Raw genomic sequence first — 57,671 nt, forward strand, 5'->3', positions numbered from 1 at the left:
GGAGTTCCCGTTGCCGATGTTGCCGCCACCGACGTTGCCGCTGCCATTGTTGCCGCTGCCAAAGTTACTGCTGCCGGCATTTACAACACCAGCGGCAAGGCCGGCAACGTGGGCATCGCCAACACCGGCATGCAGAACGTGGGTTTCCTCAACTACGGCTTCCAGAACACTGGGTTCGGCAATTCGGGCGGCAACTCCACCGGCGATGGCAGCAGTGTGGGCATCAACAACACCGGGCTGAAGAGTTCGGGTATCGCGAATCAGGGCGACTTCAGTTCGGGAGGGTTGAAGTCCGCCAGCGGACGCCCGGGCTTCTTCATCTGACCGGCAAAGACATCGGCGGCACATAGCTGCCGATCAGCGTGCGGTGCCACCATGCGCGATCACGGCGCAATTCGCCCGGCGTGGTGAAGCGGTACTCATACAGCTGTGCCCGGACATATCGCGGTGGCGAGTCAGGAAACGGGTTGTGCCGCAACAAGCGCAGTGTCGCGGCGTCATTGCGCAGCAACCGGTGCAGGAACGGTGTCATCCACGCCAAGGCATAACCCGGCGAGATGGCGGCGAACCACATCAGCCAGTCCAGCCGCAGATGATACGGCACGAATTGCCGTGGCAGCCGACGCAATCCGGTGGGCTTTCCCTTGAATTCGTACTCCCGCCAGGAGGTCTCGTCGTCCAGTGACGCCGCGTCGGTTCCTTCGATCACCACCTCCCGACGGGTTCGGCAGATGCTGCCGAATGCGCCGTAGGTGTTGCCCAGATGAAAAGTGTTGAATGAAACGTTCATTCGCTGCCCAGCCGAGAGCATGTTGCGCACCGGCCAGTAGCTGAGGAAAATCATGAGGCCCGCGAACACAATTACTAACGCCGCAAACCACAGCGGCGGTTCGGACATTGTGGGGTGCGTGGTGGGGTGCGTGGGCCAGGCAATGGCGCTGAACGCCAACAAGATCGTCACCCAATTCAGCCAGGCGAAGTTGCCGGAGGTCACCAGCCACAGCTGCGTGACGATGATCATCGCGGCCGCAATACCGGCTATCGGCTGCGGCGCGAACAACCCGAACGGCACCACCAGCTGCACGAAATGGTTGCCCGCCACTTCAATTCGATGCAGCGGCTTGGGCAGGTGGTGAAAAAACCAGCTCAGCGGTCCGGGCATCGGCTGGGTTTCGTGGTGGTAGTCCAAGCAGGTCAGGTTGCGCCAACAGGAGTCGCCGCGGATCTTGATCAGCCCAGCCCCGAACTCGACGCGGAACAACAGCCAGCGCATCAGCAACAACGTCAGCACCGGTGGGGCCATTCGCTCGTTGCCCATGAAGATCATCAGAAACCCGGTCTCCAATAGCAATGACTCCCAGCCGAATCCGTACCACGTCTGGCCCACGTTGACGATCGACAGGTACAACACCCACACGATCAGCCAAATCAGCATCGTTGCCCACAGTGGAGCTATGGCCGCCGCACCACACACCAGCGCCAGCGACAACGCGGCACCGACCCAGCACACCGCGGCGAACAACCGGTCTGAGTAGCGGACGTGGAAAATGCTTGGTGCGCGCCAAAACGAACGCCTAGCCAGATATCCCGGCACCGGCAGCATCCCGTGTTCGCCGATCAGGGGCCGGAACTGTCGCACCGCGGCAATGAACGCGATCAGATAGATGAGCGCTACCCCACGCTCGAGCACCAACCTGCCCAGCCAGTATTCGGGTGCTGCAAACCATTCCATGGCCACGACTCCTCGGGTATCCAGTCAACCAGTCCGCGATACCCGCGGCCAACTACCTCTTTTCAGGATCAGGCCGCGTCACCACTGAGGCGGCCACTGAGGCAAGCGAAATCAGCGCCAGGAATTGGACACTCGCGGAATGCCCGGCATATCCGTCGACCGACCGCCAGGGGTGCCGGGCCAGCACGGCCCCGGCCAGGACCAGACCGCCCGCGCTCAGGCCGACGGTGAGTCCGTCGCGCATCTGTTCCCGATCGCGCAGCGCATACCGCAGACCCAGAACGGCACCAACCACCAAAACGCCTACCGCACCTGCGATCAACGCGCCCGCGGCCCCGAGCATCGCCACAACGGCCCAGGTCGCTGGCTGCCATGGGGCCGCGGCGGGATCGTCGTCCGAAGGCGTGCGCCGGCGCCAGAATGCCAGCACCGCCAGCAGGGGCAACAGGCTCAAACCCACCGCCAGGCCGGCCCGATACACCGCGTTGGAGGCGAATGTCAGTGTGATGGTGCCGGGATCGCCCGCGGGTATAAGCCAGCCTTGCTGCCAGCCGTTCACCGCTACCGGCGTCAGCCGCGTGCCGCTGCTGGTGCGTGCCTGCCAACCCGGGTTGACGCTTTCGGGTATCACCAGCACCCGGGAGCTCGCAGACGCAGGCGCCCGAATCTCGCGTCGGGCCGGGCCCCACGTACCGATATCGGCGGAAGTTGCTGCGGCAGGCGGTGTTTCAGGTACAGCCGACAGCTGGGCGCCGTCCACGACGAACGCTGCACCCGGGCTGATCACCAACTCCTGCTGTCCGGGCGGCAGCGCAATCGGGCCGGGCTCGCAAACTTGTGCCGGCACCGGGGCGCCGTCTAACAGGGTGCCGACGGTGGTTCGGATCGACGTGTGCACGAATCGGCCGGCGACGCCGATGACCGGACCGTGTTCGCAGTCGACGACAACCTCCCGGGTCCGGTTGCGGGCCGGGTCGGCGGCCGCGATCGGGTGGCCGTCGGCGCCGAGCGCCACGATTTCGGCCAGCCCGGGCGGCTTGAGCTGATCGAAGCCCAGCGCGTTGCGGTCGATGATGTCCTGCCAGTCGAGCAGGCTCACGGTGACGGTGTCGGTCACCCGCGGATGCAATGCCAGCGTCTGCTCTTCGGATTCCGGGTCCACGGTCTGGACCTGCGGGCCGTCGCCGAGGTCGACGGCCACCGTCGTCGGATGCGCGGGCAGCGTGAATCGGCTGGGGCGCAGGCGAACTCCGGTGATCTCGGTGGCCCGCGGCAGCGTGAGGGTGAGGGTGGGCGGGGTCTTGTACTGCACCGCCCGCTGCGGCGCGATCCACGCGGTAGCCGGGTCGCCGTCGGTGGCCGCGTAGGCCGAGCCGAGTATCTCGACCAGGTCGGCATCGCCACGTGCTCGAGCGGTGTCGGGTTCGGCGATCAGATCAGCCAGCTTCGGGCCCTGCCGTGGTCGCACCCACACCGTCGGGGTCACCGACGTCGCGACCGGCACGGTCAAAGTGCGGCTCAGGTTGACCGGCTCTTCTGGGGTGAGCGCCATCGAAGCCGCGCAACGCACGCTGTTCGGTCCCGCCGCGCAGCCTGGTCGCCCGAGCAACTCGGCGCCCAGGTCCCAGCGCGCGATCGTCGCACCCGGTGGCGGGCCGGGCACCACGACGGTGTGCCGCAACTGCACCGGGTGGGTGAATCCGGACGCGTCGTACTGGGTGATGGACAGGTCGGTGATGCCGAACTGCACCCCCGGCGAACCGTCGTCGGTGGCTGTCGCCGTGATCCGTACCCATGGTGTTTCGCCGTAGGGCAGGGCGGCGTTGAGCGGCTTGCCGGATTCGTCGAACCGCAGGGTGGTGCTGCCATTGGCGGTTTCGATCAGGATGCGCCGGACCTGGGCGCCGACGGCCGTGGCGCTCGGCGTCAGCGTGATCACCGCGTTGGTCACCGGGTGGTCGAAATCCACCCGCAGCCACTGCCCGACGGCAGATTGCAGCGCGTTGGACACCCAGGCGGTCGCCGGGTCGCCGTCGATCGCGGCCGCAGGCGAGGTTGCTACCGCGACGTCCGGCAGGGCGGTGGCGTCCGACGACGAACTCGACGTTGTGACGCGGCCGCCGGTCCAACCGCCGTAGACGACATCTGCGCCGGGGACCGGGTAGTCGGGCACCCGGTTGTAGGTGTGCCGGGCGTCGCCTGGTGCCCGGATCGCCGACGAGTGCAAATCGACCCGTCCGTAGTCGGTCTCCCGCGCGAGCGGGGTGTCGGTGACAGTGACCAGCGGCGTCGGCACTCCGGCGGCGCTCGCGTCGGCCGTCATCAGCACGGGCCCCAGCGCGGGTTGGCCCAGCAGCCGTCGCCGTTCGTCCAGCCGCAGCAGCACTTCGGGACCGCCGTCGACGCGGGGCAGTCGGTCGAGATCCGCGAAATACGGTGCATTCCCGGTGGTTTCGGAGCTCACTCGGTATATCTCGATAGCGGGGTAGCGAGGCCGCAGTCCGCTGTCGCTGACGAAGCCCGCCAGGGTGCCGGGACCTACCGGCTCACCGAACTCGGCCACCTTGTCCAGCCCGGGCGACCCGGTGACCGCGCGGTGCACCAGGATCGGCCGCGCCGACCGGGACGTCTCGGGGTCCAAGTCGTTGCGTACCACAACGTACGAAATACCTTGTCGGGCAAGGGTATCGGCGAGTCCGACGGAGGGACGACCGGCGGCGAACAGCCGCTGCACCGAGTCCAGTGCCCGAATGGTCTGCGGCGGCGTCAACGGGATGGAGTCGCGCACGCCCCACGCACCGGGGCCCAGCACCTGCAACGGCTCGTCGTGGCTGGTGCCCCACACCTGGGTGGCGAACGGGGCGCCTGGCGCCACCAGTACCCGTCCGTCCTGGTGCGTGCCGAGCCAGTCCGCGGCTTGGTGCCAGTAGTGGGGTATCGCACTGAAGGTGCCGGGCGGGGTGAGTCGCGCGCTCCACGCCAACGACGTGCTCACCAGCAGTGCGGTCAGCGCGACGGTGCCGACAGCTATCCGCCGGTCCCGTTCCGGATGGGCGAACGCTTTCACCCACACCTGCCGCGGCGCGCTACCCGGCAGGGGCAACCGGCCCAGCAGTGCAGCAAAGCCGAGCGCCAGCGGGATCCGTACCACCGGGCCCAGCTTGTGCACGTTGCGCAACGGGGTGCCGCCGGCGTCCAGGAATGCCTGCACCTGGTGGGCAACCGGTGAACCCAGCCCGCCGCTGTAGCCGAGGGCAAGCAGGACGACGCCGGTCAGCAGCATGGTCACCAGCCGGCCCCGCGCCGGCATTCCGGCACTTGCGAGCCCGGCCAATCCGGCGGCGGCGACCAGGCAGGTGCCCAGAATCGCCACCGGGTCGGTGACCAGCGAGGCACCCGCCGTCGCGTTGGGCGCCACGAACGGAGTCCAGCTGTCGGTGCCGCGCAGCACCTCCACCAGGGATGTCCACTGTGTGGTCACTCCGGAGGATTCGATGAAGTCCAGAAACGGCGGGCTGACGTCGCGCAACTGGCTCAGCGCCACCACCCACCAGCACACCGCCAGGATCAGGGCCAACAGCAACCATGCGATATAGCGCAGCCAGCGCCGATTTGGCCGGTGACAGGCCAGCCAGATCGCTGCCGGCAGGCAAGCCGCCAGCGTCGCGATCGCGTTGACCGCGCCCATCAGCGCGACCGCCAGCCCCGCCTGGCCGGCCAGCACGCGCAAGGATCGGTGGAAGGCGCCGCGCAGTGCCAGGATCGTCGGCAGTAGCACCCAGGGCGCCAGCATCATCGGCAGCGCCTCCGACGAGATCGACCCGAGCGTGGTCAACACCCTCGGCGAGAGCGCAAATGCGACCGCGCCCAGCACCCGCGACGTCGGGCTGCCGATACCCAGCGCCTCGGCGACGCGCAGCAAGCCCCAGAATCCGATCGTCAGCAGCAGGGCCCACCACAGCCGTTGCGTGACCCAGCCGGGCATCCCGAGTAGGTGACCGGCCAGGAAGAACGTCCCGTGCGGAAACAGGTAGCCGTAGGCCTGGTTCTGCGCCTGGCCAAACGGCAGCTCGCTGTTCCACAAGTTGGTTGCGCGAGCCAAAAAGCGCAGTGGGTTGGCGGTGAGGTCGAGTTTGGTGTCGGGCGAAACCTGCCCGGGTGATTGGGCGAAGGTCAGGACGAGCGCGATCGCTCCGGCCAGCAGCAGCCAGCGGCGCGATAGGGCCTCATCGGGAGGTGAGGCGACCGCCGGCCGGCTAGCTGCGGTTGCCGTACTCGACCCGGTTGAGCACCGACGACGACGGATCGCCCCCGGGCAGTGGCGGTTTCGTGTCCTGCTGGACCATCAGGGTGATCCCGAAGATCGCGGCCGCACCGAGCAGCCCGCCCACCACCGCGTACGCGCTGATGGGCACCAGAATTCCCGCGACGGAGCTGGCCTTGGACCCGCCTTGGGAAATTTTGGCCCCGAGTAGGGTCGCTGCCGCCAGGAACAGACCCAGGATCGCGACGACAATCCAGGCGATCGGGGTCATCGATTGGCTCCTCGGGTGATGGGGATCTAGCGCAAACCTAGCAGAACTCAGGCTTGTGGCTGACTTACGGCCTGCGTCAACGTGGCCCGGAACCCGACTCCGAAAGCACGCGTGACAGCATGTCCGGATGGCTTTTTCGCGCACCCTGGCTGTCGTCGCCGTCGCATCGATGCTGGTGGTGAGCTGCGGCCACGGCGGCAACAAGCCCGCAACCTCGTCTTCCGTGACTAGTTCCGTGACCAGTTCCAAGCCGCCGTCCACCACCTCGACGCCCGCCGCGGCACCGGGGCCCAGGATCTGCGCCGCCCCGCCCGACGTTCCCGCTGCGATGCCGAATCTGCGTGACAAGCTCGCTCAGCTGCTGATGGTCGGAGTGCGCGATGCCGCCGACGCCAAAGCCGTGGTCACCGAATTCCACGTCGGCGGCATCATCATCGGCAGCGACACCGATCTGTCGATGCTGCCCGACGGGTTACGCGAGATCGCCAACGCCGCCACGCCGTTGCCGCTGGCGGTGGGTGTCGACGAAGAGGGTGGCCGGGTGTCCCGGTTGCGGACTCTGCTTGACGGCGGCCGGGGGCCCACGGCCAAGGAGATGGCGCTGACGATGACCACGCAGCAGGTCCACGACCTGGAGCTGGCCCGCGGCCGCAAGATGAAGGAACTGGGCATCACGGTGGACTTCGCCCCGGTGGTCGATGTCACCGACGCCCCCGACGACACGGTGATCGGGGACCGCTCGTTCGGCTCCGACCCCGCGAAGGTCACCGAGTACGGCGGCGCCTACGCCCAAGGCCTGCGCGACGCGGGCCTATTGCCGGTGCTCAAGCACTTTCCCGGGCACGGCCACGGTTCCGGTGATTCCCACACCGGCGGCGTCACCACCCCACCGCTCGGCGAGCTGATCGCCAACGACCTATTGCCCTACCGGACCCTGCTGGCCGCGAACCCGGTCGCGGTGATGATCGGACACATGCAGGTGCCCGGCCTGACTGGCAGTGACCCGGCCAGCCTCAGCAAGGCCGCCGTGGACCTGCTGCGCACCGGCACGGGCTACGGCGGTCCGCCCTTCAATGGCCCGATATTCAGCGACGACCTGTCCAGCATGGCCGCCATCTCCGACCGGTTCGGTGTGACAGAGGCGGTGCTGAAAAGCCTGCAGGCCGGCGTCGACATCGCGCTGTGGGTCACCACCAAAGAGGTTCCCGCCGTGTTGGATCGGTTGGAGCAGGCGGTGAACGCCGGTGACCTCTCGGCGCAGCAGGTGGACGCGTCGCTGGTGCGGGTGGCGACAATGAAGGGCGTCAACGCGACATGTGGCCGCTGATGCAAATGGGGGCCAGTTAGGGGATAGCAATGGCCGGTGGTACCAAGCGGTTACCGCGTGCTGTTCGCGAGCAGCAGATGCTGGATGCCGCCGTCCAAATGTTCTCCGTCAACGGCTACCACGAGACATCGATGGACGCGATCGCCGCCGAGGCGCAGATCTCCAAGCCGATGTTGTATCTGTACTACGGCTCCAAGGAAGACTTGTTCGGCGCTTGTCTGAACCGGGAGATGGGCCGGTTCATCAATGTCGTGCGTGCCGACATCGACTTCACCCAGAGTCCAAAAGACTTGCTGCGCAACACCATTAGCTCTTTCCTGCGCTACATCGACGAGAACCGCGCCTCCTGGATCGTGATGTACACCCAGGCCACCAGTTCGTTGGCCTTCGCCCATACGGTCCGCGAAGGGCGAGAGCAGATCATCGATATGGTGGCCGGGTTGGTGCGGGAAGGCACCCGCAGTCCCCGCTCCGACGCCGAAATCGAAATCATGGCTGTGGCTTTGGTGGGTGCGGGCGAAGCGGTGGCCAGCCGGCTCAGCACCGGCGACGTGGACGTCGACGCAGCGGCCGCGATGATGATCGACCTGTTCTGGGCGGGTCTGCGCGGAGTGCCGGCCGATCGCGATAGCGGCCCGAACGCCGCTACGCGCTAGATTCGCTTCGTGCAGTCCCGCCGCGACGTCGATTTTTTCTGTGCGGTCGTTGTCGTGGGGTTGCTGGCCGGGCTCGCCGGATTAACGACGACCGTGGTGCTGCGCTCCGTCGAACACCTCACGTATCACTACACTTTCGGCTCGCTGCTGGATGGGATCACCGGCAGCAGTCCGGTCCGTCGTGCGCTCGGACCGATGATCGGTGCGGCGTTGGCCGGGCTGGGCTGGTGGCTGCTACGACGCCGGGCCGAGGTGCCGCCGCTGGCCTCCACCGTCGCCCGCCATGATCGGATTCCACGCTCGGCGTGGAGCATCGACGCTTTGCTCCAGGTCATCCTGGTCGGTTCGGGTGCGTCGCTGGGACGAGAAGGCGCACCCCGTCAATTCGCGGCTGTGCTAGGCGATTTCGGTACCGAGCGGCTCAAGCGGTTATCGCCCGCCGACCGTGAGATCCTGCTGGCCTGCGCGGCCGGGGCGGGGCTGGCTGCGGTGTACGCAGTCCCACTGGCCGGGGCGCTGTTCACCCTGCGAATCCTGTTGAACACCTGGCGGTTGCGCGCCGTAGGCGCGGCGCTGATCACCTCGAGCCTGGCTGTCGCAGTGGGTTCGCTGGTCACCCACGACCACCCCGAATTGGATTGGCCCAGCGCGGAATCGGCGTACCTGTTGAGTGCGCACGGCCTGGCGTTGGCGCCGTTGGCATTCGCGGTCGGCTGGGCATTCAACAAGATCATCGCGGCGGCACGACCGGCCGAACTCATCCGCTCCTGGGTGCTGGTACCCGCGCTGGCCGCCGCCGGCCTGCTGACCGGCATCTGTTCGCATTGGTGGCCCGAGCTGCCCGGCAACGGCAAAAGCGTGCTCACCGTCAGCCTCGCCTCCGGGATGACGCTCTCGTCGGCGGCCGTGATTCTGGCGCTCAAGCCGGTGTTGACGGCGCTGTTTCTGCGGGCCGGCGGCGCCGGCGGTCTGCTGACGCCGTCGTTGGCCACCGGCGCGGCTGCCGGCGCGGTGGTGGTGCTGGCACTCAATCAGACGGCTGGAACGCACCTGCACGGGCCGGTGATTTCATTGGGCGCCGCCGCTGGCGTGCTGGCGGTGACGCAGGGCTCACCGATCTGGGCCGCAATCTTCGTCTGGGAGCTGGCGCGGCCACCGATTTGGATGCTGGCGGTGTTCGCCGTCACCGCGGTCGGTGCGCACTGGTTGAAAACGTTCGCCGTGGGGCGAAGGCGCCTGCATCTGGACCACCGCGCCGGCTGAGGACGAGCCAGGACGGCCGCGTCCAAATGGGGTAGTCCGCTACCTAAGCCGATCACAGCGCCTGGTGCGAGTCTCGATACGCAGGTAATTCGCGTCTTTGAGTTGGGTGGTTACATGTCGCACGTAAGCGTTGCGCCAGACAGCATGCTGGCGGCGGCAGCAGATTTGGCAAACGTCGCTTCCGCACTTGACGAAGCCCACAGATCCGCGAGTCCAGCGACCCTTGCTCTGAGTCCCGCTGCCGCGGACGAGGTGTCGGAGGGAATCGCGCAGCTTTTCTCGCGGCACGCTCAGGACTATCAGCTGGTGGCACGCGAGGCGGCGACGTTTCAGCAGCAGTTCATCCAGAACCTGACCGCAGGCACGTCGTCCTACGCCAGCGCCGAGGTGTCGAGCGCCTCGTGGTTGCAGGCGTTGGACGCATCGGCGAATTACTACACGACCGCCGGGCTCGCCTTGACGAGCATGATCGTCACTTTCCCGATCGCCATTGCGGGCTTGGCCGTCTTCCCGGTCTTTTGGCCGATCCTGCTGCTGGCGCCATTCCTGTTCTTGGTGAACCTGACGACGCTCATCAACGAGGTGATTGCCGGCGCGCCCATCTCCTACCCGTTGGGGCTGTGAGCGGCGCGTCTAGAGCGCGCGGATCGTCGCGGTCAGGTGCGGATAGCCCTTGGAGATGTTGCGCAGGGAAAGGTTCCAGCCCTCGGTGTCCTCATCGAGGTAGAGCCCCACCGTCGCCGGCAGCAGCACCGGCTTACCGAACCGCACCGAATACCGCACCGCGTCTGGGACTTTGGCCTCAATGTTGGCCAATACCGCTGCAGCAGTGAACATTCCGTGTGCGATAGAGGTCGGGAATCCGAAGAGCTTTGCGGCCACACCGCTGGTGTGGATGGGATTGAGATCCCCGCTCACCACGGCATACCGACGGATCTGCGAATTCGAGATCCGCAGCACGGTCGACGGTGGGGCCAGTTTGGGTTGTTTCTCCGGCGGCGGTTTGGGTTCGTCGGACAAGCTGGTGCGCTGTTGGTGCAGGAAAGTAGTCACCTGCTGCCAGGCCAGCTCGTTGCCGACGTTGACGTCGGTCAGCAGGTCGACCAGCAGTCCCTTGCGGTGCTCGCGCATGTTCTCGGCGTGCACTTGTACGTTCACCGTGTCGGTGACCGCGATCGGCCGGTATTGGGTGATCTTGTTCTCGGTGTGCACCGATCCCATTGCGGAGAACGGGAAGTCGAAGCCGGACACCAGGGACATGATCGACGGGAAGGTCAAGGCGAACGGATAGGTCAGCGGCACGTTGTTGCCGTAGCGCAACCCGGTCACCGCGGCGTAGGCCGCCACATTGTCCTGGTCGATGGGCAGTTCCTCGACCGTCACGGTGCGGTCGGAAAGCTTGTCGGGACGGGGCACCACTGGCACCGCACCGGCGACCGCACGCAGCATGTTGCGCAGCCCGCTCGGTTGGTTCATGCTTCCTCCTTTTCGTCCGGTTCCTCGTCGGGCCTATCGGCCCGCGTCGAGCATCGCCAGAGTCACCGGACTAAGCACCGATCATGCCCTGGCCGCAAACGCGAACCACGTTGCCCGTCACCGCATTTGACGCCGGACTGGCGAAATAGGCGATCGTTTCGGCGACGTCGACCGGCTGGCCGCCCTGCAACAGTGAATTCAGCCGGCGACCCACTTCACGGGTGGCCAGCGGAATCGCCGCCGTCATCTTGGTTTCGATGAATCCCGGTGCCACGGCGTTGATCGTGATGCCCTTTTCTGCCAGAGTCGGCGCCAGCGCCTGGGTGATGCCGATCATGCCGGCCTTGGTGGTGCCGTAGTTGGTCTGTCCGCGGTTGCCCGCGATGCCGGCGATCGAGGACAACCCGATCACCCGGGCACCCTCGCCGAGCGTGCCGTTACCCACCAGTCCTTCGGTAAGTCGCAGGGGCGCATACAAATTGACCGCCAGCACCGCATCCCAGCGGGCATCGTCCATGTTGGCCAGCAACTTGTCCCGGGTGATACCGGCGTTGTTCACCAGGATGTCCGCCCGGCCGCCGTGGTGGTCGCGCAGATGCTCGGTGATCTTCTCCACCGCATCCTCGGCGGTGACGTCGAGCCAAAGCGGTGTGCCGCCGACGGCGCTGGCGGTCTCGGCCAACGCGTCCTCGGCGGATTCGACGTCGATCGCGACGACGCGCGCACCGTCGCGGGCGAACACTTCGGCGATCGTGCGGCCGATACCGCGCGCCGCGCCGGTCACCAGGGCGACCTTGCCGTCCAGCGGCTTGTCCCAGTTGGCCGGAGGAGTGGCGTCCTCGGCGCCGACGTAGAAAACCTGGCCGTCGACGTAGGCCGACTTGGCCGACAGGATGAACCGCATCGTGGACTCCAGGCCGGTGGCCGCGGGCTTGGCGTCCGGTGCGAGGTACACCAGATTCACCGTCGTACCGTTGCGCACTTCCTTGCCCAGCGAGCGGGTGAACCCTTCGAGCGCGCGTTGCGCGATCCGTTCCTCGATGCTGCCTGCGGCTTCGGGTGTCGTCCCGACGACCGCGATGCGCGCGGAGTGCTCGAGGTTGCGCAACAGCGGCTTGAAGAACGTGTGCAGGGCCTTGAGTCCATCCGGCGTCGTGATACCCGTCGCATCGAACACCAGCCCGGCGAACGAGTCGGCCCAACGGCCGCCCAGGTTGTTACCGACCAGCTCGTAGTCGTTGTCCAGGGCCGCGCGCAGCGGCTCGACCACCCTGCCTTCTCCGCCGATCAGCAGCGACCCGGCCAGCGGGGGATCGCCGACGCTGTAGCGCCGCAGCGGTTCGGGTTGCGGGACACCGAGCTGCTTGGCCAGGAACGAGCCGGGTCCGGAGTTGACAACCTGCGAGAACAGATCAGGTGAGCGCTTGGTGGCCACTGAGTTGCCTTCCGTGTCAGGGACGAACTTACTTGCGAGTAAGAACAGTGGGTAGTATTGCCTGCAGAGGCGGATACCCCAAAACTAACCCCCGACTAGCGGAGATAAACGTGAGCCCTGCAAGTTCTGAGCCAAGCCGGCGCGTAGCCGTTCTGGGCGGCAACCGCATCCCATTCGGTCGATCCGACCGGGCCTATGCCGAAGCCTCCAACCAGGACATGTTCACCGCCGCACTGGGCGGTCTGGTGGACCGGTTCGGCCTGGCCGGGGAGCGATTGGGCGCCGTGGTCGGCGGGGCCGTGCTCAAGCACAGCCGCGACTTCAACCTGATCCGCGAGTGCGTGCTGGGCTCCGAACTGTCGTCCTACACCCCGGCTTTCGACCTGCAGCAGGCCTGCGGCACCGGCCTGCAAGCGGCCATCGCCGCGGCCGACGGCATCGCGGCCGGCCGATACGAGGTCGCGGTGGCCGGCGGCGTGGACACCACCTCGGACGCGCCGATCGCGCTGGGCGACGACCTGCGCAAGACGTTGCTGAAGGTGCGTCGGGCCAAATCCAACGTGCAGCGGGCCAAGCTGCTGGGTGCCTTGCCGGCCAACCTCGGGTTGGACCTGCCGGCCAACAGCGAACCGCGCACCGGGCTGTCGATGGGTGAGCACGCGGCTCTGACCGCCAAGGAAATGGGCATCAAGCGTGTTGACCAGGATGAGCTTGCCGTGGCGAGTCATCGCAACATGGCCGACGCCTACGATCGCGGCTTCTTCGACGACCTGATCACGCCGTTTTTGGGTCTGTACCGCGACGACAACCTGCGCCCCGACGCCAGCGTCGAGAAATTGGCCTCGCTGCGCCCGGTCTTCGGGGTCAAGGCCGGCGACGCGACGATGACGGCGGGCAATTCCACGCCGCTGACCGACGGCGCCTCGGTTGCGCTACTGGCCACCGAGCAGTGGGCGGCCGATCATTCCCTGTCACCGCTGGCCTACTTCGTCGACGCGGAAACGGCGGCCGTGGACTACGTCAACGGCAAGGACGGTCTGCTGATGGCACCGACGTACGCGGTGCCCCGCCTGTTGGCGCGTAACGGCCTGAGCCTGCAGGATTTCGACTTCTACGAGATTCACGAAGCCTTCGCTTCGGTGGTGCTCGCTCACCTGCAGGCCTGGGAGTCCGAGGACTACTGCAAGGGACGGCTGGGTCTGGACGGCGCATTGGGCTCCATCGACCGGTCCAAGGTCAACGTCAACGGGTCGTCGCTGGCCGCCGGACACCCCTTCGCCGCCACCGGCGGGCGGATTCTCGCGCAGGCCGCCAAGCAACTCGCGGAGAAGAAAAAAGAAGCCAAAGGCAACGGCACTGTGCGCGCGCTGATTTCGATTTGCGCAGCTGGCGGGCAGGGCGTAGCCGCGATCCTGGAGGCGTAGAGCTGTGCCGCAAATCACGCCAGAAGTTTTTTAGGTGAATGGTTTGTTGCCCGAACCATCTGGGTAACCCGACGTCTGGATAGCCCCGTGTTGGTGTCTGACCCCCCGACCCCGACGGCAACGCGGGGCAATCCCTGGATCGACCGCCGGTCAGCGGAGACGGGCGAACGAAAAGGGCCGCCGCTGGAGTGAGGGGATCCAGCGGCGGTCTTTTTGACTTGCAGCGCCGCGAGGCCCATCGCCGAGAGATAAACCACGCACACGCGCTGCGGCGAGTCGTGTGCGTCAGTTATATGTCGCGCAACACCGGCCGCGCAGACCCCCGGGCCAAACAAAAAATCCCCCGCCCTCGAATGAAGGCGGGGGATTTAATGCGCTAATGCCTAGAAGGCCGCTTCGTCGAGCTCCATGATGTCGTTGTCCAGCGTCTCGATCACCTCACGAGTGCTGGTCAGCAGCGGCAGGAAGTTCTTCGCGAAGAACGACGCAACCGCGATCTTGCCCTCGTAGAAGGACCGCTCGGACCCGGTGGCACCGGCGTCCAACGCTGCAACCGCCACCGCAGCCTGACGCTGCAGCAACCATCCGATGACCAGGTCACCGACGCTCATCAGGAACCGCACCGAACCCAGGCCCACCTTGTAGAGGCTGGTGACATCCTCCTGCGCGGCCATCAGGTAGCCGGTCAGGGTGGCCGCCATCGACTGGACGTCGGTCAGAGCCTTGGCCAGCAGGGCACGCTCGGTCTTCAGGCGTCCGTTGCCGGACTCGCTGTCGACGAACTCCTGGATCTCACCCGATACGTGGGCCAGCGCCACACCCTTGTCGCGGACGATCTTGCGGAAGAAGAAGTCCTGCGCCTGGATGGCGGTGGTGCCTTCGTACAGGGAGTCGATCTTGGCGTCACGGATGTACTGCTCGATCGGGTAGTCCTGAAGGAAGCCGGACCCGCCGAAGGTCTGCAGGCTTTCGGTGAGCTTGGCGTAGGCCTGCTCGGAGCCGACACCCTTGACCACGGGCAGCATCAGGTCGTTGATCTTGACCGCCAGTTCCGGGCTCACACCGTGCAGTGCCTCGGCCACCGCGGCGTCCTGGAAGGTTGCGGTGTACAGGTACAGCGCACGCAGACCCTCGGCGTAGGCCTTCTGGGTCATCAGCGACCGACGCACGTCGGGGTGGTGCGTGATGGTCACGCGCGGTGCGGTCTTGTCGGTCATCTGCGTCAGGTCGGCACCCTGCACGCGGGACTTGGCGTACTCCAGCGCGTTCAGGTAACCGGTCGACAGCGTGGCGATGGCTTTGGTGCCGACCATCATGCGAGCCTGCTCGATGACGTCGAACATCTGCGCAATGCCCTCGTGCACCTCGCCGACGAGCCAGCCCTTGGCCGGGACGTCGTGCTGGCCGAAGGTCAACTCGCAGGTCGTCGATACCTTCAGACCCATCTTGTGCTCGACGTTGGTGACGAAAACGCCGTTGCGCTCGCCCAGCTCGCCGGTCTCGGAGTCGAAGTGGAACTTCGGGACGAAGAACAGCGACAGGCCCTTGGTGCCGGGGCCGGCGCCCTCGGGGCGGGCCAGTACCAGGTGGAAGATGTTCTCGAACATGTCGTCGGAGTCAGCGGAAGTGATGAATCGCTTCACACCGTCGATGTGCCAAGAACCGTCCTCCTGCTGGACGGCCTTGGTGCGGCCGGCACCCACGTCCGAACCGGCGTCCGGCTCGGTGAGCACCATGGTGGAACCCCAGCCACGCTCGGCGGCCAGTACGGCCCACTTCTTCTGCTCCTCGGTGCCCAGGTGGTAGAGGATCTGGGCGAAACCGGCACCGCCGGCATACATCCACACTGCCGGGTTGGCACCCAGGATGTGCTCGTGCAGCGCCCACATCAGCGCCTTCGGCATCGGCATGCCGCCAAGTTCCTCGTCGAGACCGGCCTTGTCCCAGCCGGCTTCGATAACAGCCTTGACCGACTTCTTGAACTCCTCGGGCAACGTCACGGAGAACGTCTTCGGGTCGAAGACCGGGGGATTGCGGTCGCCTTCGACGAAGGACGCGGCGACGGGCCCCTCGGACAGCCGGCTGATCTCGGCCAACATCTCGCGGGCAGTGTCGGCGTCCAGATCGCTGAACTCGCCTTGGCCTAATGCTTTGTCAACGCCGAATACCTCGAACAGGTTGAACTCCTGGTCGCGGACGTTGCTCTTGTAGTGGCTCACTTAGGGTTTCCTCCTCATTGAGAATGCCACTTGTGGTTGGGTACTAGGGCTAAGTTACCCACCAGTAACTCCGTTAAAATATACCGATCAGTAACTTCAACGCAAGTGACTGTGAGCTATATTTCACCGGCTAACTAACCAACCGGTTGGGATGGTGGTGACCCCGTCCCTGGCATCCCCTTTCACCTGCGACGATGATGGGCAGGATGACAAATGTGGGGAGCGTCACCGCACTTCCGATAGTGGATATCAGCGCCGATTCGGCCAGCCTTCGCAGCGCCCTGCGCGAGGCGGCTCACCGGGTGGGTTTCTTCTATCTGACCGGTCATGGAGTGCCCGACGACTTGGTTGCGGCACTGCTCGACGTGGCCCGGCGGCTGTTCGCCCTGCCGCAGGCCGACAAGGACGCGATTGCGATGGTGCGCAGCCCGCACTTTCGCGGTTACACCCGGCTCGGCGGCGAGTTGACCCGCGGGGAAGTGGACTGGCGCGAGCAGATCGATATCGGGCCCGAACGTCCACCGATCGGCGGTCCCGGCAAGCCTGAATATCTCTGGCTGCAAGGTCCCAATCAGTGGCCGGCCGCACTGCCCGAGCTGCCCGCGATCGTCGCCGAATGGGATGTCGCGTTGTCGCAGGTAGCCCGCACCCTGCTGCAGCACTGGGCGGAGTCGCTGGGCAGCCCCGCCGATGTGTTCGAGGCGGCCTTCGCCGAGGAGCCCGCGACCCTGATAAAAGTGGTGCGCTACCCGCGGCGCGCCGCCAGTGCGCAGGGCGTCGGTGCGCACAAGGACTCCGGGGTGTTGACGTTGTTGCTGGCTGAGCCGGGCAGTCGGGGTCTGCAGGTGCGACGACGGGATCGGTGGGTCGACGTGCCTGCGGTCGACGGTGCGTTCATCGTCAATATCGGTGAACTGCTCGAGCTTGCGACGGGCGGCTACCTGAGGGCCACCGAACATCGGGTGAACTTGGGCGGCGCGACCCGTGAGCGAATCTCGGTGCCGTATTTCTTCAACCCCCGGCTGGACGCACAGATACCGGTGTTGTCCCTGCCGCCCGAGCTGGCCGGCAGAGCGGCACCGTTGCACGACCCGGCCGATCCGATTTACGCCGTGTACGGCCGCAATGCGTGGAAAAGCCGGTTGCGTGCCCACCCGGATGTGGCAGCGCGGCACGGATATGCCGGCGCCGGCCAGCCGGGTAGGCTGCCTTAACGAGAATCCCGTTCTCGGCTCGAGGAGCGAATGAAGTCCGGTGAACCCGAACAACAACCTGACGCCGACATCACTACGTGAGGCCTTCGGCCACTTCCCCTGTGGTGTGATCGCCATTGCCGCCCTGGTCGAGGGCGTCCGCGAAGGCCTTGCAGCCAGCACTTTTGTTCCGGTCTCGCTCGATCCGCCGCTGGTCTCGTTCTGCGTACAGAACACCTCGACGACATGGCCCAAGCTCAAGGGGGTGCCGACGCTGGGTATCAGCGTGCTGGGCGAGTCGCACGACGAGGCGGCCCGCACCCTGGCGGCGAAAACGGGTGACCGGTTTGCCGGTTTGGAGACGGAAGCGCGGGACTCGGGCGCCGTCTTCATCAAAGGCACCGGCCTGTGGTTGGAAAGCGCGATCGAGCAGTTGATTCCAGCCGGCGACCACACCATTGTGGTGCTGCGGGTCAGCGAGATCACCGTGGACGCCGAGGTTGCCCCGATTGTGTTCCACCGCAGCGTGTTTCGGCGGCTCGGCGTATAGCGGCCCCGCCGGCCTAGGTCGGTGAGCGGTCGTCGATTCGTTTGCGTAAACCGTCGATACGCTGCTCCATTTCGGCAGCGTCGGCCTCCCGGCCTTCCTTGCGTGCCAGGTCTACGCGCGCGGAAATCTCGTCGATGGCGGTCTTGATCTCGTCAATGCCGGTGGGATCTACCATTTCGGCTGGATACCCGGCAGCCTTCGACGACTAACGCCGGAACAGTTTGTTACCCAGCCACACGACCGGGTCGTACTTGCGGCCAGCGACCCGCTCTTTCATCGGAATGAGTGCGTTGTCGGTGATCTTGATGTGCTCGGGGCAGACCTCGGTACAGCACTTGGTGATGTTGCAGTAACCGAGACCGTGCTCCTCCTGAGCGAGATCCCGCCGGTCCATGGTGTCCAGCGGGTGCATCTCGAGCTCGGCGATTCGCATCAGATAGCGCGGCCCGGCGAACGCCTGCTTGTTCTCCTCGTGGTCACGAATGACGTGGCAGACGTTCTGGCACAGGAAGCATTCGATGCACTTGCGGAACTCCTGGGAGCGCTGCACATCGACCTGCGCCATCCGGTACTCGCCGGGCTGCAGGTCCTTCGGCGGCGTGAACGATGGGATCTCCCGCGCCTTCTCGTAGTTGAACGACACGTCGGTCACCAGGTCGCGGATCACCGGGAAAGTCCGGATCGGAGTGACGGTGACGACCTCGTTCTCCTCGAACGTCGACATCCGGGTCATGCACATCAGCCGGGGCCGGCCGTTGATCTCCGCCGAGCAGGACCCACACTTGCCGGCCTTGCAGTTCCACCGCACCGCGAGGTCGGGGGTCTGCGTCTGCTGCAACCGGTGGATGACGTCGAGGACCACCTCACCCTCGTTGACCTCGACAGTGAATTCTTCGAGCCCACCGCTACTCTCGTCGCCGCGCCAGACCTGCATGCTCGCGTTGTACGCCATTACGCTCTCCGTTCCGGGTGCTCGGCCAGCTCTTCGTCGGTGTAGTACTTCTCCAGTTCGGAGATCTTGAAGAGCTCCAGCAAGTCGGGCCGCATCGGGATCTGCGGTTCACGGGTGATGGTGATGTGCTCCCCGTCAGCGCCGTTCGAGGCCTCCTTGCACACCAGCAACGTGTTGCGCCACCCCGAGTCCATGCCCGGGTGGTCGTCGCGAGTGTGGCCCCCACGGCTCTCGGTACGCTCCAGCGCTGCCCGCGCTACGCATTCGCTGACCGTCAACATGTTGCGCAGGTCGATCGCCAGGTTCCAGCCGGGGTTGTACCGGCGTTCGCCTTCGACCTGCACGTTCGCGTAGCGCGCCCACAGTTCCTTCAGGTGCGCGAGCGCCTTGGTGATCTCGTCTTCCTTGCGGATGATGCCGACCAGGTCGTTCATCACGTGCTGCAGGTCCATCTGCAGCGCATACGGGTTCTCCGGGGCCGAGCCATCGGTCGGACCGGAGAACGGCTTGAGGGCGAACTCGGCGGCCGCGTCGATCGCGTCCGACGAGACGGCCGGCCGCCTGTCCAGCGCCGCCACGTACTCGGCGGCGCCCAGCCCGGCCCGACGGCCGAAGACCAGCAGGTCAGACAGCGAGTTGCCGCCGAGCCGGTTGGAACCGTGCATGCCGCCGGAGCACTCACCCGCGGCGAACAGCCCGGGCACTTTGGCGGCACCGGTGTCGGCGTCGACCTCGACGCCGCCCATCACGTAGTGGCAGGTCGGCCCGACCTCCATCGCTTCCTTGGTGATGTCGACCTCGGCCAACTCCATGAACTGGTGGTACATCGACGGCAAGCGGCGCTTGATCTCCGCCGGCGTCAGCCGGGATGCGATGTCCAGGTAGACCCCGCCGTGCGGGGTGCCACGGCCAGCTTTGACCTCCGAATTGATGGCACGCGCCACTTCATCGCGGGGCAGCAGGTCCGGGGTACGACGCGCCGAGTCGTTGTCCTTGAGCCACTCGTCGGCTTCTTTCTCGGTTTCGGCGTACTGACCTTTGAACACCGGCGGGATGTAGTCGAACATGAAGCGGGTGTTCTCGGAGTTCTTCAAGACTCCACCGTCACCACGGACACCCTCGGTGACCAGAATGCCCTTCACGCTGGGCGGCCACACCATGCCCGTCGGGTGGAACTGGACGAACTCCATGTTGATCAGCGTGGCGCCGGCGCGCAGTGCCAGCGCGTGTCCGTCTCCGGTGTACTCCCAGGAATTCGAGGTCACCTTGAACGACTTGCCGATGCCGCCCGTGGCCAGCACCACCGCGGGTGCTTCGAACAACACGAACTTGCCGGTTTCCCGCCAGTAGCCGAAGGCGCCGGCGATCGAGTCGCCGTCTTTGAGTAATTCGGTGATCGTGCATTCGGCGAACACCCTGATCCGGGCGTCGTAGTCACCGGACTCGGCGTGATCTTCCTGCTGCAGCGACACGATCTTCTGCTGCATGGTGCGGATCAATTCCAGGCCGGTGCGGTCGCCGACGTGCGCCAGCCGCGCGTAGGTGTGCCCACCGAAGTTGCGCTGGCTGATTCGGCCGTCTTTGGTGCGGTCGAACAGCGCGCCGTAGGTCTCCAGCTCCCAGACGCGGTCGGGTGCCTCTCTGGCGTGCAACTCGGCCATCCGCCAGTTGTTCAGGAACTTCCCGCCGCGCATGGTGTCGCCAAAGTGGGTCTGCCAGTTGTCTTTCGGGTTGGCGTTGCCCATCGAGGCGGCGCATCCGCCCTCGGCCATTACCGTATGTGCCTTGCCGAACAGGGATTTGGTCACCACTGCGACCTTCAGGCCGCGCTCCCGCGCTTCGATGACCGCGCGTAACCCTGCGCCGCCGGCACCGATCACGACTACGTCGTAGGCATGCCGTTCGACCTCAACCATGGAACCTCACTCAGCTTATTGCAATTGATGAATTGGCCTATTAGCCAATGAATCTCAGGTCACTGATGGCTCCGCTGGCCACCAGCATGACGTAGAAGTCGGTGAGCATCAGCGTGCCGAGGGTGATCCAGGCGTACAGCTTGTGACGCTCGTTGATCTTGCTGATCTGGGTCCAGAACCAGTACCGCACCGGGTGTTTGGAGAAGTGCTTGAGCCGGCCACCGGTTACGTGCCGGCATGAGTGGCAGGACAGCGTGTAGACCCACAGCATGATGACGTTGCCGAGCAGGATCAGGTTGCCCAGGCCGAAACCGAATCCACCCGGACCGTCCTCGGATTGGAACGCCACGATCGCGTCGTAGGTGTTGATCACCGAGATGATGGCTGCGATGTAGAAGAAGTAGCGGTGGGTGTTCTGGATGATCAGCGGGAACTTGGTCTCGCCGGTGTAGTGCACGCGCGGCTCGGCCACCGCGCAGGCGGTGGGCGACTGCCACACCGTGCGGTAGTAGGCGCCGCGGTAGTAGTAGCAGGTCAACCGGAACAGCAGCAGGAATGGCAGTGTCATTGCCGCATACGGCAGCCACCACACGTCGGGCAGGAACTGTGGCCAGAACTCGCTGGCCTCTGGGAGGCATCCCGTGCTGACACACGGCGAGTAAAACGGCGTCAGGTAGTGGTATTTCGGGACGAAGTAGTGTTCCTGCTGGAACGCGCGTGCCGTCGCGTAGATGACGAACGCGGCGAAGCCGAGGTTGATCCGCAGCGGCTGCCACCACCACCTATCGGTGCGCAGCGTTTTTTGCCCAATTCGGGCGCGGGTAGCTGAAAAGACGCCGGACTCAGGACGGCTCGCCGTTGGTGCGCTCATCTAATGTGTTGTTCCTCTTCGAACGGGCTGTAGCTCGAAGGGTACACAGAATGAGTGCCCGCAATTTAGCCGGGCTTGGCTGTTAAGACCGGTGGTGACCTCCGACACCCTCGTCGTCGACATCGCGCCAGAAGTCGCTGTCGTACTGGGTGTCCGGGATTGCGATCTTCTCGCCGGATTGGTGCACGGTGGCGCGTGCGAGATCCAATTCGGCAACGTCGTTGTCGAGTAATTGGATGTCGGAAAGGATTCGGTCGGCATCGATGACGATGCGACGCGTCGCCGGGTTGTCTCCGTACCGCGACTTCAGCGAGGTGACGCACCGCCGCATACCCCTCATCAAGTCGTGCAGTTCGGTGAGTTCAGTGGTGGTGGACAAACGATGCTCCCTGGGCCGGAGGTGTTACGGATCACAGTACGTCCACCGATACTATCCGCTGTCTTCGCCCTTGCCAGTTCTGCTTGTCGGGTAGACCGTGTCCCGCCGTCCGAAAGGGTTTCCAGTCATGCCGGTTGAGCTCGCCCGACACGCGCGCGACTTGCTCGCGCTGCACCAACCGGGAAACCCGGTCATCCTGCCCACGGTGTGGGACGCCTGGTCGGCGAAGTTGGCGGCAAATGCCGGGTTTTCCGCGCTGACAGTCGGTAGCCATCCGCTGGCCGACTCGATCGGCAAGCCCGACAACGAGGGCATGTCCTTCGACGACGTGCTGGCCCGAGTCGCCCAGATCACCGCGGCGGTGGACGTCCCGGTATCGGTCGACATCGAGTCCGGCTACGGCCTGCCGGCCGCGCGGTTGATCGACGGTCTACTGGAGGTTGGGGCCGTCGGACTCAACATCGAGGACACCGTGCACTCCGATGGCGGCCGGTTGCGAAGCTCGGCCGAGCACGCGGAATTGGTGGGCGCCTTGCGATCTGCCGCCGACGCGGCCGGTGTCCATGTGGTCGTCAACGCCCGCACCGATTTGTTCCTGCGCAAGGACGGCGCCGAGTCGGACCGGGTCGAGCGGGCCGTTGCGCGGCTCAACGAGGCGGCCGCGGCCGGCGCTGACGTGCTCTACCCCGTCGGCCGCCTGGAGCCGGAGACGTTGCGGCGCTTGGCAACTGAGTTGCCGCTGCCGGTGAACGCGATTGCGCTGCCCGATTCCGACGATCCAGCGTCGTTCGGCCCGCTCGGCGTGGCCCGAGTCAGTTTCGGCCCGTTCCTGCAGTATGCGTTGTCCGCTCGCGCCAACGAATTGCTGGCCCGCTGGCAATAGTGCCGAGCAGGCGCAAAAGCACCCGAAAACAGGTGCTTTCGGGTGCTTTCGCGTCTCGTCGCGGGTCTACTTGGTGATCGCGATGCGCTGAGCCTGCGCACCGGCCGGGTCCTTGTGGGCACCGGCGACGCGAACGGTGAGCACGCCCGCGTCATAGGACGCCGCGATGTCCTCGCCGGTGACGTGCGCCGACAGCTTGAACGACCGCCGGAACGATCCGTAGCGGATCTCGCGCAAACTGCGTCCGTCCCGCTCCTCGGAGTGCTCGTCGCGGTGTTCGCCGTGGATGACTAGGCGGCCGTTCTCCACCTCGACGTTGACGTCCTTCTCGACGTCCACACCCGGCAACTCCAGCCGTACTATCGCGTCCTCGCCGTCCTTGACGATCTCGGCAGCGGGGTTGAAACCGCTGGTCACCGGCCTGCTCCAATCAAGAGATGCGGGGCCGAAGAAATCCCGCAGCCAACGATCGGTGTCCCACGCCGGACGCGACCACAATGTCAAATTGCTCATTGACGTCTCCTTACTCTTCCATGTGAGTTAGCTGTGCCCGACGCTGCAATGGTCGGCTACCCGGTTAAACCTGAGTCGCCTACGCTAAAGTTCCACCTGGACGTTCGCCCTGAGCGAACGACGTCACACAGACGATTGACAGTTGTGAGGACGGCGTGATGCATGCGTCACATTTCGCGTCATTTCCGGCAACAAGAGCTTCGTAATCTCATGACATGTCTTCTGCCGGAGTTACTCCCGCGCGCGCCCAGCGGCGCGTCGTGGTGGTCGGCCACGGCATGGTGGGTCATCGTTTCGTCGAGGCGCTGCGCGCCCGCGACACTGCTGGCACCTGGCACATCACCGTGCTGGCCGAGGAAGCCGACGCCGCCTATGACCGCGTCGGACTGACCACATACACCGAGAGCTGGGACCGCAACCTGCTCGCACTGCCCGGAAACGGCTATGCAGGTGACGAGCGGGTGCGGTTACTGCTGAACACCAAGGTGACCGAGATCGACCGTGCCACAAAGACAGTGGTCACCGCCGACGGCGAGCGTCACGGCTACGACGCGCTGGTGCTGGCGACCGGTTCGTATGCGTTCGTGCCGCCGGTCACCGGCAACGATCTGCCGTTGTGCCACGTCTACCGCACCCTGGACGATCTCGATGCCATCCGCGCCGGCGCTCTGTGCACCATGAACTCCGGCCGTCCCGACGCCGGAGTGGTGATCGGCGGCGGGCTGCTGGGCCTGGAAGCCGCGAATGCCCTGCGCCAGTTCGGGTTACATACACACGTCGTCGAGATGATGCCGCGGTTGATGGCACAGCAGATTGACGAAGCGGGCGGTGCGCTGCTGGCCCGGATGATCGGCGAACTCGGAATCGACATTCACCTCGGCGTCGGGACCGACTCCATTGAGTCCGTTACGCATTCGGACGGAACACAGTCGGTGCGGGTCCGACTCGGCGACGGCCAGGTCATCGACGCGGGTGTGGTGATCTTCGCGGCCGGCATCCGGCCGCGCGACGAGCTCGCACGCACGGCCGGACTGGAAACCGCCGCACGCGGTGGCGTTCTCACTGACATCGCTTGCCGTACCAGCGATCCCGACATCTTCGCGGTTGGCGAAGTGGCAGCCATCGAGGGCCGCTGCTACGGACTGGTCGGGCCCGGCTACACCAGCGCCGAAGTGGTGGCCGACCGCTTGCTCGACGGTGTCGCGGAATTCGGTGAGGCCGACCTGTCCACCAAACTCAAGTTGCTCGGCGTCGACGTAGCCAGCTTCGGTGACGCGATGGGCACCACGCAGGACTGCCTCGAGGTCGTCGTCAACGACGCGGTCAACCGCACCTACGCCAAGCTGGTGCTCTCCGACGACGCCAAGACGCTGCTCGGCGGGGTGCTGGTCGGCGACGCATCGTCCTACGGGGTGTTGCGTCCAATGGTCGGAAGCGAACTGCCCGGGGACCCGCTGGCGCTCATCGCACCGGCCGGCTCCGGTGACGGGGCCGGTGCGCTCGGCATCGGCGCGCTGCCGGATTCCGCGCAGATCTGCTCCTGCAACAACGTCACCAAAGGTGACCTGAAATGCGCCATCGCCAATGGGTGCGGTGACGTCGCCGGCCTCAAGGCGTGCACGACGGCCGGCACCTCGTGCGGTTCGTGCGTGCCGCTGCTCAAGCAGTTGCTGGAAGCCGAAGGCGTCGAACAGTCCAAGGCGCTCTGTGAGCATTTCGGGCAGTCACGCGCCGAACTCTTCCAGATCATTTCGGCCACCGAGATTCGTACCTTCTCCGGTCTGCTAGAGCGCTTCGGTCGCGGAAGGGGTTGCGACATCTGCAAACCCGTCGTCGCGTCGATCCTGGCGTCCACCGGTTCGGACCACATCCTGGAGGGCGAGCAGGCCGCGCTGCAAGACTCCAACGACCACTTCCTGGCCAACATCCAAAAGAACGGCAGTTACTCCGTGGTGCCGCGGGTGCCCGGCGGTGACATCAAGCCCGAGCATCTGATCCTGATCGGGCAGATCGCCCAGGACTTCGGTCTCTACACGAAAATCACCGGCGGGCAGCGCATCGACTTGTTCGGCGCCCGGGTAGACCAGCTGCCGGAGATTTGGAAGCGTCTGGTTGACGCCGGGATGGAGTCCGGTCACGCCTACGGCAAGGCACTGCGAACCGTGAAAAGCTGCGTGGGCAGCGACTGGTGCCGCTACGGCCAGCAGGACTCGGTGCAGCTGGCCATCGACTTGGAACTGCGCTACCGCGGGCTGCGGGCCCCGCACAAGATCAAGCTGGGTGTCTCCGGTTGCGCGCGCGAATGCGCGGAGGCACGCGGCAAGGACGTGGGCATCATCGCCACCGACAAGGGCTGGAATCTCTACGTCGGCGGCAACGGCGGGATGACACCCAGGCACGCTCAGCTGATAGCCAGCGATCTGGACACCGAGACGCTGGTCCGCTACATCGACCGGTTCCTGATGTACTACATCCGCACGGCTGATCGGTTGCAGCGCACCGCGCCGTGGGTGGAATCGCTTGGCCTGGACCAGGTGCGCGAAGTGGTCTGCGACGACTCGCTGGGTCTGGCCGACGAATTCGAAGCGGCGATGGAGCGCCACGTCGCCAACTACCAGTGCGAATGGAAGGGCGTGCTCGAGGACCCGGACAAGTTGTCGCGGTTCGTGTCCTTCGTCAACGCCCCCGACGCCGTCGACCCGACGGTGACCTTCACCGAACGTGCCGGACGCAAAGTGCCTGTCCCCATTGGGATCCCGCGGTTTCGCTCGTAACCAACAGACTCGTAACCAGCAGACTCATAGCCAGCAGAGAGGAAATGAAAGATGAAGACCTTCAACCACATTCAGGCGTGGACCACTGCATGTGAATACGACCGCCTGATCCCGGGCCGCGGTGTCGGTGTCCTCCTCGACGACGGTTCTCAGGCGGCGCTGTTCCGGCTCGACGACGGCTCGGTGCACGCGGTCGGCAACTTGGACCCGTTTTCCGGCGCGGCGGTGATGTCCCGCGGGATCGTCGGTGACCGGGCCGGGCGCGTCACGGTCCAATCGCCGATCCTCAAGCAGGCTTTCGCGTTGGACGACGGCTCCTGCCTGGAAGACCCGCGCGTCTCGGTGCCGGTGTATCCGGCCCGTGTCACGCCCGAGGGCCGCGTCCAGATCGCACGGATTGGCGCGCAGCGGGCCGCCGCCTGAGCGGTCAGTCGATCTTTCCGACGAGATAGCGCTGCATGGTCGGACCGATCGCATCGACGATCTGCGACACCGTCATCGAGTGCAGCGGTTCGGAGCGCACCCCGTAGCGCATGATGCCCAACCCGACCAACTGCGAGGCACACAACGACGCCCGGACGGCGACTTTGTCGGCCCCCAGCGTCTTGAGTAGCGGGTTGAACACCGGACCGATGAACATCGACTGCACGATCTCGGCAGTCTTGGACAAACCGGTCGACGCGATGGCGCTGGCCGCAAACGGCCCGCCGCCGGCCGCGTCCCAGGTGGTGATCAGCATGTACAGCGTGCGGCGTCCTACCTGATTCACCGAGCCGGTGACTATGCGGTCGATGAACTCCGGTGTGCTGAAGGGCAACCGCAGCATCTTCGCGACGTCGTCGAGGAGCCCGCGCGAGGGCTCTTCGTTTCGGGCCATGTTGCCAGGATTACGTGGTTATCACGAAAGATCAAGCGTCGCTGGTGAGAGCGTGCTTTGACGGCAAAGCCGGTTGATTGCCGGACCGCCGGGCAGGGCGGCACGCCGGAATCGGTTCGCCACCAGCCTGGCCAGTCCGGCATCGGCGCCTAGTGGTCGCGTCACGAGATCGGCACCGCTTTGGTACAGCCGCTCTTGAAACAGTCCGTCGGCCAGCAGATACGAGGCGACCACGACGCGCCGTGCGCCCCGGCCTCGCGCGGCGGCGACGGCCTCGGGCACGGTCGGCGATCCGACAGCCGCGAATCCCAGATCCACCCGGGACCCGGTCAGCGCCGACAGTAGGGCCGCGGCGTGGTGTAAGTCCCTGCGGGCCCGGTGATCTGACGTACCTGCCGCCCCAAGGATCACCGAATCGCCGACCCGCCAACCGGATTCCGCCAATTGTCGGCTGAGTATATGAGTGATCTCCGGACCTGGTCCCAAGGCGGGCGTGACCGTGACGTTGGGGTGGCCGCTGGCGGCGATGTGGGCGGGGAGGTCGGCGCGGACATGGTAGCCGCGAGATAGAAACGCCGGCACCACGATCGCGGGCCGCGGTTCGGTGTCCAGACTGGATAGCACCTCGCTGGGTGTGGGCCCCAAGACATCAACGAAGGCGACATGGACGGTGCGGTCCAGCCGTGCGCTCACCTGGGCGGCCAGGTCGCCGATCATGGCGACCCCGGTGGCCCTGCGGGTGCCGTGGGCGGTCAGGATCAGGCTCATGCGGCGTCGTGCTCACCATCGAGGGCCAACCGGTAGCCCCGTTTGACCACCGTCGCCACAATGTTCTTGTCGCCCAGGGCCGCTCGCAGGCGCAGCACGGCGGTGTCGACCGCGTGGGTATCGCCGCCGTTGCCGGGCAGCAAGCGCAGCAACTCCGCCCGTCCGACGACATCGCCGGGTCGGTGCGCCAGCGCGCGCAGTATCGCCATTCCCGAGCCCGACACGGTTTTGACCGAACCGTCGACCAGCACGCAGGTGCCCCTGATGTCGACCAGGTGACCGGCGGCGTGGACGCTGCACGAACCCAGTAGCGGCAGTTCCTCGGCGATGTGACGGGCCAACGCGCCCAGGCGCATTCGCTCAGGCGCCGAGGTCGGCACACCGCGACGGATCAATGGTCGCGCGGTGACGGGACCCACGCACATCGCGTGCACGCCGTTGCGCAGCGCTCCCAACACCTGGTCCTCGATTTCCAATTCCCGGCTGCGTTCCAGGACCGCGACCGCCGCGGGAGCAGACGTGAAAGTTACTGCGTCGAACTGCCGTCGGGCAATACCGGTGACCAACTGATCGAACTCGCCACCCAATGGCGTTGGGTTCCAGCGGTATACCCGGATGGGCACTACCTCGGCACCCGCGTCTCGCAGGCTGCCGAGAAATTCCGGGAACGGGTCCCAACCGTCAGCGGCCCCGTGCAACTGAACGGCGATGCGCTTACCGGCCAGACCGGTTTGGAGGCCGCTCTCGAGTAGGTATTCCAATACCTCGTGCGAGGATTCGGACTCCGGCGACCACTCCTCGCGCAGTCCGGCGGCGCGCAGCGCGCCCGTCGCTTTCGGTCCACGAGAGATAATCCGAGCCGACGACAACGACTCGAGGAGCTCGGTGGCCAGTCCCCAACCTTCGGCCGCGGCCACCCAGCCGCGAAAGCCGATGCCGGTATGGGCCACCAGAATGTCTGGCGGATCGGCGATCAACGCTTCTGAGTTGGCATGCAACTCGTCGTCGTCGGGTAGCGCGATCATGTTGATCGCCGCGGCGCTGGAAACCTCGGCCCCATGACGACGCAGCAATGCACACAGCTCTTCCGCACGGCGAGCTGAGGTGACTGCAATTCGGTAGCCAGCAAGTGGCGCAGACGGTGACTGGGCCATTTGACTCTTATATGCCCGCCACATTTCCGCAGCGTTACCTCGCAATTGCTGCGGCATTGCCCTCGGCTGCGTTGTTCGTCACACGGATGCTGGGACGGCGCACATACATCGTCCAGGTAAGCCATGCCGCGACGAGATAGGAACCCAGGAACATCCAGTACGCCGAAGTCTCGGTTCCGCTGTGCAGGTAGGACTCCCGCAAAGCCAGGTTGATACCCACACCGCCGAGTGCGCCGACGGCCGCGCAAAATCCGATCAGCGACCCCGACATAGCGCGCGCCCAGTGTCGGCGTTCCGCCTCGCTGACATCCAAAGAGCGACTACGTGCTTCGAAGATGGACGGGATCAACTTGAAGATCGAGCCGTTGCCCATGCCCGCCAGGATGAACAACGCGAAGAAGCCCACGACGTAGCCGACCAACGTGACGGCACCAGCGCCGGGATGCAGGTCGTCGTGTGTGCTGAGGCCCACCAGCAATGCGGCCGCCGCGATCATCCCGCCCAGCACGCCTAGGGTTACCCGGCTACCACCGATACGGTCGGCCAGGCGACCGCCGTAAATGCGGGACAGCGAACCCAAAAGCGGCCCGACGAACGCGATTTGCGCCGCATGTAAGGCAGCGTGCCGCGCGGTCTCACCGTGTTGTGCGAAGTTGACCTGTAACACTTGGCCGAACGCGAATGCGAAGCCGATCCAGGATCCAAAAGTGCAGACGTAGAGCAGCGAGATCACCCAGGTGTGCCGGAGGAACAAGATGGACCGCATGGTGCGCAATTCGATGGTGTAGTCGATGTTGTCCATCAACAGTGCCGCGGCGATGCCGACGACAGCTAGGAGCACAAGGTAGATCGCGCACACCCAGTACGGCGCCGCGTGGCCCACCGCCGCGAGCGCCAGCAGTCCGACGAGCTGGATCACTGCGACGCCGAGGTTGCCGACACCGGCGTTGACGGCCAGCGCGGCACCCTTGAGCCGTTGCGGGTAGCAGGCGTTGACGTTGGCCAATGATGCCGCGTAGTTGCCGCCACCCAGCCCGGTCATGGCCGCGCACAATAGATACGGCCACAGCGGCAGGCCGGGATTGGCCAGCAGCGCTATGGTGCCGGCGGTAGGAATCAGCAAGACGAATGCCGAGAATGCCGTCCAGTTGCGTCCGCCGAACCTGGCGATGCCCAACGTGTACGGAATCCGTGCGCAGCCGCCGGCAAGTGTTGCTACCGCACCGAGCAAGAGCTTGTCGCCCGCCGAGATGCCGTAGACCGATACGGGCAAGAACAGCGCCATCACCGACCACAGTGACCAGATCGAGAATGCAACGTGGTCACCGGCCATCGTGCAGAGCAGATTGCGGCGCGCGATCGCGTTGTTCCCCGCCTCCCAGGCAGCCGTGTCTTCGGGATTCCAGTCGGTGAGGTGAGGGTTGCGGCCCATACGGTCGGCTACCTTTCCGGGCGTGTTGAAGAACCCTGAAGGCGCGAGCGATCGAGAGGCCCTGCGCCGCTGTCGGTTCGATGCTCACACCGAGAACGCAAGGCAGTCAACTCGATTCGGCCGATATCGACTGAAAGTTGAATCCGAGTTTTCTGGCAGATACCTGAAATATCCGAATTACGCTCTATTCGAGTGAGATTCGTTACAACCGGGCGCTACTTCAAACAGTGCTACATCAAACAGTGCTACTTCAAACAGTGCTACATCAAACATAAGCCAAGCCGGTGGCCGCGCCGTCCTGCGCGTGATGGGCCGAAGGCAGCGGTTTGCGAACATAGATCGCCCAAGTCAGCACCGAGGCACCGATATAGAAGGCGACGAATACCCAGAACGCCGACGTCGCGGTGCCGCTGCTCAAATATGACTGACGCAGAGCGAGATTGACCCCGACCCCGCCCAGCGCGCCGATCGCGCCGGCGAATCCGATCAGCGCACCCGACATCGAGCGCGACCACTGCCGACGCTCGGCTTCGCTGACCCGCAACGAATGGCTGCGCGCCTCGAAGATCGACGGGATCATTTTGTAGACCGAGCCGTTGCCGATGCCGGACAGGATGAACAGCGCCACGAAGCCGGCGATGTAGCCCACCATCATCGAGGCGGGGACAGGCCCACTGTGGCGCTCACCGAAAGTGCTTACACTGACCAGGATTCCGGCTGCCAGGATCATTGCGCAGAAGACGCCGAGGGTCACCCGCCCGCCGCCGACGCGGTCGGCCAGCCGGCCGCCGTACACCCGCGACAGCGACCCCAATAGTGGTCCCAGAAAGGCGATCTGGGCGGCGTGCAACGCGGCCTGTGAGGTGCTCTGACCGCCGGCGATGAAGTTGATCTGCAGCACCTGGCCGAACGCGAAGGAAAATCCGATAAACGATCCGAAGGTGCCGATGTAGAGCAGTGAGATCACCCACGTGTGGGGTTCGGACAGTACCCGGCGCATGGTGTCCAACTCGATGCGGTACTGCGCCAAGTTGTCCATATAGACGGCCGCGCCGATGCCGGCCACAGCCAGTAACACCAGGTACACGGCGCACACCCAGTAGGGCTGACGCTCGCCGACGGTCGCGATCACCAGCAGGCCGATCAACTGGATCACCGGCACCCCGAGGTTGCCGCCACCGGCATTCAGGGCCAGCGCGGCGCCCTTGAGGCGCTGTGGATAGAACGCGTTGATATTGGTCATCGACGAGGCGAAGTTGCCGCCGCCCAGTCCGGCCAGGGCGGCACACACCAGATACGGCCACATCGGTAGGCCGGGATTGGCCAGCAAGAAGATGCTGCCGACGGTGGGAATCAGCAGTACCGCGGCCGAGAAGACGGTCCAGTTGCGACCGCCGAATTTCGCGGTGGCGAACGTGTACGGAAAGCGCAGGCAGCCGCCGACCAGGGTCGCGGTGGCGCCCAGCAGGAACTTGTCTCCGGCGGAGAAGCCGTACACCGCTGTGGGCATGAACAGCACCATCACCGACCAAATGGACCAGATGGAGAACCCGACGTGTTCGGCCGCCACCGACCAGATCAGGTTGCGTCGAGCAATGTTCTTGTTGCCGGCCTCCCAGGCCACCTCATCCTCGGGATCCCATTCGGTAATGACATGCGAACGGGCAGACATGAAGACTCCTAACGTCATTGACTTGAGATGTCACGCTAGGAATCCTTTGTTGCCCGGGCGCTTCTCCGAAGTGCCCGCACGTGTGAATTTCCGATCACCGCAATGACACAACGCCTGTGAGGGGACTACCAGACGTCTCCGTCGCGCCAGTCGCACATCAGCTCCGCGGAGGTGTCCAGGGTCACACAGACCGGTAGGACGAACACCGTCCCGTCGTCCTCGGGCGTGCGGGACGGGCCGGTGGGAGTCAGTACCGAGGTCGGACCCTGCCAGGGCAACCAGCCGCGGGCGGCGTACAGTCCGCGGGCTTGCAGCGACGAGCTGAGCGCACCCAGTTGATAGGCGCCCCGCATGACCTGCTCGACGCCGTCGAGCAGCGCCCGCACCAAACCCTGCCCGCGCCAATCTTCGCGTACCGCAACGCCTTCGACGTAGCCGCAGCGCAGTGCGCTACCCCGGTAGATCAGTCGCCGTTGTACCACCGCAGCGTGCGCGATGATCGCGCCGTGGTGCCAGATCAGCGCGTGCATCCCACCCAGGGCGTGTTCCCAGTCAGCTTCGGTGAAGTCACCGGCGAACGCCGCGGTGACCATCTGGCAGATGCGCTCGCGGGTGCAGCTGTCCAGATCAGCGGTGTGTACCAGGCGTGCGGTGTGCACGAACCATGTCTACACCGCGGAGCGGGGCCGCGACCAGTGCAACCGCACATACTGGCCGGGCCGCACCTGGGCGACCTTGTCGATGTCGGCGTCGATCACCACGCCGGCCACCGGGTAGCCGCCGGTGATCGGATGATCGGGGCCAAGAATCACCGGTAATCCGTTGGGCGGCACCTGGATCGCGCCGCGGGTCACACCTTCGCTGGGTAGTTGCCGATCGGGCCAGCGGTGCTGCAGCGGTCGGCCTTCCAGTCGCATGCCCACGCGGTCGCTACGGTCGGAGACCATCCAAATGGTGTGCACCAGGGCGTCCGGATCGGTCAGCCAGTCGTCGCGTGGCCCGGGCACCACCTGCAGTTCCACCAGGTGGCTCGCGATCGCGGCGACTGGAGCCTGGTCGAGTTCGGGGTAGTCGTCGCTGTGTTCGCCGATTGGCAACACGTCGCCGGGTTGCAGCGGCAACGGTCCGATTTCTGACATCACGTCGTAACTGCGCGAGCCCAGCACCCGAGCTACCCCGATGCCACCACGTACCGCCAAATAGGTCCGCAGTCCGGTCCGAGGTGTGCCGAGGGAGATCAGCTCTCCGTCGTGTACGTGGTGAATGCTGTTGTTGCCGAACATAACTCCGTCGACAGTCGCGTCGGTGTCGGCGCCGGCGACCGCGATGTCGAGGTTTCCGCCGCGGACCCGGGCGGTCAACCCGCCGAAGGTCACCTCGACGGTGGCCCAGTCATCCGGATTTGCGACCAGTCGGTTGGCCAGCGTGTGTGAGCGGCGGTCGGCGGCCCCGGACCGGCCGACACCGAGATGCGCCAGCCCCGTTCGACCGAGGTCCTGGATCACCGCCAACGGTCCGGTGCGCAGGATTTCCAGAGTTGTCATCTCAATCCTCCTCACGCGGGCCGAAACTGGACCCACATGCCCTGCGTGAGCAGCGCCGGGCCGGGTCGGTCCCCTAGACCGTCGATGTCCCACATCACCGCGTCCGTGTGGCCGATGATCTGCCACCCCCCGGGTGACTTGCGCGGATAGACCGCACTGAATTCACCGGCGAGACCGACCGACCCGGCCGGTACCGAGGCGCGCGGCTCGGCCCGCCGCGGCACCCGGAGGCGCTCGTCGCCGCCGATCAGGTAGGCGAAACCCGGTGCGAACCCGCTGAACCCGACCCGCCACCGGCTGCTGGTATGCGCGTTGATGACCTGCGCCGTGCTCAGGCCCGTGTGTTCGGCCACCGCGGCCAGGTCCGGGCCGTCGTAGACGACGTCGATCACGAGGTCGATTACGAGGTCCCGAGCCGGGTCGCCTTGATCGACTTGCAGCAGCGGTGCCGGGCGCAGTTTTCGGATCCGTTGGCGCGTCGCGCCTTGGAAACGCGGGCCGTCGAGTTTCACCAGCACGGTGACCGAGGCCGGCACGATGTCGACCACGCCGGGTAACCGCGCCGCCCGCAGCGCTTCGGTCCAGGCCAAGACGTCGCCGGTGCTGTCACATTGCAGCAGCAACGCTTGGTCGCCGTAGTCGAGGACGCAGCAGGCCAACCCGGGCTCTCTTGGGATTTCAGTGATCTCCGTCACACTCATAATTCACGGTAGCGCCGCAAACGGACCGTCCGCCAGCAACTTTCGAGCACTGCCAGAGGTGCCTTAGCAAACGCTCATGCAGCGCTTGTTCAACCCAGAATCTTCTTCAGCTGCGGGCCCAGTTGGTCGGCGACCACCGGGTAGCTCAACGGCGAGGCGAAGGCGATGGCACCGGCCAGTTCCTTGGTGGTGAAGATGTGGCGCTGCTGCGCGGTCGCCTGTGCTGCCGCCACGTCCGGGTCGGCGAGCAGAGCCTGCTCCTCCTCGGGACTTTCCGTCGACCAGATCACCACATCGGCGGAATCGAGCACTTCTTTGATGTGGTCACGGGGTATCACCGCGCGATGATCGGTGACGTATGTCTTGATGCTTTCCGCGACGACCAGGCCCATCTGGTTCAAGAAGTCGGTTCGCCAACCCGCCGCCGCGGCAACCACCGTGCCCTGCCATAGCCGGCCCTGCATCAGCAGCGCCTTCTTCCCCTTCCAGGAAGGGTTCTGCTGGCCGATATCGGTGAACTTGCGGTCGACGGCCTCGATCAGGGACTTCATCTGGTCGGCTTGAAACACCGCCTGACCGATGGCGGTGGCCTGGTCTTTCCACGGTTCGAAGAACGCATCACCGTCGGACTGCGCGATGGTCGGCGCGATCGCCGACAGCTTCTGGTAAGTGTCGGCGTCCAGACCGGCGTTGGTCGCCACGATCAGATCCGGCTTGAGGCCGGCGATCAGATCGACTTGAATGCCATTGTCCAGACTGAGCACAACCGGTTGTGCCGCACCAAGTTTGGGTTGAGCCCACGGCCACACCGCGTAGGGCTGGTCGCCAAACCAGTTGGTCACCGCAACGGGCACCACGCCGAGCGCGAGCAGGTCGTCCTGCTCGGTGTAACCGGCACTAACCACACGCTTGGGCGGTTGCTTGATGACCGTCTGTCCGAACAGGTGCGTGACCGTCACCCCGCCGCCCCCAGGCGATCCCGGCGACGGTTTGGATCCGGAGCACGCCGTGAGCAGACCTGCGGCCGCGGCGAGCTGTAGGAATCCTCGCCGACTCAACCCCGTCACAGCGTGAGAGTATCGCGTGCCTTACCTGACCGTTAGTTACGCGGCCTACTTGCGAGACGGGTGGGCGGGCCAGGGGTTGAGTCGGCGATCAATTCCTCCTGTGCGGGACGCTCCGCAACCGGCACGTGCTGCAAGTTGATCCGGATGCGGTACCAGATCGAACTGGGACCGCGCATCCCGTCGACCAGGACGTCGGCCGGCTGCAGCCGCTGCGCCGCGGCGGGGTGGCGAGCGCGCCAGGTGTCCAGGGCGGCCATCGCCTCGTCCTTGGTCTTGGTCCGGGCGACCTCGATGAGCGGCATCACGGACTGCCGCCTCCCGTCGGCGCTCTTCTTGGCCCCGCGCGGCGCCTTCTCCGGGGGACCCAGCTCGTCGGCCAGGGCCAGCAGCTCGTCGAGGCCCCCCACCGCGTCGTCCATCCCGGCCCAGGGGTCGCCTAGTTCGGTAAACCGGCCGGGAACGGTGTCGATGGTGAAGCGTTCCGGCTGGCAGTCGGGGACTTCGTCCCAATGCAGTGGCGTGGAGACCCGCGCGTCGGGCGTGGCCCGCACCGAGTAGGCGGAAGCGACGGTGCGGTCCTTGGCGTTCTGGTTGAAGTCGACGAACACGCCCTGGCGCTCTTCCTTCCACCACCGGCTGGTTGCCAGGTCGGGCACCCGGCGTTCGACCTCCCGCGCGATCGTCTGCGCAGCGAGCCGGACTTTGGGAAACGGCCAGCGCGGGGCGATTCGGGCGTAGATGTGAAAGCCCCGCGAGCCCGACGTCTTGGGCCATGCGGTCAGTCCGTGGTCTTCGAGCACTTCCCGGGCCACCAACGCCACCTCGATGATGCCCCGCCAGTCGACCCCGGGCATCGGATCCAGGTCGACCCGCAGCTCGTCGGGATGATCGAGATCGTCGGCCAGCACCGGGTGTGGGTTCAGATCCACGCAGCCCATATTGATGGCCCAGGCCAGCCCGGCGGCGTCGTGGATGACGGCCTCGTCGGCCGAGGTGCCTGAGGCGTAGCGCAGCGTCGCGACGTCCACCCAGTCGGGCCGTTTGGCAGGCGCGCGTTTCTGGAAGACCGCCTCTTCGGTGATGCCTTTGACGAATCGCTTCAGGATCATCGGGCGACCGGCCACGCCACGCAGGGCACCGTCGGCCACGCTCAGGTAGTAACGGACCAGATCGAGCTTTGTGGCGCCGTGATCAGGAAAAACGACCTTGTTTGGATGGGTGATGGTGACCTGGCGGCCGGTCACATCCAGCGACACGGGTTTGGTCATAGATCCCGATGGTAATTCGGGAGAAACCTACTGGTCGCTTTGCGACCTCCGTCACATATGGTGAGGATTATGCCTAACCTCAGCGACCTGCCCGGCGTCGGAAAAATCCAGCAATACGTTGAACGCGGCGCCGCCGAACTGCATTACGTCCGCAAAATTTTCGAGGCCGGTGCGTTTCGCATCGAACCGCCGCAGAACTATGCCGCGCTGGCCACCGGCATCGTCAAGTGGGGCGAATTCGGCATGCTGCCGGCGCTCAACGCCGCCCGCACCCCAGACCGGGCGGCGTGCATCGACGAAGACGGCGAGTTCACCTTCCGGGAACTCGACGAGGCGGCCCACGCGGTGGCCAACGGCCTGCTCGAGAAGGGCGTCAAGGCCGGGGATGGGGTTGCGATCCTGGCCCGCAACACTCGCTGGTTCCTGGTTGCCTACTTCGGTGCAGCTCGGGTGGGCGCCCGCATCATCCTGCTCAACAGCGAATTCTCTGGCCCGCAGGTCAAGGAAGTGTCGGAGCGCGAAGGCGCCCAGATCATCATTTATGACGACGAGTACACCAAGACCGTCAGTAAGGCCGAACCGGAGCTGGGCAAGTTGCGCGCGCTGGGCACCAACCCGGACAGCGACGAGGACTCGGGCAGCGAGGACGAGACGCTGGCCGACCTGATCAAGCGCAGCAGCAAGGATCCGGCGCCCAAGGCCGGCAAGCACGCGTCGATCATCATCCTGACCAGCGGTACCACCGGAACTCCGAAGGGCGCGAACCGCAGTACTCCGCCGACCCTGGCGCCGGTCGGCGGCATCTTGTCGCACGTGCCGTTCAAGGCCAACGAGATCACTTCGTTGCCGGCACCGATGTTTCACGCGCTGGGCTTCCTGCACGCCACGATCGCGATGTTCCTGGGCTCGACGCTGGTGCTGCGCCGGAAATTCAAGCCGCCGCTGGTGCTCGAGGACCTCGCGAAGCACAAGGCGACCGCCATGGTTGTGGTGCCGGTGATGTTGTCGCGACTGCTGGACGCGATCGAGAAGATGGACGAGAAGCCCGACCTGTCGCACCTCAAGATCATTTTCGTATCCGGTTCGCAGTTGGGTGCCGAGCTTGCATCTCGCGCGCTGAAAGACTTCGGTCCGGTGATCTACAACATGTACGGCTCCACTGAGATCGCGTTCGCGGCCATCGCCGGGCCCAAAGACCTGGAGAAGGACCCCGCCACGGTCGGGCCCGTCGTCAAGGGCGTCAAGGTGAAGATCCTCGACGACAACGGCAAGGAGAAGCCGCAGGGCGAGGTGGGGCGGATCTTCGTCGGCAACGCCTTTCCGTTCGAGGGTTACACCGGCGGCGGCCACAAGGAGATCATCGACGGCCTGATGTCCTCGGGCGACGTCGGTTACTTCGACGAGGACGGCCTGCTCTTCGTCAGCGGCCGCGACGACGAAATGATCGTGTCTGGTGGCGAGAACGTGTTCCCGGCCGAGGTCGAGGACTGCTTGAGCGGCCACCCGGACGTCGTGGAAGCCACCGCGATCGGCGTCGAGGACAAGGAGTGGGGCCACCGGCTGCGGGCCTTCGTGGTCAAGAAGGACGGCTCCGGTGTCGACGAGGACACCCTCAAGAAGCACGTGAGAGAGGAGCTGGCCCGTTACAAGGTCCCGCGCGAGGTGATCTTCCTCGACGAGTTGCCACGCAACCCGACGGGCAAGATTCTCAAGCGCGAACTGCGCGAGCTCGACGCCGAGGACAAAGACGAGGCCAAGGACAAGGCCAAGGAATTGTCGAAAGAGTCCGAAAAGCAAGGTTCGAAAAAGGGCTCGAAGAAAGAAGAGTCAGAAGACTCCGAAAAAGCCGAGTGAACCCAGGGCGCCGAAAGTGAACGCAGGGCGGAGATTCGACCGAATCTCCGCCCTAGGTTCACTCGCGAATGCGTAGCTTCACACTCGATGTCAGCGGCGTCCGCGCAGACCCCGGTTACGGGTCGCGGGGCAGGCCGAGCAGGCGCTCGGCGATGATGTTGAGCTGCACCTCCGAGGTGCCGCCGTAGATCGTGGTGGCCCTGCTGGCCAGTAGGTACTCGCCCCACTTGCCCTGCAACGTGTCGGGGTCGCCGATGACGGCATCGGAGCCGAACGTCGACACCGCGAACTCGGCGTAGCCCTGTCCGGTGCGCATCGACAGCAGTTTGGAGATCGCGGCCGACGGCATCGCATCACCACCGGCCAAGGTCAGCAGCGTGGAACGCAGGTTGAGCACCTTGGCCGCGTGTCCCTCGGCGATCAACTGCCCGGCGCGGTGCCGCGCCACCTGATCGAACTGCCCGTCCCGCACGAATTCGACGAACTGCGGCAGCGTGGCCAGGAAGTTCGCGTCGCTGCTGCCGATCGAAACCCGTTCTGCGGTAAGGGTATTGCGGCTGACTTCCCAGCCGCGGTTCACCTCGCCGAGCACGTACTCGTCGGGCACGAACACGTCGTCGATGTAGACGGTGTTGAACATTTCGTGTCCGGTGAGCTCTTTGAGCGGCTTGACCGTCACGCCCTCGCTCTTCATGTCGAGCAGGAAGTAGGTGATGCCATTGTGTTTTGGCGCATTCGGGTCGGTCCGGGCCAGGAGCGCACCCCACTGCGAGTACTGCGCGGCCGTCGTCCAGATCTTCTGTCCGGTGATGCGCCAGCCGCCGTCCACCCGGGTGGCCTTGGTGGACAACCCGGCCAGGTCCGACCCGGCCCCCGGCTCGGAAAACAGCTGGCACCAAATCATTTCGCCCCGGAAGGTCGGCGGCAGGAAGCGCTGCTTCTGTTCCTCTGTGCCGAACGCGACGATGGACGGGATGATCCACGCCGCGATGCCGATCTGCGGTCGTTTGACCCGTCCGGCGGTGAATTCCTGAGCGATGATGACCTGCTCGATCGGATCCGATGCCCGCCCCCACGGCCTGGGCAGGTAGGGCAGCACCCAGCCGGCCTCGGCGATAGCCACCGCGCGGGCCGCGCGATCCATCTGCTTGAAGGCGCTGACTTCACCACGGATCGCGGCGCGCAACTGTTCGGTCTCGGGGTCCAGATCGATGTCGACCGCGCGCATGCCGGTGGTGGTGGCGGTGTCCACCACTCGTTGCGGGTACTCCGAAGCGCGCCCGAAGCAGGCCGCCAGCAACAGCGCCCGGCGGTAGTAGACGTTGGTGTCGTGTTCCCAGGTGAAACCGATGCCGCCGTGCACCTGAATGCAGTCCTGGGCGCATCGCTGCGCCGCCGCTGGCGCCAGCGTGGCGGCCACGGCGGCCGCGAACTCCACGTGCTCGCTGCTCTCGTCTATCGCCCGCGCGGCGTCCCACACGGCGGCCGTGGCCCGCTCGGTGTCGGCGATCATCTCGGCGCATTTGTGCTTGATCGCCTGGAACTGGCCGATCGGCCGACCGAACTGCTCGCGAATCTTCGCGTAGCCCGAGGCGGTGTCGGTCGCCCAGCGCGCCACCCCCACCGCCTCGGCCGAGAGCAGCGTCGTCATCAGCGCGTGCGCGGCCGTCATGCTCAAGTTGTCCAGCACCACGTCGTCGCCCACCTCGACGGCGTTGGCCCGCACATGGGCGACGGGCCGCAACGGGTCAAGACTCGGCACGGGTTCGATCTCAAGCTGCTCGGAGCGCAGCACCACCCACTCTTCGCCGCTGTCGATGGCTACCGGCAGCACCAGGATGGTGGCCTGCGCGGCGGCGGGCACCGCCCGGACTTCGCCGCGGATCACCAGCACTTGGCTTCCGTCCGGGCCTTGGCGGGTGGCGGTCAGCCCGGAGTCCAGCGCGTAGGCCGCGATGGCTGCGCCGGAGGCAAGTTCGGCAAGCACCTTGGCGTCTGGGTCGTGCGCGGAGACCAGCGCGCTGGCGATCGCCGACGGCACAAATGGACCGGGCACGGCTCCGTAACCGAACTCGGCCAGCACGATGGCCAGCTCGAGGATGCCGTAACCCTGCCCGCCCACCGATTCGGCCAGGTGCACACCGGCCAAGCCCTGCTCGGCGGCCGCCTGCCAATAGGGCGGCGGGTTCGGGACCGGTGTCTCCATCGCTTCGTGCAGCACCTCCGACGGCGCTACCCGCGCCACCAGGGACCGCACCGAATCGGCCAGGTCTTGATGTTCAGGGGTTATTGCGATCGGCATTGGTTGCCTTCCCTCGCCTTGGTGGGTTCAGTTGCAAAACTAACAACCAGTCGGCTGGCGTACGACAGCTAGGCCCACCGAGCAGCGATCCATTCGGCAATGGTGTCGGCCTGCTCGTCGCGTGCCCCCGGGGTGGTGAAGTAGTGGTCGGTGTCGATGGCGGCCTGCGTCTTGTCGGTCCCGGCCAGCGCGTCGTAGATGCGTTTGGCATCCGATGGAAAGACACCTGTATCGGCCTCGGCGTTGATCACCAGCGCCGGGCAGGTGATGCGATTCAGGTGCGGCTCGGCCCGGGTCTGCGCCACGCGCAAACTCCACATACCCAGCCAGTTGCGCAGCGTGCAGGCCGCGGCGATGCCCTGCGCGGAACGGTTGGCCTTCACCGGGACTCCGGCGTAACACGAATTAGCTTGGCGCTTCGTGGGTTCGATGGTCGGATCCACCATGCGTGGGTCTGCCCAGGTGCGGGTCACGCTGAACGGCCGGTCGGAAAAGCCGGCGGCACGAATCCGGGTGAGTTCGTGCTCGGCCCAGTCGGTGATGGCGTGGTTGCGGGCATGCTGCGCCGCGCGGTAGCGCTCGATGAACTCGGGCGAATACGGCGGTCCGTTTCGTTCGTCGAACAGGTCAAGGTCGGGATCTGTTGCGGTGGGGTCGTTTTCGTCGATGACGGCACCGTCCATCCAGGCGGTCAGCACATCCGGGCGCCCAGGGTGGGCGGCGGTGGCGACATAGCCGTCGGCGGGGAGCAGTTCGGTGACGCCCGTCGCGGGCCGCATGCCTGCCAGTGGTGTCACGTTCGGGTCCACCGCCTGGGACTGGTAGGCCGACATCAGCGAGCCACCTCCCGAATTACCCAGCAGCAGAACTGTTTCCACGCCCGCGACCTCGCGCAGCCAGCGCACCCCGACCCCGATGTCGACCAGGGCGTGATCGAGCAGAAAGCTGCTTTCAAAGCCGCGGAAGCGGGTGTTCCAGCCCAAGAACCCGATGCCGCGGGCGGCCAGGTACTCCGCGATGTAGTGCTCGGAGAAGTCGATCTGGTAATGCGTGGCGATCATCGCCACCTTTGGCCGGTCGCCCGCCGCGCGGTGGTAGAGCCCTTGGCAGGGATGTCCGCCCGCACCCGCTCGCGCGGCGGTTTGGGACGGCAACCCGATGAATTCGCGGCTGATATCAGTCAATTGGAGCGATCCTCCTGGCAGTAGATGGCCCGGTAGTAGATGTTGGCCAGCGTCTGGATGCAGGCCTGATCGTCGCACTCCGGGGACCGGGTGAGCTGGATGTAACAGAACTGGTTGAACATCGCCACGATCGCCTCGGCCAGTAGCTGCGGGTCATCGCCGGCGCAATATCCTTGCCCCTGAGCGCGTTTGACCGATTCTGCGATGAAAGTGAGTGGAATCGCGCACATCTCGGCCCAGTACTGCGCGAAGTCGTCACTGACCATCGCCAGTTGCGACACGCTGATCATCTCGGCCAGCCGGTGCCGATAGGTGTGCCAGTGTGCGGCCGCCGCCTGGTGCGCGCGTTCGCGGTCGGACAAGCCGTGCTCGGTCACCGAGAGCGCACGTTTGTTTGCCTCGTCGCGGAAGCGCAGCGCCCACTGGCGGACCATCGCTTCTTTGGAGTCGTAATAGTTGTAGAACGACGCCGCCGACCGGCCGGCTTCGGCGGCGATGTCGGCGATGGTTGTTGCCAGAATTCCCTTGCGTGCGATCACTGTTCGCGCGGCAGCGTCGATTGCGGCTTGAGTTTGCCGGCCACGCTGGGTTGGGAACGACACCTGCGCCTTCCTGGAACGTACCTGAATCTGATGTTAGATTCAGGTTTGGATCTTAGGTAGGAGGCGCGAACATGATCAAGCCGTACAACGCCAACACCGAGTTCGAGCTCGGCGGAATCAATCACGTCGCGCTGGTGTGCTCGGACATGGAACGCACCGTCGACTTTTACAGCAACACCCTCGGCATGCCGCTGATCAAGTCGCTCGACCTACCCGGCGGTGCGGGGCAGCATTTCTTCTTCGACGCCGGCAACGGCGACTGCGTCGCGTTCTTCTGGTTCGCCGAGGCGGCCGACCGGGTGCCCGGCATTTCATCGCCGGGTGCGCTACCGGGGCTGGGGGACATCACCAGCGCGGTCAGCACCATGAACCATCTCGCCTTCCACGTGCCGGCGGACAAGTTTGACGCCTACCGGCAGCGACTGAAGGACAAGGGGGTTCGGGTCGGTCCGGTGCTCAACCACGACGAGAGCCCGATGCAGGTGGCCGCCACGGTGCATCCGGGCGTGTACGTACGCTCCTTCTACTTTCAGGACCCTGACGGCATCATGCTGGAATTCGCTTGCTGGGTCCGGGAATTCAACGAAGCAGACACGCCCGCGATACCCAGGACCGCGGCCGACCGGCGACCGCCGGTAGCCGCCGGCCCAGTATGACCGAGGCCATCCTGTCCGACGACCAGATCGCGGCGCTGTCACCCGAACAGCGACGGGAGTTGATTTCGCGGCTCGAGGCGCCCCTGAGCGAGCTGGAGGACCCGGCCGTGCTTGCCCGGATGCGGCGCATCCGGCTTGGTCTGATCGTGGGCGGCCTGGTCGCGATGATCCCGTGGATCGGTTACCTCGCCTGGACGCTGCCGCAGAAGTACGTTGCGCACAACTGGCCGGTCACCTGGGTCGGCTTCGACATCCTGCTGCTCGGGTTCATGGCGGCGACGGCGCTACTGGGTTTCAAGCGTCGTCAGCTGTTGATCCTCACCGGGTTCACCACCGGAGTGTTGTTGATCTGCGACGCCTGGTTCGACATGATGACCGCCGGGCCCGAGGATGCCGCTTTGTCGGTGATCACCGCGGTGCTTATTCAGGCACCGATGGCGTTTCTGCTGATCTCCGGGGCACTGCGGCTCATGCGTCTGACGTGGATGCGCCTGTGGCTTCATCCAGATATGCGTCTGTGGCAAGTGCCGCTGATGCCCTGACCGGGGGCCGGTACAGACTTGGCTCGGTGAGCTCGAGGAGCAGCGAGGCGAGGTGATCGGCGAGGTCGTCGGGTTCCATCTGGACATCGCCGGCGAGCCAGGCGCTCAGCGTTTGCCCGACACCGCCGACGGCGAAGTGCGCGCCCGCCTTGACGCGATCGTTCTCCGGCGCCCGCATCGAACCGATGACGTGCTGGCCGGACAGTAGTGCGAAGAACGCGATCGATTCCGTGCGCTTGCGCATCACCACGGCATTGGCGACCTTGGTGCTGAACAGCAGGCGCCCGATGCGGACATCGCCGGCGATGGTGCGGACCAGTTCGGCCATGCCGGCGCGCGGCTGCTGGTCTGGCGGGACCCCGGCGGCCGCCGCGGTGATCTTGCCGGCCAGGCCGGCGATAACCCAGTCGTAGATCTGACCGACAAAGTCGTCCTTGTCGGTGAAGCTTTCGTAGAAGTACCGGGCCGACAGCCCCGCGCTCTGGCACACGTTGCGGACGGTGAGCTCGGCGGCGTCCTGATCCTCGGCGCCCAGCAGGTCTAACCCGGCGGACAGCAGCTGGTTGCGTCGCGCTGCGAGTCGCTCGACCGCGTCGACGCCGCGGTAGGGCCGCGCGCTTGCTGCTTCGCCAGTCATAGGCACCCATCTTGACATCAGCGTGGAACCCGGGCCAGTATCGGGAAACAGACGTTACCAGATTTTCTGGCAAAAGCCGGGGGTTGACGATGACGATTGAGCAAACTGCTCGCCAGGTGATACCGCACGTCGAGCGGCCCGTTTCGGACCCGCCGCGGCCTCAGTCGGGGCGCAAGCGCCGGATAGCCGAGGACTACGGGTTGATGGGCGTGGCGCTGTTGGCCGGTCCGGCCAACGTGATCATGGAGTTGGCGCGCCCTGGCGTGGGCCACGGCGTCGCCGAGAGCCGTGTTGAGAGCGGGCGAATCGACCGTCACCCGATTAAGCGGGCGCGTACCACCTTTACCTACATCGCGGTTGCCAATAACGGCACCGACGCCCAGAAGGCGGCCTTTCGGCGCGCGATAAACCGCGCGCACGCGCAGGTCTACTCGACACCGGACAGTCCGGTGTCTTACAACGCGTTTGATCCCGAACTGCAGCTGTGGGTGGCGGCCTGCATCTTCAAGGGCGGCATCGATATCTATCGCATCTTCGTCGGCGAGCTCGACGAAGAGGAGGCCGATCGTCTCTACCGCGAGGCGGCGGCGGTCGGTAGCACGTTGCAGGTGCCGGAGGAGATGTGGCCCGCGGACCGGGCCGCCTTCGACAAGTACTGGCAGGAGTCGCTCGACCAGATACACATCGACGACGCCGTCCGCGAGTTCCTGTATCCCATCGCGGTAGCCCGGATAAAGGGCGTGTGGTTGCCGAGCTGGATACGCGAACCCATCGAAAGTCTCAACCTGCTGATCACCTCCGGCTTCCTGCCCCAACGGTTCCGCGACGAGATGGGACTGTCGTGGGATGACGGCAAGCAGCGAAACTTCGACCAGCTGATGGCGGCGATCGCAGCGGTGAACAACCTGATGCCCAAAGTGATTCGGCAGTTCCCATTCAACCTGACCCTGTGGGACCTGGATCGCCGGATCCGGAAAGGCCTGCCGCTGATCTGAGCCGCGCTGGCCGCCCTATTGAAAACGATTATCAAAACCAGTAATCTCCAAAGCCGGAACTCACCGGTGGAGGTTTGGTACGGATGGCCACGATGTGGATGGCGTCACCGCCCGAAGTCCACTCGACGTTGCTCAGCACCGGTCCCGGCCCCGGCCCGTTACTCGCTTCCGCTGCCGCGTGGTCGGCGCTGAGCACCGGGTACATCGAGGCGGCCGACGAACTGCTGGCGCTCCTGGGCGGAGTCCAGGGCGGGGCATGGGAGGGGCCGAGCGCTGCCCAGTATGTGGCCGCCCACGTGCCGTATCTGGCCTGGCTGAACCAGGCCGGCACCAAGAGCGCCGGTGCCGCCGTCCAGCACGAAACCGCGGCCGCCGCGTACACGACGGCACTGGCCACCATGCCGACCCTGATCGAGCTCGCCGCGAATCACGCCATTCACGGCGTGCTGGTGGCGACCAACTTCTTCGGGATCAACACCATTCCGATCGCGCTCAACGAGGCTGACTACGCGCGGATGTGGGTCCAGGCGGCCACCACCATGGCGACATACGACGCCGTAACCGGTACCGCTGCGGCGGCGACGCCAGTCACCGGCCCGGCGCCGGAAATCGTCCACTCCGACGACGATGGCCATGACCATGACCATGAGGAAGGCGGGGGTCACGAAGACCATGACCACGGGGACCCCACCGCGCTGGATTACATCGTGGCCGACCTGTTGCGCATGGTCACCAACGGCCAGCTCAACTGGGATCCGCTCGAGGGCACCCTCAACGGAATCCCCATGGAAGACATCACCGACGCCACCCAGCCGCTGTGGTGGGTGGCGCGCTCGCTGGAATTCGGCCAGCAGTTCGAGACCTTTGTCCAGCAACTGTTCACCAATCCCGCGGGCGCACTGGAATACGTGGTCGAACTGGCCGAATTCGACTGGCCTACCCACCTGGCCCAGCTCATCCCGGTACTCCAATCCCCGCAGCTGATCGCCGCCGCGATGGGCGGCGCCATCGCCAACCTGGGTGCGGTCAGCGGCCTGGCGGGGCTTTCCGGACTGGCCGCCATCGGACCGGCAACCATCCCGGTAACTGCTCCGGCGGCGACCGCAGCGCCGTTGCTGCCGGTGGCCGGGTCGGCGCCGAGCGTTGTGGCGTCGGGCGCAACCGCGGCCCCAGCGCCCATTACCGCCACCGCGACCAGCACCGTTGCCAGCGCCGCCCCGACACCACCACCGGCCGGTGCTGCTCCGGGCGGCTTTGGGTTTCCGTTCTTGGTGGGCGGCGGCCCGGGCATCGGGTTCGGCTCCGGCATGGCCGCCAGCGCCAGCGCGAGTGCCAGGAGGAAAGCGTCCGAACCCGACTCGGCGGCCGCTTCGGCCGCGGCAGCCGCGCGGGAGCAAGCCCGCCGGCGGCGGCGCCGACGCTCGATTCAGCGTGAATACGGCGACGAGTTCGCGGATATGAACGTGGACGTCGACCCGGACTGGGGAGCTGTCCCGGAGACGGCGTCCACCGCCTCGGGCGGCGGCGCCGGAAATATGGGGTTCACCGGCACGGTGCGCAATGCATCGGCCGAGGACGCGGCGGGTCTGAGCACGCTGACCGAGCCGGAATTCGGCGCCGGGCCCACGGTGCCGATGCTGCCAAGTACCTGGAGTGTCGAACACCGCTAGCCTGGGTTGGGTGCGTAGTGAAGGCGACAGCTGGGACATCACCACGAGCGTCGGGTCGACGGCGCTGTTCGTAGCGACCGCGCGTGCGTTGGAGGCGCAGAAGCCCGACCCGTTGGCCGTGGACCCGTTTGCGGAGCTGTTCTGCCGGGCGGTCGGCGGTTCCTGGGCAGACGTGCTGGACGGCCAGGCGCCCGATCACGAGCTCAAGAGCGACGACTTCGGTCGGCACTTCGTCAACTTCCAGGGTGCGCGTACCCGGTATTTCGACGCCTACTTTGAGCGGGCAGCCGCGGCGGGCGCGCGCCAGGTAGTCGTCCTGGCCGCCGGACTGGACTCGCGTGCCTACCGGCTGCCCTGGCCGGACGGAACCACGGTCTTCGAGCTGGATCAGCCGCAGGTGCTGGAATTCAAGCGGGACGTGCTCGCCGATCACCAACCGCGCGCTGAGCGTCGTGAGATCGCCGTCGATCTGCGTGATGATTGGCCACAAGCGCTGCGGGACAGCGGTTTTGACCCTACCCAGTTTTCGGCATGGATCGCCGAGGGCCTGTTGATCTACCTTCCGGCCGCGACGCAGGAGCAACTGTTCACCGGTATCGACGCGATGGCCACCCTCGGCAGCCACGTCGCCGTCGAGGACGGCACCCCGCTACCTCCCGAAGTGTTCGAGGCCAAGGTCGAGGAGGAACGCGCAGCGGCCGAAGAGCGTCCGTTTTTCCAGCTGGTCTACAACGAGCGCCATGCCCCGGCCGCCGAATGGTTCGGTGCGCACGGTTGGACGGCGATCGGGACTCCGCTGACCGACTACCTGCGCGAAGTGGGTCGTGAGACACCGGGTCCAGACTCCGAGGCTGCGGAGATGTTTGCCCGAAACACCCTGGTGAGCGCAGTGAAGCCGTAGCACTTCGCTGGAACTTCGGCGCGACGGCATCCGACTACTTCTAATGTGCCGTCCAATGTGTCGGTGCCGTGGACGGCATTTCAGCCCGAGATTCGTTCGGCCCAGCTCAGTGGCGGCCCAGGACCCGCGGGCTGGCTGGCGGCGGCGCAGGCGGGGCGGGGCCCCACGGCCGCGCGGTACTCGAGCGCGTATCCGCCGTATCTGTCCTGGCTGAAACGGACCAGCGCCACCAGCGCCTATGCACATTTGCCCGGCTCTGCGCGACAGGTCGCCCGCGTGGGGCCGGACGATCGGCGTTTGTCGCGCAGAGCCGGGCAAACGCGCACATGTCTGCCTCTCCAGCACGAGACCGGGGCGGTGCTGCTCGCAACGAACTTCTTCGGGATCAATACCCGTCCCATCGCATCCCAGCGCAACCGGCACAATCGCAGCCCCCAGGCGGTCACCGACACAGCCGTGTCGTCGAGGCCGCGTGCGGTTCGCGGGAGTGCTGGGCTTCGCCGGAACGCTGAGCCGCGCGGTGTCCGGCAGGCGGATCGGGCTGGCGGCGCTGACCGCCGACGGCGGGGGCAAGAGCTCGGTCGAGCCGAGGCTGCCGGACACCTGCCGAGCGGCGCAGGTGCAAGTCGACCCCGGCATTGTTAATGAAAATCATATTCAGTAAGCTGCGTACGTTGAGGGCCCAGTCCCCGGGAGGTGTGGAGATATTGCTGGTCAGTGGCATCAGAGCGGTAGTCCGTGTGGCGAATTGCACCCATTCGGCCGCCTCGACAGTTAGCTTAGGGAATGCTAACTTCGTGTGGCTAACGACGAGCAGAATTCGCCAATGGCGACCTTGACTTCAGGAGACGGCGCAGGCGTGGAACGCGGTGATATTGGCATGCTTGCGGCTCATCCCCGCGCATCCCGGACGGACGGCAGGGTAGATAGTGACGTGGTCAGCAGGTTTGCTACCTGCTGCCGCGCACTGGGCATTGCGGTATACGACCGGCAGCGCCCGGCCGATCTGGACGCGGCCCGGTCGGGTTTCAGCGCGCTCACCCGCGTTGCCCACGAGCAGTGCGACGCCTGGACCGGCCTGGCCGCCGCTGGCGACACGTCAAAGCATGTGCTCGCACAAGTTGCGCGCACCGCGGCGACGGCCGGCGTATTGCAGCGGCAGGTGGAACTGCAGCGCGGAGCGCTCGGATTCCGCTATGACACGGGTCTTTACCTGCAGTTCCGCGCGACCACGCCGGACGATTTCCACCTTGCCTATGCGGCCGCGCTGGCCGCCACCGGCGGTGCGAGCGAATTCGCTGCCGCACACGAGATCGTCAGCCGCGTTGCCGAGCGCCGCCCCAAGCTGCGCGAAGCACGCTGGATCTCCGTCGTCATCAACTACCGCGCCGAGCGCTGGTCGGACGTCGTCAAGCTGCTGACGCCGATCGTCAACGACGCCGACCTCGATGAGGCCTTCGCCCACGCGGTCAAGATCACGCTGGGCACCGCGCTGGCGCGGCTGGGCATGTTTGCTCCAGCATTGTCGTACCTGGAGGAGCCCGAGGGCCCGATCGCCGTCGCCGCGGTCGACGGTGCGTTGGCCAAGGCTCTCGCGTTGCGCGCGCACGTGGACGAGGAAGCCGCCAGCGACGTATTGCACGAGCTCTATGCGGCCAATCCGGAAAACGAAGAGATCGAGCAGGCGCTCTCCGACCCGAGCTTCGGGATGGTCACCACCACCGCTGCCCGGATCGAAGCCCGCACCGACCCGTGGAACCGGGACACCGAGCCCAGCGACGCCGACTTCGTCGACCCGGGTGCCCGGGAGCGCAAGGCCGCCCTGCTGGCAGAAGCGGAAGTGGCGCTCAACGAGTTCATCGGTCTGAACGAGGTGAAGAACCAGGTTTCCCGGCTGAAGAGCTCGGTCGCCATGGCGGTGTTGCGCCAACAGCGCGGGCTGACCGTCGCTCAACGCACCCACCACCTGGTGTTCGCCGGCCCGCCCGGAACGGGCAAGACCACCATCGCCCGCGTGGTCGCCAAGATCTACTGCGGCCTGGGTCTGCTGAAGCGGGAGAACATCCGCGAGGTGCACCGCGCCGATCTGATCGGTCAGCACATCGGCGAGACCGAGGCCAAGACCAACGCGATCATCGACAGTGCGCTGGACGGCGTGCTATTCCTCGACGAGGCCTACGCGCTGGTGGCCACCGGTGCCAAGAACGACTTCGGTCTGGTGGCCATCGACACGCTGCTGGCCCGCATGGAGAACGACCGCGACCGGCTGGTGGTCATCATCGCCGGATACCGGGCAGACCTGGACAAGTTCCTCGACACCAACGAGGGTCTGCGATCCCGGTTCACCCGCAGCATCGACTTCCCGTCCTACCAGCCGTCCGAGCTGACCGAAATCGCGAATCTCATGGCGCAGCAACGAGACAGCGTGTTCGAACAGCAGGCACTCGACGACATGCAGCGCCTGTTCACGCACCTGGCCGAGACATCGTCGCCCGACAGCAACGGAATCGACCGGCGAAACCTCGACATCGCCGGCAACGGCCGGTTCGTCCGAAACGTGGTCGAGCGGTCCGAGGAAGAACGTGAATTCCGGCTTGACCATTCCGAACAGGCCGGTACAGGTGAATTCACCGATGAGGACTTGATGACAATCACCGCACAAGATGTCGGCAACACGGTAGCCCCGCTGCTACGCGGTCTCGGGCTCTCGGTGCCGGCATGAGCAGCAGGAACGAGTTTGGCGACGAGCGGGATGAGGCTCGGCGTTCCTTCGCCTCCCGCACCCCGTCGAACGAAAATCCCGACCAGGTGCAGTACCGTCGCGGCTTCGTCACCCGTCACCAGGTAACCGGTTGGCGGTTCGTGATGCGCAGGATCGCGTCCGGAATCGCGTTGCACGACACCAGGATGCTGGTAGACCCGCTGCGCACCCAGTCACGTGCGGTGCTGATGGGTGTGCTGCTGGTGGTCACCGGATTGCTTGGCTGCTTTGTGTTTTCGCTGATCCGGCCCAACGGCCAGGTGGGCAGCAACACCGTGCTCGCCGACCGGTCCACCGCGGCGCTCTACGTGCGGGTCGGTGAACAGTTGCACCCGGTGCTCAACCTCACCTCGGCCCGGCTGATCGCCGGCCAGCCGGTCAACCCCACGACCGTGAAAAGCACTGAGCTGGACAGCTTTCCGCGGGGTAACCTGATCGGAATCCCCGGCGCGCCGGAACGAATGGTGCAGAACACCACCCGCGATGCCGACTGGACCGTGTGTGACGGGGTCAGCGGGCAGCCCGGGCGTGGCGCACACAGCACGGGAGTGACCGTCATTGCGGGACAACCGCACAGTGACGGCGCCCGCGCGGCCGCAATCGCTTCCAGCCAGGTGATCCTGGTCGACGCCACCCCGTCCGGAGGCAATGGCACCTGGGTGTTGTGGGACGGCAAGCGGAGTCGGATCGATCTGGCCGACCACGCGGTCACCAACGCACTGGGTCTGGGCACCGACGTGCCCGCTCCGCGGCCCATCGCGTCGGGTCTGTTCAACGCGATTCCAGAAGCACCGCCGCTGGCCGCACCGCCCATTCCAAATGCTGGCGCCCCAGCCGCCTTCTCGCCCGGGGGAGCCGTGCCCGCTCCGATCGGCGGGGTGGTGGTGTCCTACGCCGTGGATCGCAGTTCATCGGACACCATGACGTACTACGCGGTGCTGCCCGACGGCCTACAGCCGATTTCGCCGGTGCTGGCGGCGATGTTGCGGAACACGAATTCCTATGGCCTGCAACAGCCGCCGCGCCTGGACGCCGATGCTGTCGCCAAACTGCCCGTCTCGCGGTTGCTGGACACCAGCCACTATCCCGCCCAACCGGTGACCAACGTCGATGCGGCCAGCAACCCGATCACCTGTGCGTTCTGGACCAAGCCGAATGGCGCCGCCACGAGTTCGGTGAGCTTGCTGGCGGGTTCGGCGCTGCCGGTGCCCGAAGGTTTACGCACCGTCGAATTGGTCGGCGGGGGAGCCAAAGTCGCGCTTACGCCGGGAACCGGCTACTTCACTCAGACCGTGGGGGGTGGCGCGGCCGCACCTGCCACCGGGTCACTGTTCTGGATTTCCGACACCGGGGTCCGCTACGGCATCGACAACGAGGCCGACGGTAGGTCCGGTGCGAGCGGTCGCGGCAAAGCCGTTGAGGCACTGGGTCTTCAGTCGCCGCCGCTCGGCATCCCGTGGTCGATTTTGTCGTTGTTCGCACCCGGTCCGACACTGTCGCGCGCCGATGCGCTGTTAGCGCATGACGGCCTGCCGCCCGACAGTCGGCCGGGTCATCCGGTAGCAGCCGAAGGGGAGCCCCGATGAGCAGACTGATCTTCGAGGCCCGCCGGCGTCTGACGCCGCCGAGCACTCGCAAAGGCACCATCACGATCGAGGCGCCACCGGAGTTGCCCCGGGCGATCCCGCCGTCGCTGTTCCGGCGCGCGATGCCGTACCTGATCGGAATCCTGATCGTCGGCATGATCGTCGCGCTCTTTGCCACCGGTATGAAAGTGATTTCGCCGCAGACGCTGTTCTTCCCGTTCGTGCTGCTGCTGGCCGCTACTGCGCTCTACCGTGGCAACGACAACAAGATGCGCACCGAGGAAGTCGACGCGGAGCGCGCCGACTACCTGCGCTACCTGTCGGTGGTTCGGGACAACATTCGAGCTCAGGCCACCGAGCAACGCGCGGCGGCACTGTGGTCGCACCCGGACCCGGAGACGTTGACCGCGGTGCCGGGTACCCGTCGGCAGTGGGAACGCGACCCGCACGACCCCGACTTCCTGGTGGTACGAGCCGGGCGGCACTCCGCCCCGCTGACCACCGCGCTGCGGGTCAACGACATTGCCGATGAGATCGATCTGGAACCGGTGTCGCACAGTGCATTACGCAGCCTGCTCGAGACGCAGCGCACGGTGCGCGACGTGCCGACCGGAATCGATTTGACCAAGGTCTCCCAGATCACGGTGCTCGGTGACGCCGCGGCGCGGGCCGCGGTGCGCGCCTGGATCGCCCAGGCGGTGACTTGGCACGACCCGACGGTGCTCGGGGTGGCGCTGGCCTCCCGCCACCTGGAGGACGACGACTGGTCGTGGCTGAAGTGGTTGCCGCACGTGGACATTCCCGGTCAGGTCGACGGTGTGGGACCGGCCCGCTACCTGGCCACCGATGCCGACGAGTTGATCGATCTGCTCGGCTCGGCACTCGAAGACCGCACCGCGTTCACCGGTCAGCCGGTAGATGCGTTGCGGCACTTGCTGATCGTCGTGGACGACCCCGAATACGACCTGAGCGCCTCGACATTGGCGGTGGGCCGCGCGGGAGTCACCGTGGTGAACTTCTCGGCCACCGCCCCCAACCGGGAGCAGTACTCGGATCCGGAAAAGCCGATCCTGCGCATCGAGACCCGCGGCGGTAAACGTGCCATCGAACGGTGGCAGACCGGGGGCTGGCAGCCCTACATCGACGCCGCCGACGAGTTCGGCGTACGTGAGGCCTCCCATCTGGCGCGCCGGCTGTCGCGCTGGGACTCCAACCCGACGCACACCGGCCTGCGGTCGGCGGCCACCCGCGGCGCGAACTTCACTACGCTGCTGGGAATTTCGGACGCTTCCCGGCTCGACGTGCCGGCGTTGTGGGCGCCGCGCCGTCGCGACGACGAGCTGCGGGTCCCGATCGGTGTCACCGCCACCGGTGAGCCGCTGATGTTCGACCTCAAGGACGAAGCCGAGGGCGGGATGGGCCCGCACGGCCTGATGATCGGTATGACGGGTTCTGGCAAGTCGCAAACCCTGATGTCGATCCTGTTGTCGCTGTTGACCACTCACTCAGCGGATCGGTTGATCGTCATCTACGCCGACTTCAAGGGCGAGGCCGGGGCCGACAGTTTCCGCAACTTCCCGCAGGTTGTCGCGGTGATCTCGAACATGGCGGAGAAGAAGTCGCTGGCCGACCGCTTCGCCGACACGCTGCGCGGCGAGGTCGCCCGACGCGAGATGTTGCTGCGCGAGGCCGGCCGCAAGGTGCAGGGCAGCGCGTTCAACTCGGTGACCGAGTACGAGAACGCGATATCAGCCGGACACGATCTGCCGCCGATCCCAACGCTTTTCGTGGTCGCCGACGAGTTCACCCTGATGCTCGCGGACCATCCGGAATACGCGGAACTGTTCGACTACGTGGCACGTAAGGGCCGCTCGTTCCGCATCCACATCCTGTTCGCCTCCCAGACGCTGGATGTGGGCAAGATCAAGGACATCGACAAGAACACCTCCTACCGGATCGGTCTGAAGGTGGCCAGCTCCAGCGTGTCTCGGCAGATCATCGGTGTGGAAGACGCCTACCACATCGAGTCGGGTAAGGAGCACAAGGGCATTGGTTTCCTGGTGCCCGCACCGGGCGCCACCCCGATCAAGTTCCGGTCCACCTACGTCGACGGCATCTACGAGCCGCCGCAGGTAGCCAAAACCATGGTGGTGGAGTCGGTTCCCGAGCCGAAGCTGTTCCCCGCCGGTGCGGTGGAGCCGGACCCGGGCACCGTCGTCTCAGTGTCGGACGAGGACGAGCCGACCGGACCGCCACGCAAGTTGATCGCCACGATTGGCGAGCAACTCGCCAGCTACGGACCGCGGGCCCCGCAACTGTGGCTGCCGCCGCTGGACGAGCCGATCCCGCTGACCGCGGCGCTGGCCCGGGCCGGGATACCCGCTCGGCAATGGCGCTGGCCGCTCGGCGAGGTGGACAAGCCCTTCGAGATGCGCCGCGACCCGCTGGTGTTCGATGCGACATCCTCGGCCGGCAACATGGTGATCCACGGCGGTCCCAAGTCCGGGAAATCGACTGCGCTGCAGACCTTCATCCTCTCGGCTGCCAGCCTGCACACACCGCACGACGTCACGTTCTACTGCCTGGACTACGGCGGCGGGCAGCTGCGGGCGCTGGAGGGACTGGCGCATGTCGGCAGCGTTGCCACGGCACTCGAGCCCGAGCGCATCCGCCGCACCTTCGGCGAGCTGGAGCAGCTACTGCGGTCCCGTCAAGAGCGGGAGGCATTCCGCGACCGTCCGAACGGGCATAACGGTTCCGGCGGCGACACGGTAGTCGCGCAGGATGACGGTTTCGGGGAAGTCTTCCTCGTCATCGACAACCTCTACGGCTTCGGCCGCGACAACGTCGATCAGTTCAACACACGGAACCCGTTGCTGGCCAAGGTGTCCGAACTCGTCAACACCGGTCTGGCATACGGAATCCACGTGGTGATCACCACGCCGAGCTGGCTTGAGGTCCCGCTGGCTATGCGCGATGGGCTTGGCCTTCGGCTCGAGCTCAAGCTGCACGACGCGCGCGACAGCAACGTGCGGGTGGTCGGTGCGCTGAACCGTCCGGCCGACGCCATCCCGCCGGACCAGCCGGGTCGCGGATTGACAATGGCCGCACAGCATTTCCTGTTCGCCGCACCGGAACTGGACCAGATTCCGGCGATCAACGCCCGCTACCCGGGCCAGACCGCGCCACCGGTGCGGTTGCTGCCCACCAACCTGGCGCCCGAGGCGGTGGGCGCGCTGCATCAAGGTCCCGAGCAGATCGTGCTCGGCCAGCGCGAAGAAGACCTTGCGCCGGTGGTGCACGACTTCGCGCAGAACCCGCTGCTGATGGTGTTCGGCGACAGCAAGTCCGGCAAGACCACCCTGCTGCGGCACATCATCCGGACCGTCCGGGAGCACTCGAGCGCCGACCAAGTGGCCTTCACCGTTTTGGATCGGCGGCTGCACCTGGTCGATGAGCCGCTGTTCAGCGACAACGAGTACACGGCCAATATCGACCGGATCACCCCGGCGATGATCGGTCTGGCCAACATCATCGAGTCGCGCCGGCCGCCCGCGGGGTTATCGCCCGCGGAGCTGTCGCGGTGGCGCTACCCGGGTGGCCACACCCACTACCTGATCATCGACGACGTCGACCAGATCCCGGACTCGGCGGCCACCAGTGGTCCTTACCTTGGGCAGCGTCCTTGGACCCCGCTGATCGGCCTGCTCGGCCAGGCCGGCGACTTGGGGCTCCGGGTGATCGTCACCGGGCGTGCGTCGGGCTCGGCGCACGGATTGATGACCAACCCGTTGCTGCGCAGGTTCAACGACCTGCAGGCGACCACGTTGATGCTGGCCGGCAACCCGCAGGACAGCGGCAAGATCCGCGGTCAGCGGTTCAGCCGGCTACCCGCCGGTCGGGCGATATTGCTGTCCGACAGCGACATTCCCACATACGTCCAACTGGTCAACCCGCTCGAGGGTGCGGCCGCGACATTTGGTGATACGCAACAGAAGGGAAGTCAGTGATGACGTTGCGAGTAGTTCCGGAAGGACTGGCCGCGGCCAGCGCCGCAGTCGAGGCACTGACGGCGAAACTGGCTGCCGCGCACGCCAGTGCGGCACCGTTGATCACCGCGGTGGTGCCGCCCGCCGCCGACCCGGTGTCGCTGCAGACCGCGGCCGGGTTCAGCGCGCAGGGCCAGGAACACGCCGCCGTCGCCGCTCAGGGCGTCGAAGAACTCGGGCGCGCCGGCGTCGGTGTCGGCGAAGCCGGTGCCAGCTACATCGCGGGTGACGCCGCGGCCGCTGCAACGTACGGAATCGCGGGCGGGTGACCGGGCGGGTGACATTGACTCCCGCTGTAGTCCCCCTCGCTGGGCCCATCTGGATGGCTTCGCCGCCGGAGGTGCATTCGGCACTGCTGAGTAGTGGACCGGGACCGGCGTCGCTGTCGGCGGCCGCCGGGGCCTGGAACGCGCTCAGTGCCGAATATGCCGCGACGGCAGCAGAACTCAGTGGTCTTGTGGGGGCGGTTCAAGCGGGCGCATGGCACGGCCCGAGCGCGGCGCGGTACGTGGCCGCGCACCAGCCATACGTGGCCTGGCTGCAACAGGCCAGCGCCGATGCGGCGGGATCGGCGGCCCAACACGACATTGCGGCCTCGGCGTACACCGCCGCGCTGGGCGCGATGCCGACGTTGCCGGAGTTGGCCGCGAACCACATCGTGCACGGCGTGCTGGTGGCCACGAATTTCTTCGGTATCAACACGATTCCGATCACGCTCAACGAGGCCGACTACATGCGGATGTGGCTGCAGGCCGCGACGACCATGGGTCTCTACCAGGCGGCCGCCGGCGCGGCACTGGCGTCGGCGCCCCGTGCCACCGCGGCGCCGTCGATCGTCGCCCCCGCCGGGGAAGCTGCCTCGGCCGCAGACCTCACGCAGGTCGCTGCGGTGGCACCCGCCGCCGACGCGGGTTCGCAATTCGACATCCTGCAAATCATCGTCAATCTCCTGCACGACTACGTGCTGCTGCTGCCGGACGGCCAGCTGCTGTGGGACTTCCTATCCAATCCGCTGCCGGCGATCCAGCAGATGGTGATCGACTTCGCCACGAACCCGGAAGCCGCGTTGGTCACGTGGGGCCCGCTGCTGTTCGCGCTCGGGTATCAGGCGTTCTTCCAGCCGGTCGGGTGGGGAACCTGGGGCACCGTGCTGAGTGCGCCGCTGTGGGCGCCACCCCTGCTCGCCGTCGGACTCGCCAGTCTGGGCTTTCTCAGCCTGCTCAAACTGGACGCCATTCCGAGCCTTCCGCCGGTGGAACAGGTGGTGCCGGTCTCGCACACTCCTGAGCCGAGTTTCCCGGTCGCCGGACTCGGTTCGACGGTGGCCAGTCCGGCCGGAGCGCCGGCATCT

Annotated in this window: 47 protein-coding genes and 3 pseudogenes (1 of these 50 running past the window's edge); 24 read left to right on the forward strand and 26 right to left on the reverse strand. The window is 65.9% G+C overall.

What is annotated here, in order from left to right; genetic code table 11:
* Positions 1 to 324, forward strand: a pseudogene (locus A5634_RS24515) (hypothetical protein); the annotation flags it as partial.
* On the opposite strand, the gene A5634_RS24520 reads toward A5634_RS24515, so the two are convergent.
* From A5634_RS24520 to A5634_RS28790, 3 genes are read right to left on the reverse strand one after another with little or no spacing between them, the layout of a single operon-like run.
* Positions 317 to 1,732, reverse strand: coding sequence for a lipase maturation factor family protein (locus A5634_RS24520; RefSeq protein WP_065146626.1), 1,416 nt, complete (start codon positions 1,730 to 1,732; stop codon positions 317 to 319). The pseudogene A5634_RS24515 and the gene A5634_RS24520 sit on opposite strands and share 8 nt — an antisense overlap.
* A 52-nt stretch (positions 1,733 to 1,784) precedes the next feature.
* On the reverse strand, positions 1,785 to 5,939 hold the full coding sequence (locus tag A5634_RS24525) for an alpha-(1->3)-arabinofuranosyltransferase (protein WP_065146627.1): 4,155 nt from the start codon (positions 5,937 to 5,939) through the stop codon (positions 1,785 to 1,787).
* Between the two features lie 49 nt (positions 5,940 to 5,988).
* Entirely contained in the window at positions 5,989 to 6,153 is a 165-nt protein-coding gene (locus tag A5634_RS28790; protein ID WP_081290646.1) for a DUF2613 domain-containing protein, read from the reverse strand.
* Between the two features lie 241 nt (positions 6,154 to 6,394).
* On the opposite strand from A5634_RS28790, the gene A5634_RS24535 reads away from it, so the two are divergent.
* The 4 genes from A5634_RS24535 (at position 6,395) to A5634_RS24550 (ending at position 10,137) form a co-directional block, all read left to right on the forward strand.
* Entirely contained in the window at positions 6,395 to 7,594 is a 1,200-nt protein-coding gene (locus A5634_RS24535; RefSeq protein ID WP_065146628.1) for a glycoside hydrolase family 3 N-terminal domain-containing protein, read from the forward strand.
* Between the two features lie 29 nt (positions 7,595 to 7,623).
* Complete coding sequence (locus tag A5634_RS24540) at positions 7,624 to 8,250, forward strand: TetR/AcrR family transcriptional regulator (protein WP_065146629.1); 627 nt, start codon at positions 7,624 to 7,626, stop codon at positions 8,248 to 8,250.
* Between the two features lie 9 nt (positions 8,251 to 8,259).
* Positions 8,260 to 9,513, forward strand: a complete 1,254-nt coding sequence (locus A5634_RS24545; protein ID WP_253861887.1) for a chloride channel protein — start codon at positions 8,260 to 8,262, stop codon at positions 9,511 to 9,513.
* A 114-nt stretch (positions 9,514 to 9,627) separates the two neighbouring features.
* Entirely contained in the window at positions 9,628 to 10,137 is a 510-nt protein-coding gene (locus A5634_RS24550) for a PE family protein (protein ID WP_081290642.1), read from the forward strand.
* Positions 10,138 to 10,146: 9 nt separating this feature from the next.
* Here A5634_RS24550 and A5634_RS24555 read toward each other — a convergent pair whose 3' ends face one another.
* Positions 10,147 to 10,989 (reverse strand): MaoC/PaaZ C-terminal domain-containing protein, encoded by an 843-nt coding sequence (locus A5634_RS24555; protein WP_065146632.1) that lies wholly within the window; start codon positions 10,987 to 10,989, stop codon positions 10,147 to 10,149.
* Between the two features lie 70 nt (positions 10,990 to 11,059).
* Positions 11,060 to 12,424: a 3-oxoacyl-ACP reductase gene (locus tag A5634_RS24560; protein WP_065146633.1), complete on the reverse strand. Its 1,365-nt coding sequence runs from the start codon at positions 12,422 to 12,424 to the stop codon at positions 11,060 to 11,062.
* A 110-nt stretch (positions 12,425 to 12,534) separates the two neighbouring features.
* Between A5634_RS24560 and A5634_RS24565 the strand changes: the two genes are divergently transcribed.
* Positions 12,535 to 13,848, forward strand: a complete 1,314-nt coding sequence (locus A5634_RS24565) for an acetyl-CoA C-acetyltransferase (protein ID WP_065146634.1) — start codon at positions 12,535 to 12,537, stop codon at positions 13,846 to 13,848.
* Positions 13,849 to 14,231: 383 nt separating this feature from the next.
* Here the strand turns inward: A5634_RS24565 and A5634_RS24570 are convergent, their stop codons facing one another.
* On the reverse strand, positions 14,232 to 16,067 hold the full coding sequence (locus A5634_RS24570; protein ID WP_065146635.1) for an acyl-CoA dehydrogenase: 1,836 nt from the start codon (positions 16,065 to 16,067) through the stop codon (positions 14,232 to 14,234).
* Between the two features lie 206 nt (positions 16,068 to 16,273).
* Between A5634_RS24570 and A5634_RS24575 the strand changes: the two genes are divergently transcribed.
* Complete coding sequence (locus A5634_RS24575) at positions 16,274 to 17,281, forward strand: isopenicillin N synthase family dioxygenase (protein ID WP_155769710.1); 1,008 nt, start codon at positions 16,274 to 16,276, stop codon at positions 17,279 to 17,281.
* Positions 17,282 to 17,321: 40 nt separating this feature from the next.
* Entirely contained in the window at positions 17,322 to 17,810 is a 489-nt protein-coding gene (locus A5634_RS24580) for a flavin reductase family protein (RefSeq protein WP_065146637.1), read from the forward strand.
* A gap of 13 nt (positions 17,811 to 17,823) precedes the next feature.
* Here A5634_RS24580 and A5634_RS28795 read toward each other — a convergent pair whose 3' ends face one another.
* From A5634_RS28795 to A5634_RS24600, 5 genes are all read right to left on the reverse strand, one after another.
* Positions 17,824 to 17,985 carry a hypothetical protein gene (locus A5634_RS28795; protein ID WP_172831783.1) on the reverse strand — a complete coding sequence of 54 codons (162 nt, stop codon included), beginning with the start codon at positions 17,983 to 17,985 and terminating at the stop codon, positions 17,824 to 17,826.
* A gap of 30 nt (positions 17,986 to 18,015) precedes the next feature.
* On the reverse strand, positions 18,016 to 18,762 hold the full coding sequence (locus A5634_RS24585; RefSeq protein ID WP_065146638.1) for a succinate dehydrogenase/fumarate reductase iron-sulfur subunit: 747 nt from the start codon (positions 18,760 to 18,762) through the stop codon (positions 18,016 to 18,018).
* Positions 18,762 to 20,678: a fumarate reductase/succinate dehydrogenase flavoprotein subunit gene (locus A5634_RS24590; protein WP_065146639.1), complete on the reverse strand. Its 1,917-nt coding sequence runs from the start codon at positions 20,676 to 20,678 to the stop codon at positions 18,762 to 18,764. Before A5634_RS24590 ends, A5634_RS24585 begins: the two co-directional genes overlap by 1 nt.
* Before the next feature lie 40 nt (positions 20,679 to 20,718).
* A complete protein-coding gene (locus A5634_RS24595) occupies positions 20,719 to 21,549 on the reverse strand; it encodes a hypothetical protein (protein WP_065146640.1) in 831 nt (276 codons plus the stop codon).
* Between the two features lie 82 nt (positions 21,550 to 21,631).
* Positions 21,632 to 21,928 (reverse strand): hypothetical protein, encoded by a 297-nt coding sequence (locus tag A5634_RS24600; protein WP_065146641.1) that lies wholly within the window; start codon positions 21,926 to 21,928, stop codon positions 21,632 to 21,634.
* Positions 21,929 to 22,055: 127 nt separating this feature from the next.
* On the opposite strand from A5634_RS24600, the gene A5634_RS24605 reads away from it, so the two are divergent.
* Entirely contained in the window at positions 22,056 to 22,811 is a 756-nt protein-coding gene (locus A5634_RS24605) for an isocitrate lyase/PEP mutase family protein (protein ID WP_065146642.1), read from the forward strand.
* Between the two features lie 66 nt (positions 22,812 to 22,877).
* Here A5634_RS24605 and A5634_RS24610 read toward each other — a convergent pair whose 3' ends face one another.
* Positions 22,878 to 23,324 carry an Hsp20/alpha crystallin family protein gene (locus A5634_RS24610; RefSeq protein ID WP_065146643.1) on the reverse strand — a complete coding sequence of 149 codons (447 nt, stop codon included), beginning with the start codon at positions 23,322 to 23,324 and terminating at the stop codon, positions 22,878 to 22,880.
* Positions 23,325 to 23,539: 215 nt separating this feature from the next.
* On the opposite strand from A5634_RS24610, the gene nirB reads away from it, so the two are divergent.
* Both nirB and nirD read left to right on the forward strand, forming a co-directional pair.
* Positions 23,540 to 26,098: a nitrite reductase large subunit NirB gene (gene nirB / locus A5634_RS24615; RefSeq protein WP_081290643.1), complete on the forward strand. Its 2,559-nt coding sequence runs from the start codon at positions 23,540 to 23,542 to the stop codon at positions 26,096 to 26,098.
* 51 nt (positions 26,099 to 26,149) lie between these two features.
* The gene (gene nirD / locus A5634_RS24620; RefSeq protein WP_065146644.1) at positions 26,150 to 26,521 is read left to right on the forward strand and encodes a nitrite reductase small subunit NirD; all 372 of its coding nucleotides are present in this window, start codon (positions 26,150 to 26,152) and stop codon (positions 26,519 to 26,521) included.
* Positions 26,522 to 26,525: 4 nt separating this feature from the next.
* Here the strand turns inward: nirD and A5634_RS24625 are convergent, their stop codons facing one another.
* From A5634_RS24625 to A5634_RS24670, 10 genes are all read right to left on the reverse strand, one after another.
* A complete protein-coding gene (locus A5634_RS24625; protein WP_065146645.1) occupies positions 26,526 to 26,975 on the reverse strand; it encodes a hypothetical protein in 450 nt (149 codons plus the stop codon).
* Positions 26,976 to 26,996: 21 nt separating this feature from the next.
* Entirely contained in the window at positions 26,997 to 27,743 is a 747-nt protein-coding gene (locus A5634_RS24630) for a sirohydrochlorin chelatase (protein WP_065146646.1), read from the reverse strand.
* The gene (locus A5634_RS24635) at positions 27,740 to 28,897 is read right to left on the reverse strand and encodes a uroporphyrinogen-III synthase (protein WP_065146647.1); all 1,158 of its coding nucleotides are present in this window, start codon (positions 28,895 to 28,897) and stop codon (positions 27,740 to 27,742) included. Before A5634_RS24635 ends, A5634_RS24630 begins: the two co-directional genes overlap by 4 nt.
* A 34-nt stretch (positions 28,898 to 28,931) precedes the next feature.
* Positions 28,932 to 30,329: an MFS transporter gene (locus A5634_RS24640; protein ID WP_065146648.1), complete on the reverse strand. Its 1,398-nt coding sequence runs from the start codon at positions 30,327 to 30,329 to the stop codon at positions 28,932 to 28,934.
* 265 nt (positions 30,330 to 30,594) lie between these two features.
* Positions 30,595 to 32,001, reverse strand: a complete 1,407-nt coding sequence (locus tag A5634_RS24645) for a nitrate/nitrite transporter (RefSeq protein ID WP_065146649.1) — start codon at positions 31,999 to 32,001, stop codon at positions 30,595 to 30,597.
* 125 nt (positions 32,002 to 32,126) lie between these two features.
* On the reverse strand, positions 32,127 to 32,660 hold the full coding sequence (locus tag A5634_RS24650; protein WP_065146650.1) for a GNAT family N-acetyltransferase: 534 nt from the start codon (positions 32,658 to 32,660) through the stop codon (positions 32,127 to 32,129).
* 9 nt (positions 32,661 to 32,669) lie between these two features.
* The gene (locus A5634_RS24655) at positions 32,670 to 33,545 is read right to left on the reverse strand and encodes a 5-oxoprolinase/urea amidolyase family protein (RefSeq protein WP_065146651.1); all 876 of its coding nucleotides are present in this window, start codon (positions 33,543 to 33,545) and stop codon (positions 32,670 to 32,672) included.
* An 11-nt stretch (positions 33,546 to 33,556) separates the two neighbouring features.
* Entirely contained in the window at positions 33,557 to 34,246 is a 690-nt protein-coding gene (locus A5634_RS24660; RefSeq protein ID WP_065146652.1) for a 5-oxoprolinase subunit B family protein, read from the reverse strand.
* 89 nt (positions 34,247 to 34,335) lie between these two features.
* On the reverse strand, positions 34,336 to 35,313 hold the full coding sequence (locus tag A5634_RS24665) for an ABC transporter substrate-binding protein (protein WP_155769711.1): 978 nt from the start codon (positions 35,311 to 35,313) through the stop codon (positions 34,336 to 34,338).
* A gap of 32 nt (positions 35,314 to 35,345) precedes the next feature.
* Positions 35,346 to 36,581: a DNA polymerase domain-containing protein gene (locus tag A5634_RS24670; protein ID WP_065146653.1), complete on the reverse strand. Its 1,236-nt coding sequence runs from the start codon at positions 36,579 to 36,581 to the stop codon at positions 35,346 to 35,348.
* Positions 36,582 to 36,650: 69 nt separating this feature from the next.
* Here A5634_RS24670 and fadD2 point away from each other — a divergent pair.
* Positions 36,651 to 38,312 (forward strand): annotated as a pseudogene (fadD2, locus tag A5634_RS24675) (long-chain-fatty-acid--CoA ligase FadD2); the annotation flags it as partial.
* A 238-nt stretch (positions 38,313 to 38,550) separates the two neighbouring features.
* Here fadD2 and A5634_RS24680 read toward each other — a convergent pair.
* From A5634_RS24680 to A5634_RS24690, 3 genes are all read right to left on the reverse strand, one after another.
* Positions 38,551 to 40,737, reverse strand: coding sequence for an acyl-CoA dehydrogenase (locus tag A5634_RS24680; RefSeq protein WP_065146654.1), 2,187 nt, complete (start codon positions 40,735 to 40,737; stop codon positions 38,551 to 38,553).
* Positions 40,738 to 40,805: 68 nt separating this feature from the next.
* Positions 40,806 to 41,921 carry an alpha/beta hydrolase gene (locus tag A5634_RS24685; RefSeq protein ID WP_172831784.1) on the reverse strand — a complete coding sequence of 372 codons (1,116 nt, stop codon included), beginning with the start codon at positions 41,919 to 41,921 and terminating at the stop codon, positions 40,806 to 40,808.
* Positions 41,918 to 42,523 (reverse strand): TetR/AcrR family transcriptional regulator, encoded by a 606-nt coding sequence (locus tag A5634_RS24690; RefSeq protein ID WP_155769712.1) that lies wholly within the window; start codon positions 42,521 to 42,523, stop codon positions 41,918 to 41,920. The genes A5634_RS24685 and A5634_RS24690 overlap by 4 nt, the downstream gene beginning before the upstream one ends.
* 71 nt (positions 42,524 to 42,594) lie before the next feature.
* Between A5634_RS24690 and A5634_RS24695 the strand changes: the two genes are divergently transcribed.
* Both A5634_RS24695 and A5634_RS24700 read left to right on the forward strand, forming a co-directional pair.
* The gene (locus A5634_RS24695) at positions 42,595 to 43,179 is read left to right on the forward strand and encodes a VOC family protein (protein ID WP_065146656.1); all 585 of its coding nucleotides are present in this window, start codon (positions 42,595 to 42,597) and stop codon (positions 43,177 to 43,179) included.
* Entirely contained in the window at positions 43,176 to 43,721 is a 546-nt protein-coding gene (locus tag A5634_RS24700) for a hypothetical protein (RefSeq protein WP_065146657.1), read from the forward strand. Before A5634_RS24695 ends, A5634_RS24700 begins: the two co-directional genes overlap by 4 nt.
* On the opposite strand, the gene A5634_RS24705 is transcribed toward A5634_RS24700, so the two are convergent.
* Positions 43,648 to 44,358 (reverse strand): TetR/AcrR family transcriptional regulator, encoded by a 711-nt coding sequence (locus A5634_RS24705; protein WP_065146658.1) that lies wholly within the window; start codon positions 44,356 to 44,358, stop codon positions 43,648 to 43,650. The genes A5634_RS24700 and A5634_RS24705 overlap by 74 nt on opposite strands.
* Positions 44,359 to 44,447: 89 nt before the next feature.
* Here A5634_RS24705 and A5634_RS24710 point away from each other — a divergent pair, with 89 nt between their 5' ends.
* From A5634_RS24710 to A5634_RS24750, 10 genes and pseudogenes are all read left to right on the forward strand, one after another.
* Positions 44,448 to 45,353 carry an oxygenase MpaB family protein gene (locus A5634_RS24710; RefSeq protein WP_065146659.1) on the forward strand — a complete coding sequence of 302 codons (906 nt, stop codon included), beginning with the start codon at positions 44,448 to 44,450 and terminating at the stop codon, positions 45,351 to 45,353.
* An 83-nt stretch (positions 45,354 to 45,436) separates the two neighbouring features.
* Positions 45,437 to 47,023: a PPE family protein gene (locus A5634_RS24715; protein WP_065146660.1), complete on the forward strand. Its 1,587-nt coding sequence runs from the start codon at positions 45,437 to 45,439 to the stop codon at positions 47,021 to 47,023.
* A gap of 10 nt (positions 47,024 to 47,033) precedes the next feature.
* The gene (locus tag A5634_RS24720) at positions 47,034 to 47,924 is read left to right on the forward strand and encodes a class I SAM-dependent methyltransferase (RefSeq protein ID WP_065146683.1); all 891 of its coding nucleotides are present in this window, start codon (positions 47,034 to 47,036) and stop codon (positions 47,922 to 47,924) included.
* A 63-nt stretch (positions 47,925 to 47,987) separates the two neighbouring features.
* A pseudogene (locus A5634_RS30375) lies at positions 47,988 to 48,323 on the forward strand (PPE family protein); the annotation flags it as partial.
* An 88-nt stretch (positions 48,324 to 48,411) separates the two neighbouring features.
* Positions 48,412 to 48,588, forward strand: a complete 177-nt coding sequence (locus A5634_RS28800) for a hypothetical protein (RefSeq protein ID WP_172831785.1) — start codon at positions 48,412 to 48,414, stop codon at positions 48,586 to 48,588.
* A gap of 195 nt (positions 48,589 to 48,783) precedes the next feature.
* A complete protein-coding gene (eccA, locus tag A5634_RS24730) occupies positions 48,784 to 50,646 on the forward strand; it encodes a type VII secretion AAA-ATPase EccA (protein ID WP_065146684.1) in 1,863 nt (620 codons plus the stop codon).
* A complete protein-coding gene (eccB, locus tag A5634_RS24735; protein ID WP_065146662.1) occupies positions 50,643 to 52,271 on the forward strand; it encodes a type VII secretion protein EccB in 1,629 nt (542 codons plus the stop codon). The genes eccA and eccB overlap by 4 nt, the downstream gene beginning before the upstream one ends.
* Entirely contained in the window at positions 52,268 to 56,281 is a 4,014-nt protein-coding gene (gene eccCa, locus A5634_RS24740) for a type VII secretion protein EccCa (protein WP_065146663.1), read from the forward strand. The genes eccB and eccCa overlap by 4 nt, the downstream gene beginning before the upstream one ends.
* Positions 56,281 to 56,589 (forward strand): PE family protein, encoded by a 309-nt coding sequence (locus A5634_RS24745; protein ID WP_065146664.1) that lies wholly within the window; start codon positions 56,281 to 56,283, stop codon positions 56,587 to 56,589. Before eccCa ends, A5634_RS24745 begins: the two co-directional genes overlap by 1 nt.
* Positions 56,590 to 56,642: 53 nt before the next feature.
* A protein-coding gene (locus A5634_RS24750) for a PPE family protein (protein ID WP_065146665.1) crosses the window boundary here: on the forward strand, positions 56,643 to 57,671 show its 5' portion. The gene runs 501 nt beyond the window's last position; only the first 1,029 of its 1,530 coding nucleotides appear in the window; its start codon is at positions 56,643 to 56,645; the stop codon falls past the right edge of the window.

Origin of the sequence: Mycobacterium asiaticum, from assembly GCF_001673365.1 — a bacterium.
In the GTDB taxonomy this organism is placed as follows: domain Bacteria; phylum Actinomycetota; class Actinomycetes; order Mycobacteriales; family Mycobacteriaceae; genus Mycobacterium; species Mycobacterium asiaticum_A.

Coding starts and splice junctions, on each gene's coding strand:
- eccB (WP_065146662.1), top strand. CDS start 50,643: ATGAGCAGCAGGAACGAGTTTGGCGACGAGCGGGATGAGGCTCGGCGT.
- nirD (WP_065146644.1), top strand. CDS start 26,150: ATGAAGACCTTCAACCACATTCAGGCGTGGACCACTGCATGTGAATAC.
- A5634_RS24535 (WP_065146628.1), top strand. CDS start 6,395: ATGGCTTTTTCGCGCACCCTGGCTGTCGTCGCCGTCGCATCGATGCTG.
- A5634_RS24745 (WP_065146664.1), top strand. CDS start 56,281: ATGACGTTGCGAGTAGTTCCGGAAGGACTGGCCGCGGCCAGCGCCGCA.
- eccCa (WP_065146663.1), top strand. CDS start 52,268: ATGAGCAGACTGATCTTCGAGGCCCGCCGGCGTCTGACGCCGCCGAGC.
- A5634_RS24575 (WP_155769710.1), top strand. CDS start 16,274: ATGACAAATGTGGGGAGCGTCACCGCACTTCCGATAGTGGATATCAGC.
- A5634_RS24695 (WP_065146656.1), top strand. CDS start 42,595: ATGATCAAGCCGTACAACGCCAACACCGAGTTCGAGCTCGGCGGAATC.
- A5634_RS24705 (WP_065146658.1), bottom strand. CDS start 44,358: ATGACTGGCGAAGCAGCAAGCGCGCGGCCCTACCGCGGCGTCGACGCG.
- A5634_RS24640 (WP_065146648.1), bottom strand. CDS start 30,329: ATGGGCCGCAACCCTCACCTCACCGACTGGAATCCCGAAGACACGGCT.
- A5634_RS24655 (WP_065146651.1), bottom strand. CDS start 33,545: ATGACAACTCTGGAAATCCTGCGCACCGGACCGTTGGCGGTGATCCAG.
- A5634_RS24700 (WP_065146657.1), top strand. CDS start 43,176: ATGACCGAGGCCATCCTGTCCGACGACCAGATCGCGGCGCTGTCACCC.
- A5634_RS24550 (WP_081290642.1), top strand. CDS start 9,628: ATGTCGCACGTAAGCGTTGCGCCAGACAGCATGCTGGCGGCGGCAGCA.
- A5634_RS24520 (WP_065146626.1), bottom strand. CDS start 1,732: ATGGAATGGTTTGCAGCACCCGAATACTGGCTGGGCAGGTTGGTGCTC.
- A5634_RS24680 (WP_065146654.1), bottom strand. CDS start 40,737: ATGCCGATCGCAATAACCCCTGAACATCAAGACCTGGCCGATTCGGTG.
- nirB (WP_081290643.1), top strand. CDS start 23,540: ATGTCTTCTGCCGGAGTTACTCCCGCGCGCGCCCAGCGGCGCGTCGTG.
- A5634_RS24605 (WP_065146642.1), top strand. CDS start 22,056: ATGCCGGTTGAGCTCGCCCGACACGCGCGCGACTTGCTCGCGCTGCAC.
- A5634_RS24610 (WP_065146643.1), bottom strand. CDS start 23,324: ATGAGCAATTTGACATTGTGGTCGCGTCCGGCGTGGGACACCGATCGT.
- A5634_RS24645 (WP_065146649.1), bottom strand. CDS start 32,001: ATGTCTGCCCGTTCGCATGTCATTACCGAATGGGATCCCGAGGATGAG.
- A5634_RS24595 (WP_065146640.1), bottom strand. CDS start 21,549: ATGAGCGCACCAACGGCGAGCCGTCCTGAGTCCGGCGTCTTTTCAGCT.
- A5634_RS24555 (WP_065146632.1), bottom strand. CDS start 10,989: ATGAACCAACCGAGCGGGCTGCGCAACATGCTGCGTGCGGTCGCCGGT.
- A5634_RS24670 (WP_065146653.1), bottom strand. CDS start 36,581: ATGACCAAACCCGTGTCGCTGGATGTGACCGGCCGCCAGGTCACCATC.
- A5634_RS24625 (WP_065146645.1), bottom strand. CDS start 26,975: ATGGCCCGAAACGAAGAGCCCTCGCGCGGGCTCCTCGACGACGTCGCG.
- A5634_RS24710 (WP_065146659.1), top strand. CDS start 44,448: ATGACGATTGAGCAAACTGCTCGCCAGGTGATACCGCACGTCGAGCGG.
- A5634_RS24585 (WP_065146638.1), bottom strand. CDS start 18,762: ATGGCGTACAACGCGAGCATGCAGGTCTGGCGCGGCGACGAGAGTAGC.
- A5634_RS24635 (WP_065146647.1), bottom strand. CDS start 28,897: ATGGCCCAGTCACCGTCTGCGCCACTTGCTGGCTACCGAATTGCAGTC.
- A5634_RS24590 (WP_065146639.1), bottom strand. CDS start 20,678: ATGGTTGAGGTCGAACGGCATGCCTACGACGTAGTCGTGATCGGTGCC.
- A5634_RS24630 (WP_065146646.1), bottom strand. CDS start 27,743: ATGAGCCTGATCCTGACCGCCCACGGCACCCGCAGGGCCACCGGGGTC.
- A5634_RS28795 (WP_172831783.1), bottom strand. CDS start 17,985: ATGGTAGATCCCACCGGCATTGACGAGATCAAGACCGCCATCGACGAG.
- A5634_RS24660 (WP_065146652.1), bottom strand. CDS start 34,246: ATGAGTGTGACGGAGATCACTGAAATCCCAAGAGAGCCCGGGTTGGCC.
- A5634_RS24715 (WP_065146660.1), top strand. CDS start 45,437: ATGGCCACGATGTGGATGGCGTCACCGCCCGAAGTCCACTCGACGTTG.
- A5634_RS24540 (WP_065146629.1), top strand. CDS start 7,624: ATGGCCGGTGGTACCAAGCGGTTACCGCGTGCTGTTCGCGAGCAGCAG.